The 56,653-nt window shown below is 69.0% G+C and carries 38 protein-coding genes and 2 pseudogenes; 31 read left to right on the top strand and 9 right to left on the bottom strand.

The window, feature by feature from the left end; genetic code table 11:
• From AB0H81_RS15650 to AB0H81_RS15605, 10 genes and pseudogenes are all read left to right on the top strand, one after another.
• Positions 1-95: pseudogene (locus AB0H81_RS15650) on the top strand (zinc ribbon domain-containing protein); the annotation flags it as partial.
• A complete protein-coding gene (locus AB0H81_RS15645; protein WP_358374588.1) occupies positions 68-925 on the top strand; it encodes an ABC transporter permease subunit in 858 nt (285 codons plus the stop codon). The pseudogene AB0H81_RS15650 and the gene AB0H81_RS15645, both read left to right, overlap by 28 nt.
• Positions 922-1,803 (top strand): carbohydrate ABC transporter permease, encoded by an 882-nt coding sequence (locus AB0H81_RS15640; RefSeq protein WP_358374585.1) that lies wholly within the window; start codon positions 922-924, stop codon positions 1,801-1,803. The genes AB0H81_RS15645 and AB0H81_RS15640 overlap by 4 nt, the downstream gene beginning before the upstream one ends.
• 32 nt (positions 1,804-1,835) lie before the next feature.
• The gene (locus AB0H81_RS15635; protein ID WP_358374582.1) at positions 1,836-3,392 is read left to right on the top strand and encodes an ABC transporter substrate-binding protein; all 1,557 of its coding nucleotides are present in this window, start codon (positions 1,836-1,838) and stop codon (positions 3,390-3,392) included.
• Between the two features lie 5 nt (positions 3,393-3,397).
• The gene (locus AB0H81_RS15630) at positions 3,398-4,966 is read left to right on the top strand and encodes a glycoside hydrolase family 43 protein (protein ID WP_358374579.1); all 1,569 of its coding nucleotides are present in this window, start codon (positions 3,398-3,400) and stop codon (positions 4,964-4,966) included.
• Positions 4,967-4,994: 28 nt separating this feature from the next.
• Complete coding sequence (locus AB0H81_RS15625) at positions 4,995-5,711, top strand: alpha/beta hydrolase (RefSeq protein ID WP_358374576.1); 717 nt, start codon at positions 4,995-4,997, stop codon at positions 5,709-5,711.
• A 221-nt stretch (positions 5,712-5,932) separates the two neighbouring features.
• A complete protein-coding gene (gene mug / locus AB0H81_RS15620) occupies positions 5,933-6,433 on the top strand; it encodes a G/U mismatch-specific DNA glycosylase (protein WP_358374574.1) in 501 nt (166 codons plus the stop codon).
• 321 nt (positions 6,434-6,754) lie between these two features.
• Positions 6,755-13,978, top strand: a complete 7,224-nt coding sequence (locus tag AB0H81_RS15615) for a LamG-like jellyroll fold domain-containing protein (protein ID WP_358374571.1) — start codon at positions 6,755-6,757, stop codon at positions 13,976-13,978.
• Between the two features lie 931 nt (positions 13,979-14,909).
• Positions 14,910-15,329 carry a hypothetical protein gene (locus tag AB0H81_RS15610; RefSeq protein WP_358374569.1) on the top strand — a complete coding sequence of 140 codons (420 nt, stop codon included), beginning with the start codon at positions 14,910-14,912 and terminating at the stop codon, positions 15,327-15,329.
• A gap of 311 nt (positions 15,330-15,640) precedes the next feature.
• Positions 15,641-17,011, top strand: a pseudogene (locus AB0H81_RS15605) (BTAD domain-containing putative transcriptional regulator); the annotation flags it as partial.
• 1,689 nt (positions 17,012-18,700) lie between these two features.
• Here AB0H81_RS15605 and AB0H81_RS15600 read toward each other — a convergent pair.
• From AB0H81_RS15600 to AB0H81_RS15585, 4 genes are all read right to left on the bottom strand, one after another.
• Positions 18,701-19,537, bottom strand: a complete 837-nt coding sequence (locus AB0H81_RS15600) for an ABC transporter permease (RefSeq protein ID WP_358374566.1) — start codon at positions 19,535-19,537, stop codon at positions 18,701-18,703.
• On the bottom strand, positions 19,534-20,571 hold the full coding sequence (locus tag AB0H81_RS15595) for an ATP-binding cassette domain-containing protein (protein WP_358374564.1): 1,038 nt from the start codon (positions 20,569-20,571) through the stop codon (positions 19,534-19,536). The genes AB0H81_RS15600 and AB0H81_RS15595 overlap by 4 nt, the downstream gene beginning before the upstream one ends.
• 311 nt (positions 20,572-20,882) lie before the next feature.
• On the bottom strand, positions 20,883-21,251 hold the full coding sequence (locus AB0H81_RS15590) for a barstar family protein (RefSeq protein WP_358374562.1): 369 nt from the start codon (positions 21,249-21,251) through the stop codon (positions 20,883-20,885).
• Between the two features lie 7 nt (positions 21,252-21,258).
• Positions 21,259-21,753 (bottom strand): ribonuclease domain-containing protein, encoded by a 495-nt coding sequence (locus AB0H81_RS15585; protein WP_358374559.1) that lies wholly within the window; start codon positions 21,751-21,753, stop codon positions 21,259-21,261.
• 242 nt (positions 21,754-21,995) lie between these two features.
• On the opposite strand from AB0H81_RS15585, the gene AB0H81_RS15580 reads away from it, so the two are divergent.
• The 14 genes from AB0H81_RS15580 to AB0H81_RS15515 all read left to right on the top strand — a co-directional run bounded on the left by AB0H81_RS15580 (position 21,996) and on the right by AB0H81_RS15515 (position 44,015).
• Positions 21,996-23,243 (top strand): NAD(P)/FAD-dependent oxidoreductase, encoded by a 1,248-nt coding sequence (locus AB0H81_RS15580; RefSeq protein WP_358374556.1) that lies wholly within the window; start codon positions 21,996-21,998, stop codon positions 23,241-23,243.
• Positions 23,244-23,251: 8 nt separating this feature from the next.
• Positions 23,252-29,047: a type I polyketide synthase gene (locus tag AB0H81_RS15575; protein ID WP_358374554.1), complete on the top strand. Its 5,796-nt coding sequence runs from the start codon at positions 23,252-23,254 to the stop codon at positions 29,045-29,047.
• Complete coding sequence (locus AB0H81_RS15570) at positions 29,044-29,493, top strand: acyl-CoA thioesterase (protein WP_358374552.1); 450 nt, start codon at positions 29,044-29,046, stop codon at positions 29,491-29,493. Before AB0H81_RS15575 ends, AB0H81_RS15570 begins: the two co-directional genes overlap by 4 nt.
• A gap of 55 nt (positions 29,494-29,548) precedes the next feature.
• Positions 29,549-30,370, top strand: a complete 822-nt coding sequence (locus AB0H81_RS15565) for an SAM-dependent methyltransferase (protein WP_358374550.1) — start codon at positions 29,549-29,551, stop codon at positions 30,368-30,370.
• 10 nt (positions 30,371-30,380) lie between these two features.
• On the top strand, positions 30,381-30,863 hold the full coding sequence (locus tag AB0H81_RS15560) for an NUDIX domain-containing protein (protein WP_358374547.1): 483 nt from the start codon (positions 30,381-30,383) through the stop codon (positions 30,861-30,863).
• Between the two features lie 66 nt (positions 30,864-30,929).
• Positions 30,930-32,771, top strand: coding sequence for a glycoside hydrolase family 15 protein (locus AB0H81_RS15555; protein WP_358374545.1), 1,842 nt, complete (start codon positions 30,930-30,932; stop codon positions 32,769-32,771).
• Positions 32,772-33,029: 258 nt separating this feature from the next.
• Positions 33,030-33,176: a hypothetical protein gene (locus AB0H81_RS15550; RefSeq protein WP_358374542.1), complete on the top strand. Its 147-nt coding sequence runs from the start codon at positions 33,030-33,032 to the stop codon at positions 33,174-33,176.
• A 32-nt stretch (positions 33,177-33,208) separates the two neighbouring features.
• Positions 33,209-35,122 (top strand): DNRLRE domain-containing protein, encoded by a 1,914-nt coding sequence (locus AB0H81_RS15545; RefSeq protein WP_358374539.1) that lies wholly within the window; start codon positions 33,209-33,211, stop codon positions 35,120-35,122.
• Positions 35,123-35,424: 302 nt separating this feature from the next.
• Positions 35,425-38,631, top strand: a complete 3,207-nt coding sequence (locus AB0H81_RS15540) for a LamG-like jellyroll fold domain-containing protein (RefSeq protein WP_358374595.1) — start codon at positions 35,425-35,427, stop codon at positions 38,629-38,631.
• Between the two features lie 73 nt (positions 38,632-38,704).
• Positions 38,705-39,553 carry a hypothetical protein gene (locus tag AB0H81_RS15535; RefSeq protein ID WP_358374537.1) on the top strand — a complete coding sequence of 283 codons (849 nt, stop codon included), beginning with the start codon at positions 38,705-38,707 and terminating at the stop codon, positions 39,551-39,553.
• 476 nt (positions 39,554-40,029) lie between these two features.
• Entirely contained in the window at positions 40,030-40,443 is a 414-nt protein-coding gene (locus AB0H81_RS15530; protein ID WP_358374535.1) for a hypothetical protein, read from the top strand.
• Positions 40,444-40,858: 415 nt separating this feature from the next.
• A complete protein-coding gene (locus AB0H81_RS15525) occupies positions 40,859-41,773 on the top strand; it encodes a hypothetical protein (protein WP_358374532.1) in 915 nt (304 codons plus the stop codon).
• A gap of 414 nt (positions 41,774-42,187) precedes the next feature.
• The gene (locus tag AB0H81_RS15520) at positions 42,188-42,913 is read left to right on the top strand and encodes a hypothetical protein (RefSeq protein WP_358374530.1); all 726 of its coding nucleotides are present in this window, start codon (positions 42,188-42,190) and stop codon (positions 42,911-42,913) included.
• 250 nt (positions 42,914-43,163) lie between these two features.
• Positions 43,164-44,015 carry a hypothetical protein gene (locus tag AB0H81_RS15515; protein WP_358374527.1) on the top strand — a complete coding sequence of 284 codons (852 nt, stop codon included), beginning with the start codon at positions 43,164-43,166 and terminating at the stop codon, positions 44,013-44,015.
• A gap of 28 nt (positions 44,016-44,043) precedes the next feature.
• Here AB0H81_RS15515 and AB0H81_RS15510 read toward each other — a convergent pair whose 3' ends face one another.
• A complete protein-coding gene (locus AB0H81_RS15510) occupies positions 44,044-44,583 on the bottom strand; it encodes a DUF1707 domain-containing protein (protein WP_358374525.1) in 540 nt (179 codons plus the stop codon).
• A gap of 4 nt (positions 44,584-44,587) precedes the next feature.
• Positions 44,588-45,328 (bottom strand): PadR family transcriptional regulator, encoded by a 741-nt coding sequence (locus tag AB0H81_RS15505; RefSeq protein ID WP_358374522.1) that lies wholly within the window; start codon positions 45,326-45,328, stop codon positions 44,588-44,590.
• A 413-nt stretch (positions 45,329-45,741) separates the two neighbouring features.
• Between AB0H81_RS15505 and AB0H81_RS15500 the strand changes: the two genes are divergently transcribed.
• Complete coding sequence (locus AB0H81_RS15500; RefSeq protein ID WP_358374520.1) at positions 45,742-46,470, top strand: metal-dependent hydrolase; 729 nt, start codon at positions 45,742-45,744, stop codon at positions 46,468-46,470.
• Positions 46,471-46,909: 439 nt separating this feature from the next.
• On the opposite strand, the gene AB0H81_RS15495 is transcribed toward AB0H81_RS15500, so the two are convergent.
• Together AB0H81_RS15495 and AB0H81_RS15490 are read right to left on the bottom strand one after the other, a co-directional pair.
• A complete protein-coding gene (locus AB0H81_RS15495) occupies positions 46,910-48,148 on the bottom strand; it encodes a transposase (RefSeq protein ID WP_358374518.1) in 1,239 nt (412 codons plus the stop codon).
• Between the two features lie 64 nt (positions 48,149-48,212).
• The gene (locus tag AB0H81_RS15490) at positions 48,213-48,416 is read right to left on the bottom strand and encodes a hypothetical protein (RefSeq protein ID WP_358374516.1); all 204 of its coding nucleotides are present in this window, start codon (positions 48,414-48,416) and stop codon (positions 48,213-48,215) included.
• A 269-nt stretch (positions 48,417-48,685) separates the two neighbouring features.
• Here AB0H81_RS15490 and acnA point away from each other — a divergent pair, with 269 nt between their 5' ends.
• Entirely contained in the window at positions 48,686-51,460 is a 2,775-nt protein-coding gene (acnA, locus tag AB0H81_RS15485) for an aconitate hydratase AcnA (RefSeq protein ID WP_358374593.1), read from the top strand.
• A gap of 57 nt (positions 51,461-51,517) precedes the next feature.
• Here the strand turns inward: acnA and AB0H81_RS15480 are convergent, their stop codons facing one another.
• Complete coding sequence (locus AB0H81_RS15480; RefSeq protein ID WP_358374514.1) at positions 51,518-51,952, bottom strand: hypothetical protein; 435 nt, start codon at positions 51,950-51,952, stop codon at positions 51,518-51,520.
• A gap of 164 nt (positions 51,953-52,116) precedes the next feature.
• On the opposite strand from AB0H81_RS15480, the gene AB0H81_RS15475 reads away from it, so the two are divergent.
• The 5 genes from AB0H81_RS15475 (at position 52,117) to AB0H81_RS15455 (ending at position 56,620) form a co-directional block, all read left to right on the top strand.
• Positions 52,117-52,776 (top strand): DUF998 domain-containing protein, encoded by a 660-nt coding sequence (locus tag AB0H81_RS15475; RefSeq protein WP_358374512.1) that lies wholly within the window; start codon positions 52,117-52,119, stop codon positions 52,774-52,776.
• A 42-nt stretch (positions 52,777-52,818) separates the two neighbouring features.
• The gene (locus AB0H81_RS15470; RefSeq protein ID WP_358374510.1) at positions 52,819-53,190 is read left to right on the top strand and encodes a YciI family protein; all 372 of its coding nucleotides are present in this window, start codon (positions 52,819-52,821) and stop codon (positions 53,188-53,190) included.
• Positions 53,191-53,258: 68 nt separating this feature from the next.
• Positions 53,259-54,500, top strand: a complete 1,242-nt coding sequence (locus tag AB0H81_RS15465) for a sigma-70 family RNA polymerase sigma factor (RefSeq protein ID WP_358374507.1) — start codon at positions 53,259-53,261, stop codon at positions 54,498-54,500.
• Positions 54,501-54,614: 114 nt separating this feature from the next.
• Positions 54,615-55,304, top strand: coding sequence for a sulfite exporter TauE/SafE family protein (locus tag AB0H81_RS15460; RefSeq protein WP_358374504.1), 690 nt, complete (start codon positions 54,615-54,617; stop codon positions 55,302-55,304).
• Positions 55,305-55,510: 206 nt separating this feature from the next.
• Entirely contained in the window at positions 55,511-56,620 is a 1,110-nt protein-coding gene (locus tag AB0H81_RS15455; RefSeq protein WP_358374501.1) for a substrate-binding domain-containing protein, read from the top strand.
• Positions 56,621-56,653 lie beyond the last annotated feature (33 nt).

The raw sequence follows: 56,653 nt of genomic DNA, 5'->3' as shown, positions 1-56,653 counted from the left end.
AAAGCAAGGCCAAACGATACGGCCGCACCCTCGTGCGTGTGGATCGCTGGTTCCCCTCCTCGAAGTTATGCTCGGCCTGCGGGGCACTGGCCGAGACTGGGCCGGCCTGGTCGTGGCGTTCAAGGACTTCGACGTCTCGAAGGGCATCTTCGGCAGCGAGTGGAACGGGCTGGACAACTTCGCCTACTTCCTCGCCTCGGGCGACGCCGCCACGATCCTGTTCAACACGCTCTTCCTCAACGTGCTCTTCCTGACGGCCACCCTCGCCGCCGGGATCACGCTGGCCATCATGCTCAACGAGATCCGCGGCCGCTTCTTCAAACGGGTCTCCCAGTCGGTGATCTTCTTCCCGTACTTCGTCTCCCCGGTCGTGATCAGCATCATGCTGCAGGTCCTGCTGCAGGGGACGGGCACGGGGAGCGGCGCGGTCAACGACCTGCTGAACGTGTTCTCGCTGCCCACGGTCGACTGGTACAACGAGCCGGGACCGTGGCCGTGGATCCTCACCGTGGTCAAGGTCTGGCAGCTCGGCGGCTACATGAGCGTCATCTTCCTGGCCGCGATCACCGCCATCCCGGAGGAGGTCTACGAGGCCGGGATGATCGACGGCGCGTCACGGACGCAGATGGCCTGGCGCATCACGCTCCCGCTGCTGCGTCCCACGGCGGCCGTGCTGGTGGTGCTGGGCGTCGGCCGCATCTTCTACGGCGACTTCGGCACCATCTACGCCATCGTCGGCGACCAAGGCCAGCTCTTCGACAGCACCGACGTCATCGACACCTACGTCTTCCGCGCCCTGCGCGAGCTCGGCGACTTCGGCACCACCGCGGCCGTGGGCCTGTTCCAGTCGGTGGTGGGCTTCGTGCTGGTGGTGATCGCCGTGCTGATCCAGCGGCGCTACTCGAAGGAGACCAGCATCCTATGAGCGCACGTGCTGCGAACAAGACCAGGCTCGAACCGTTCACGATCGTCAGCATCGCCGGCGTCGCCGTCTTCGTGCTGCTCTGCGCGGTGCCGTTCTGGCTCATCATCGTGGGGTCGTTCACCGACGAGTCCAAGCTCGCCACCGACGGCTACAGCCTGTGGCCCGCGCCGTTCTCCCTGGCCGCGTACGCGGCCATCTTCACCGGGCCCGCGGTGCTGAACGCCTACGTCGCCAGCGTCTTCATCACCGTGGTCGGCTCCACCCTGTCCCTCGCGGCCACCTCCGGCATCGCCTGGGTGATCGCCCGCCGCCTGCCGTACGTGAGCCGGCCCATGACGATCTTCGCCTACCTGCCGATGCTCTTCACCGGCGGCCTCGTGCCGCTGTACCTGCTGGTGACGCAGTACCTGCACCTGCAGAACAGTTACTTCTCGGTCATCCTGCCGCTGCTGGTGGCGCCGTTCCTGGTCTTCATCCAGGTCAGCGCGTTCCGGCAGCTCCCGGAGGCGGTGTTCGACTCGGCCAAGGTGGACGGCGCCGGCGAGCTGAGGATCTTCTTCAGGATCGCGCTGCCGCTGTCCAAGCCGATCCTGGCCGTCGTCGGCCTGTTCTACGCCGTGCACTACTGGAACGACTGGTTCATGGCGCTGCTGTTCATCTCCGACGTCGAGAAGTACCCGCTGCCGCTCATCCTCCAGAACCTGATCTCCAACGTCTCGTTCACGCAGATGCTGCCCAACACCAGCGGGACGAGCATGCCCGTCTACCAGCTCCGGCTGGCCCTCACGGCCGTCACCATCGGCCCGATCCTGCTGGCCTACCCCTTCGCGCAGCGCTACTTCGTCAAAGGCATCACTCTCGGGGCCACCAAGGGCTGACGCCCCCCACCCCCCGATCACAAGGAGACATCGTGTCCGCTCACCCTCTGTCCCGCCGTAGCCTGCTGGCCGCGGCCGGCGGCCTGTCCCTGGCCGCCCTCACCGGTTGCGGCTCCTCCTCCAGCCAGTCCGGCGGCAGTACGGCCGGCGGGAAGGGCGGGACGCTCACCCTGCTGCTGCCCGGTGACGTGCCGGCCGGCTGGGCGGCCGTGGAGGCCCAGGTCAACAAGAAGCTCCAGGCCGAGCTGGGCTTCACCATCAAGCCGCAGTTCATCCCGTGGGCCAACTACGGCCAGCAGTCGCTGCTGAAGTTCACCGCGGGGGAGAGCTTCGACACCGCGTTGCAGGCCCGCTGGCTCAACATGACCCAGCTCGCGGCGGGCGGCTCCCTCGTCGAGCTCGGCAGCCTGCTCGGCGGCGGCAAGTACCCGAACCTGGCCGCCACCATCGACCCCAAGATCCTCGAGCTGAACCGCTGGTCCGGCAAGCTGTGGGGCCTGCCGCAGATCAACTCGGTCGCCCGCCTCCACCACTTCCTCATCCGCCAGGACCTGGCCGACAAGCACGGCCTGGGGCAGATCACCGACTTCACCGCGCTCGAACGCTACTGGTACACGATCAAGGAGAAGGAGAAGGGCCTCACCCCGATCGGGGTCAACTCCAGCATGCCCGATCTGCTGATCTCGGCCACCCCGGTCGGCTGGCTCAACCCGTACTCCTGGGAGAACCCGAACCAGAGCGGCGCCTCCTTCACCGGCAACTCGGTGCAGTTCATCTTCGCCGCCGACGCCAAGCAGGCCGGCTCCTCGCGCCCCGTGCCGTTCTGGGAGGCGCCCGGCATGATGGACGCGCTGCGCCTGGTCCGCAAGTACTACCTGGACGGCCTGATCAACAAGAACGCGCTGACCGTCGACACCAGCGCGCTAAAGTCGCAGGCCAAGGCCGGGCGGATCGCCACCACCTGGGTCATCACCGACGGCCTGTCCTCGGCGGACCTGGCCGAGCTGCAGAAGAACGTCTCCGGCGCGATGACCGCCAACGTCATGCCGATCCGCGACGGCGTCAAACCCCACCAGACGTTCCAGGCCGACAACATGGTGGTGCTCAACGTGAAGGGCCAGAACCACGAGAAGGCCCTGCAACTGGAGGACTGGGTCTCGATCAAGGACAACCACGACCTCCTCTCCTACGGCATCCCCGGCAAGGACTGGAACGCGATCGGCGACGACAAGTTCGAGGCGCTGACCCCCTACGCGTTCCCCGGCTTCGCGCTGTGCTGGCGCGCCCCGCTGGAGCGGCGCAACAAGCTCATGACCGAGTCCGAGGCCAAGTGGTTCGACTGGGCGCAGAAGACGGAGAACTTCACCGTCGACCCGTTCGCCGGCTTCGTCCCCGACCCTGAGCCGGTGAAGCGGGAGAACACGCAGGTCACGGCCGCCATGACGAAGTACGGCAACCCGCTGTTCGTCGGCGCCGTGGACGTGGACAAGGGGCTGGACGACCTCAAGCGGGCGCTGGACAAGGCGGGACTCGCCAAGCTCCAGGCCGAGATGGCCAAGCAGGCCGACGCCTACCTCAAGGGGCAGTGATCTTCTTGGACGGCCGTGTGATCCGCAACCCCGTCCTGCCCGGCTTCCACCCCGACCCGTCGATCCTGCGGGTCGGGGAGGACTACTACCTGGCCACCTCGACCTTCGAGTGGTACCCGGGCGTGCGCGTCCACCACTCGCGCGACCTGGTGCACTGGCGCCCGCTGGGCGGCGTCCTGACCGATCGCCGGCTGCTCGACCTGGTCGGGGTGCCGGACTCCGGCGGCGTCTGGGCGCCCGACCTGACCTACCACGACGGGCTGTTCCATCTCGTCTACGGCGTGATGGACAACTACGCCTTCGGCTTCAAGGACATCACCAACTTCCTGATCACCGCCCCCTCGATCGAGGGCCCGTGGTCGGACCCGGTCCGGCTGCCGGGCCGCGGCTTCGACGCGTCGCTCTACCACGAGGACGGCCGGAGCTGGCTGCTCAGCATGGTCTTCGACTCCAGGCCCGGCCGCGGGTTCGCCGGGATCGAACTGCGGCCGCTCGACGGGGGCGAACCCGAGCTGATCCTGCCGAACCGCGACGTCACCGAGGGGCCGCACCTGTACAAGGCCGACGGCTGGTACTACCTGATGGTGGCCGAGGGCGGCACCGGCTACCGGCACGGGATCACGGTGCTGCGTTCCCGCTCGATGTCCGGGCCGTACGAGGAGGACCCGGCGGGACCGATGCTGACCTCGCGGCACGACCCGGGCCTCGCCCTGCAGAAGGCCGGGCACGGCTGCCTGGTGCGGACGCGGACCGGCGAGTGGTACGTCGCCCACCTGGCGGCCCGGCCGTACCCCGGCGGCACGTGTGTGCTGGGGCGGGAGACGGCGTTGCAGCGCGTGACGTGGGTGGACGGATGGCCGCGGGTCCCGGGCGGGGTGCCGGCCGTGGAGGTACCCGCGCCGGGATCGGTTGCTGACAGCCCGGACCTGACCGACGCCCAGCCCCTTGGCGTCCTGGGACCGGAGTGGAGCACGCTGCGCCGTCCCGCCTCGCCGGACTGGCTGACCGCCGCCCCAGGCGGGCTCACCATCCAGGGCGGTCAGTCACCGTACGGCCTGCGCAGCCCGAGCCTCGTGGCCCGCCCGGTCACGGCGAGCACGTGCTCCCTGGAAGCCGTCATGCGGTTCACGCCCGGCAACGTCCACCAGACGGCCGGGATCACCGCCTACTACAACTCGCGCAACTGGCACTACCTCGCCCTGACCAGCGACGGGCTGGTGCTGACCACCAGCGACCGGGGCACGCGCACCGAACGCCGGCTCGGCGGCCCGGCGGGGGCGGAGGGGGCGGAGGGGGCGGAGGTCAGGCTGCGGGTCGAGTTCGACGGCCCGGTGGTGCGCTTCTTCGGTGCCCACCACGACCCGGAGCTTTTCGGCGCCCACCACGGCCGGGAGCTCGTCCACCTCGGCCCGGAGCTGGACGCGACCATCCTGTCGGACGAGCACGCCGACGAGCACATCGACGGCCATGTGCGCGCCTTCGGCTTCACGGGCGCGTTCGTCGGCTTCTGGGTCCAGGACCTGGCCGGCGAGGGTTGCGCCGCACGCTTCGAACAGATCTCCTACCGGACATGAGCGACGACCACGCCGGGCCCGCAGCGGCATGAGGCTGCACGTCGCAACCAGCGGCCACATCGGCTCCCCCCTCCTGTTGGTGCACGGCTGGGGCGGGGACCACCGGGCATGGCACACCCTGGACTTCGGGGAACGCCGGGTGATCGTCCCCGACCTGCGCGGCCACGGCCGCTCCCCGGCGCCGCCGACCGGCTACCGTCCCGCCGACCTGGCCGGTGACCTGCTGCCCCTCCTCGACGAGCCGGTGGTGGCCGTCGGTCACTCCATGGGCGCCCAGGTGGTGACCGCACTGGCGGTGGAGCACCCGGAGGCGGTCAAGGCGCTGGTCGTCATCGCCCCCGCGTACGGCGCGGACGACGAGGAGGAGCGGCTCATCCCCGGACGGCTGGCGGCGTTGCGCGCGGAGGGCGCCGCCGCGGCCCTGCGCCAGCTCGGGCCTTTGCCCGCACCGGTCACCGAGCAACTGCTGGCCACGCCGGGTCACGTGCTGGCCGAGTGCTACGCCGGCATGTACACGGAGCCGGGCGCGTTCGGCGTGCGCCCCGAATCCGCGCGCTACCTGGCCAGACGGACCTGCCCCGTGCTGGCCGTACACAATGTGCCGGAAGCGGCGCAGTGGGAGGCGAGCCTGCCCGGACAGCACCCGCGCTCGCGGACGGCGGTGTGGCCGGAAGCGGGACACTTCCTGCACGTGGAGCGTCCAGGGGCGTTCGTGGACCTGGTGACGTCGTGGTGGGACGAGTGACGTCGTGGTGGGACGGTGACATGACGTCGCGGTGAGACGACTGACGTCCTGGTTGGTGGACTGACGGCGACCGCCGCGACGCCGCGGGTCCGCCTGCCTATGCGGCTGCGCGGCTACGAAGGACGGCCTGGCTACGGAGGACCGCCTGGCCATGGGGGACCGCCCTGCCATCCGGACCATGCGGTTACCCGGGACCGGGCGGATCGACTACCCTCCGGGACGTGATCGACGACGTGCTCGGCCCCTCGCTGGACGTCCTGTTCTGCGGCATCAACCCCGGCCTCATGTCGGAGGCCACGGGCCACCACTTCGCCCGCCCCGGCAACCGCTTCTGGCCGGCCCTCCACCTGTCCGGCTTCACCCCACGCCTCCTCGCGCCGTCGGAACAGCACCTTCTCCCTTCGTACGGCCTCGGCATCACGAACGTCGTGGCGCGGGCGAGCGCGAAGGCGTCGGAGCTGACGCGGGAGGAGCTGGTGGAGGGCGGCCGCCGGCTGGAGGAGTTGGTGGCGCGCGTCAGCCCCAAGGTGCTGGCGGTGTTGGGGGTGTCGGCGTACCGGACGGCGTTCGCCCGTCCGAAGGCGGTGGTGGGGTTGCAGGGGGAGACGGTGGGCGGGGTGCCGGTGTGGGTGCTGCCGAACCCGAGCGGCCTGAACGCGCATTGGACGTTGGCGGGGATCGCGGACGAGCTGCGGCGGGTGCGCGAGCACATCGGGCGCTGAGGCGCTTTTTTGCGGTATCGCTCTGGGGCCAGAAGACGGCCCATGAGGGCGATTGTCTGGATCTCAGTTCGGGTGATCAAGAGCGGTAAGTCACCATCCGTGATCTTTGTATGACTTGATTCGATCTTGTGGCCGTTTCGGGTGGAAGTTGCGCTTTGCCCGTTTGAGTAAAGCGCTCCGAGCCGCGCGAGTCAGGGACCTTGTCATCTGGCCCAGACGGGGTGGAGCTTCGTCCGGCGTCCCGTGGGATGCCCTACGTGGTTCGGAGTGTGACGGCGTATGCGCCGGAGTTTGTCATGGGCTCGTTTCCGGGCTGCGCTCGTGCTCGTCGGCCTGCTCCCGGGGCTGATGGTCACGATGTCGGAGCCGGCGCAGGCCGTTGCCGCATTCTCCGCCGTGGTGAGCCAGGAGCGGGTTGAGACGCCCAGGCAGATGGCCGGTACTACGACAGGGGCCCTGCCGCCGCTGACGCCTACGACGGCTGTGTGGCAGCCGCAGTCACGGAGTGCCGACAAGCAGCCTCCCAAGGGTGCGTTGCCGCTGGAGCGTGGGCGTGATGAGGCGCCGGTGCGCCCCAAAAAGCGGGACTTGCCCAGCGGGGTGGCGCGTGCCGAGCAGTTGGACGCCGGTTGCTGCTCGCCGTTCATCGAGGACAGGTTCCCGCTGCACGGGGCCCTGGTGGGGACCCTCACGCCCACGATGACGGCCTATGTCGCCGGCTCGGACGGGATTGACTACACGTTCAACGTTTGTGATTCCTGGCTGATGGAGGACGGCTTCTGTGTCTCCTCGGGCGTCCTCAGTGATGTCCACACCTGGCGCGTGCCCGCGGGCAAGCTGGAATGGGGCAAGGAGTACTACTGGCAGGTCATCGCGAAGAATCGCCTGACTACGGCGATCACCACGAGTGATACCTACACGTTCACCACCGGAGTGCGGCAGCCGGTGATGGGGTCGCAGCTCTCGGCGCGTGGAGTGAACGGCCAGGAGTTCAACCAGTTGTCGGGGAACTACACGACCGCGTTCACCGACGCTCAGGTGACGGCGGCCGGACCGCCGCTGTCGGTCGTGCGCTCCTACAACACGCTGGATGTGCGCGTGGACGGCATGTTCGGCGCGGGCTGGTCGACTCACTGGGACATGAAGATCGTTCGTGAGCCGAAGTCGCTGCTTGTGACGCAGGCCGACGGCCGCGTGTCCCGATTCGCGCCCAAGGGAGACGGCACCTTCCAGCCGCCGCCAGGCATGCACGCCACCCTCGCCGAACAGCAGGGCGGCGGATGGCGGCTGATGGACAAGTCCTCGACGTCGTACCTGTTCGACGCGGCGGGGCGGCTGGTGAAGATCCGGGACGGGCGGGGGCGTAGCCAGGATCTGGTCTACGGGTCCAACGGCCGGCTGGAGTCTGCGAGTGTCGCGGGCCGGACTCTGCGGTTCGGCTGGACGGGTGCGCACGTGACGAGCGTGTCCACCGACGCGGTGGACGGCAAGGCGTTGACGTGGACGTACGAGTACGACGGGGATCGTCTGACGGCCTCGTGTTCTCCCACGGCGACTCCCAACTGCACGCGGTACGGATACGGCAGCGGGTCGGCTTATCGGTCGACAATCCTTGACTCCGATCCGTACGGTTACTGGCGATTCAACGAGACGACCGGTACAGACACTGCCAACCTCGGCTGGGGCGCCGGGCCCGCCACCTACACCAATCCGTCGCTGGCGCAGCAGGGCGCGCTGGCCGGTACGGGCGACACCGCGGTGCATTTCGACGCGGGTGAGCTTTACGACGGCGAGGTGAGGCTGCGGGACAACGTCATAGCACGCCTGGCCGGCCAGTTGTCGGTGGAGACGTGGTTAAAGACCACCAAACCGGGCGTGGTGTTCTCCTCCGGCGGCTCGGGTTCCTCCGATGGGGCGATCTACATCGGCACCGATGGAAAGCTGCGGGGGCAGTTCCGGTCGCTTGAAGAGAACGACGACGACGTGTGGTACACGCCGATCACGAGTGCGGGCACCGTGACCGACGGGCGTTGGCATCATGTCGTGCTCACGGCTGACGAGGGTTCCGATCGGTTGTACCTGGACGGGAAGCCGGTAGGGACCCTGCAGACGCCTCGGGACATCTATTCGTGGTCGTCCGAGGCCCGCTTCGCGGGTGGACAGCTGGGGTGGCGCTGGCCAGCGGAGAGCAGCAGCTTCCAGGGAGAGCTGGACGAGGCGGCGGTGTACGACCGGCCGCTGACGCAGGCCGAGGTGGAGGTTCACTACGCGGCCCGGCTTGAGGCGCCGAACAAACTGACCAAGATCACCTTACCGTCGGGGCGGGTGTGGGCGAGCAACATCTACGACGCCGCCACCGACCGCATCAAGACGCACACCGACCAGCACGGCGGCACATGGCAGATCGCCGCTCCTGTCATCGACTACAACGTGGGCACGTCGACGGTCACGGTGACGGACCCCAACAACAAGACCATCAAGACCGTTCACGACGGCTGGCGCGACAATCGGATCGTCTTCGTGACGGATCAGCTCGGGTACGAGACCGCCTACGACTACGACACAGGCGGTTTCCGGGCTCAGGTCATCGACGCGAACTACAACCAGTTCACCTGGGCCAACGACGAGCGTGGCAATCCGATCAGCAGCACGTCGTGTCGCGGCTCGAACGACTGCCAGACCGCGTACGCCACGTACTACCTGAAAGCAGACGACGAGTTCGACCCGCGCAACGACCGGCAGCTGACCTCTCGCGACGCGCGCTCGTCGAGCCAGACCGACAACACCTACGCCACCACCTACGAGTACAACAGCTACGGCGAGCAGACCAAGCAGACGACGCCGGCCACAGCGGACTTCCCCAACGGCCGCTCGGTGACGATCGCCTACACCGACGGCACAGAACCGGCGATCAACGGCGGGACCACTCCGGCCGGCCTGGTGGCGAAGAAGACCGACGCGCGGGGCAACGCATGGACGTACCGGTACACGGCGGCGGGTGATCTGGCCGAGCAGACGAACCCGGCCGGTCTGGTGACGAAGCTGGAGTACGACGCGATCGGCCGGTTGTCGGCGTCCACGCAGGTGTCGCAGGCGCATCCGGGCGGGGTGAAGACGACGTTCACCTACGACGGGCTGGGCCGGTTGGTGACGCAGACCGAGCCGGGGGTGAAGAACGAGGTCTCCCAGGTCACGCACACCAAGCAGACGACGTTCGGCTACGACCCGGACGGCAACAAGCTGAGCGAGAAGGTAGCCGACCTGACCGGCGGTGACGCGGAGCGGACCACGGTCTACACCTATGACGGCCAAGGCCGGTTGGAGACGACCACCGACCCGGAGGGCGGGGTGGTCCGGCAGGCGTGGAACACCGTCGGCCTGGTGGTGCGGGTGACGGACGCGCGCGGCACGGTGATCGAGAACGGTTACACCAACCGTGGGCAGCTTGCGACGCGCACGGTGAAGGGATGGACGGGCAGCCCGGTCAATCCGCAGCCTGCCAAGGACGTGCTGCTGGAGTCGTACTCCTACGACGCGGCCGGCCGGTTGGTGGCTCAGTCCGATGCGATGGGGCGTAAGACGTCTTTCGAGTACTACAACGACAATCTGCTGTACAAGAAGATCGCCGACGATGTGAAGCTGAACGATCCCACGGCGTCGCCACGTGATGTGGTGCTGGAGAAGCACGCGTATGACGCGGCGGGTAACCGTACGAGCCTGGTCACGCCGAACGGGATGACGTCGGTGGAGACCGTGGCGACGCAGTACGTCTATGACGCCGCATCCCGTCTGGCGTCGCAAACGCTCAGTCCGGGAGGCCTGAACCGCAAGACCGCATTCGTGTACGACGCGAACGGCAACGTGCTGCGCAAGACGCTGACCGGCTCGGGCACGTCCCGCTCCGAGGTGACCGAGTACGTCTACGACAAGATGAACCTGGCAACCAAGACGACGGTGGAGAACGGCGCCGACGATCTCGTCTCCACCTCCGACTATGACGACCGGAGCCTGGTCGTCGCCACCACGGACCCACGCGGCAACGCCACCGGGGCGGACAAGGCCGCCTTCACTTCGACGTTGCGCTATGACGCGCTGGGTCGGCTGGTGGAGGCGACGGGTCCGCAGGTGAAGGTGGACAAGGCCGGCTCGTCCAGCGATGCGCGGCCATCGGCCCGCTACGGCTACGACGCCTTCGGCGGGACGACCCATGAGCGGGATGCGGAGGGCCGTACGATCACGTCGGTGTTCGACAAGGCGGGTCGTCTGGCGAGCAAGAGCGCCCCGCCGTACACGCCGCCGGGTGGGACCGCGATCACGCCGACCACCTCGCACGGCTACGACAAGGCCGGTCAGTTGATCCGCACCACCGATCCGCGCGGCTACACCAGCACGTTCGAGTACGACCAGCTGGGTCGTCAGGTGCGGGTGACGGACCCGGCGCCGGAAGGTGAGACGCCGGGCCGGTGGGTGGCTGAGTACGACATGGCGGGCGAGCAGCTCGCGGCCGTGGATCCGACCGGCGCGCGGAGCCAGGCGACCTACGACGATCTGGGACGCAAGATCACCGAGACGCAGGTGGAGCGTAAGCCGTCCGCCGCGGCCTACATCACGAAGCTGGAGTACGACGACGCGGGCCGCCTGGTCAAGTCGGTGGCTCCGGGTAACCGGACCACCACGTTCAAGGTGAACGCGGCCGGCGAGGTGACCGAGCAGACCGACCCGGCCGCCAACACCACGACCATGGACTACGATCCGGCCGGGCGGCCGACCAAGACCACCAACGTGGCGCTCACCACGGCGACGCTGGCCGAGTACGACCTGGCCGGCCGCAAGACCGCGTTCAAGGACCTGAAAGGCGCGACGGTGCTCCGCACGATGAGCACCGGCTACGACCCGGCCGGCAACCCCATCACCCTCACCTCTGGCGAGGGGCACGTCACCAAGCAGACCTTCGACGCCCTCAACCGGCTCACCAGCCTGATCGAGCCGGTCAAGGACGGCGAAACCATCACCACGTCGTTCGGCTACGACGCCACCGGCGCCCGCACCCGCCTCACGGACGGCCGCGGGAACGCCACCTGGACCACCTACAACACCCTCGGTCTGGTGGAGACGATGACAGAGCCGTCCACCACCGCCCACCCGGACGCTGCAGACCGCACCTGGACAGCCGTCTACGACCAGGCCGGCAACCCCACCGCGCTCATCCAGCCCGGCGGGGTCCGCATCGACCGCACCTTCGATCACCTCGGCCGCCTGACCAAGGAGACCGGCGGCGGTGGCGGATCGGCCAGCGCCGAGCGCAGCTTCGGCTACGACCTGGCCGGCCGCCAGACCACGATCGGTGACCTGACGATCGACTACAACGACCGTGCTCTCCCGTTGTCGATCAAGCGGGGTACCGCCCAGCAGACCGGCTACAGCTACGACGAGTTGGGCAACCCCACCCAGCGCGTGGACGCGGCCGGCACGGCCACCTTCACCTGGGACAACGCCGGCCGGTTGTGGACGGCGACGGACCCGGTCACCACCCGCAAGATCACCTACGACTACGACCAGGCCAACCGCGTCAAGACGATGACCGCCAAGGTCGGCACCACCTCAGCCGACACCCAAGCCTTCACCTACGACGACATGGACCGCCCCAAGACCCACACCCTCAAGTCGAGCACGGGCTCCCAGTTGGCGCAGATTACCTACGGCTGGGACAAGGACGACAACCTCACCACCAAGACCACCGCCGGCCTCGCGGGTGCCGGTACGAACACCTACGGCTACGACCATGCCGGACGGCTCACCTCCTGGACCGTCCCCGGCGGAGCCCAGACGTTGTACGAGTGGGACGCGGCCGGTAACCGCACCAAGGCCGGTGACAAGACCTACACCTACGACGAACGCAACCGCCTCACCTCAGGCGACGGCTCGACCTACACTTACACCCCGCGCGGCACCATGGCCACCGAGACCAAGAACGGCGCCACGACCCAGCTCACCTTCGACGCCTTCGACCGCCTCATCGGCGACGGCGACAGCCTCTACAGCTACGACAGCCTCGACCGCGTCACCACCCGCACCCGCGGCACCACCAAGCAGACATTCGCCTACACCGGCCTGACCAACGACCTGGCCGCCATCAGCGACACCAGCGGCGCAGTCCAGGCCAAGTACGGCCGCGACGCATTCGGCGGCCTCCTCGGCCAGAAGGAAGGCACCAATCCCGCCGTCTCCACCATGAACGACCTGCACAACGACCTCGTGGCCACCTACACCAGCACCGCCCTGGCGACCAGTACCGCCTACGACCCCTTTGGTTCCGTTACCGCCGAGACCGGCGCCAAGAACCTCCTCGGCTACCAGGGCGCCTACACCGACCCGGACACCGGCAAGGTCAATATGCACGCCCGCTGGTACCAGCCAGGAACAGGATCCTTCACCAGTCGCGACACCGCCACCCTCACCCCCAACCCCTCCGTCCAGGTCAACCGCTACACCTACGCCAACGCCTCCCCCCTCACCGGCATAGACCCCACCGGCCACGAAAGCATCGTCGTCTCTGGCGACGCGGTCGGCGGCACCTGGAAATCCCCCTACAGTCCAGGCGGCTACCAAACAGCCGCCGACTACTACCCTCAAGTCGGTGGTGCAGGTACACCCTACGGCCCCGTGCGCGACGACTACCAAATCGGAGATTGCTTAGCTTGTGTAAGTGCAGACCAAGTCGTGTGGGGCGCCGTCACCGTCATGACCAAGGAAGAAATGAAAAGGCAAGGTGTTCTGCCTAACGGATGGATCACTCCTAAAGGTTTTTGGGACCTTGACAAGAAAGCGCGCGAGGAGATCATCCAAATGGCTTATGCGGGAGTTTCCACTGAGAGGCTTGATGCCCTTTGGCGAAAGATGAAAATGGCGTCATCTGCTAGCGGCGCGTCGCGTAATGTGTCGCGCGCGGAGGTGGAGCGGGCGCTTGTGCAGAACGAGAAGTTGGAGTTTGATCTTCAGAAGTGTCACTCTCATCTCGATGACAAGGGTTGCAGAAAGCTAATAGAGGACGAGTGGGAATCTTGGCGTCGACTGTTCTGCGGCAACAGCAGATTCACCCCGAGCTGCACGGCTACACCGGCTGCAAAGGCGGTGGCGAAGATCTCGGGCATTCCCGTAAAGCTGTTCGAGTTTCTTGGGACGCAGGTCACTTTCATAAGCAATGCGGAATTCAATAAGCGTCTGGTTCGGTGGGCGAGGGACCAGGGAGGAAAATGCTCAAACAAGGGCCCGGGCACTCTGTACGTATGTACAGGACTCAAGTCAGGAGTCCACTTTGGGCGTGCCGCTACGACCTTGGGTAACGTAGTTCTCACCGGCAATGCACCCTCCCCCTCTCTCTTGAAGCACGAAGCGGAACATGCACGGCAATGGAACTGGTACTATTCGCGTACTAATTACTGGCCTACATACTTGGTTTACTACCTCGACCAGGACAAGCTGAACCCATGCAACAACAAGTACGAACAGCAAGCCGATGCCGTGTCGGCGACGTATAAGTGCTAAGGGGTGGCAATCATGGATAAGGCGGTATGGCGTGGATTCGGCGGTCATGTTCGGGCCTTGGCGCTGGGGTCGCTCTTGATGTCTGTGACCGTTTCGTGCAGCCTGGACATTCCCCTGCTCGGTGACCATGCCCCGCGGCCCATCGGAATCGGTCTCACGGAGCAGGGGAATCTCGAATTTCTTGTCCAGCTCTGTCCAGGAGAGAAGCTTTCTCTCCTTGCGGTAGTCGATAACGAGACGCTACGTCCTGCATGGAAGGTGTCTCAAGCCACTGGGCCTATAAGGGAGGGGGGCTCGATAGTTTTGGGCGAGACGGCAGGGTTTGCGAAGATTGATACTCCCCTGAGACTGCCGCTCCCATCTCATGTTGCCGTCTCGGCACAACTGGTGGGAGGCCTGTGGATAGAAAGCGTGTTTTCTCCCGCCAGCGTGTCAAAGGGTGTAGCCGGTACGGACATGGTGTTAGATCAAGAAGGTCGCAAGATGTCAAAGGGCGAGTTTAGGCAAAGGATCGGCAAGCAATACTGTTAACCTATAGCCTAGAGTCGCGGCGCCCCAGCCAAGCGCTTTGCCTACATTCTCGGTGCAGGTCGCCCCCATTCCGCAGTTCGTAGACAATACGCCGCGAGCTCGGGATCAAGGCGACCAGGAAAGTGGGCTTTCCGGTCGGCGCGCTTCCATGCTGTCGCAATAACATTTGTACTAATGCCGGCGCAGTCGTGGGCGCTGCGTCTATTGTCTGTTGGCCCTATTGTGCTCGTCGCCTACCAGTACTACCGCATGACCGCGTTGATGGCGTGAACGAGATGAGGATAACTTCTCGACTGAAGGTGAGGGCTTGAGGGGCGCCAGCCACCGTAGATAAAGACATTGTTGCGAGGTCGATTAGCCGTGCTTGCCTCCGGCGGCGGATCTGCGAGCATCGTCAACTGTGCCCGAGCGTTTCCTCGCGATGACGCTCGCCGTATGCCTGGCCGTCTCGGCCTGCGCCGTCGACTCCCGGAGCGCGGAATACGCATGCGTGGCGCAAGCTTCCACGGAGATGGAGGAGTTGCGCGATGCGGTGTCCGCCTCCCTGCCCTTCGAGGTGGCCGAGACTTTCCAGGGGAACCACAGTTGTGACTCGGGGGCCAAGGGCGGCTGGGTCTCCTTCGAGGCTGATCGCTCGGTGTCCGGCTACGCATTGCTGCAGAAGTTTCGTGACAAGGGATGGGATGTCGTCGACATGCGGCGCGACGACTGTGTGGCCTGTGTCGCCGGTGTGAGCAAGACGATCGACGGGAAGCTGGTCGAGGTGACCGTCATGGATCGTCCCGGGGCCTCGCTCGAAGTGATGGCGAGCCACTCGTAGGGCGGGTCCTGGCACTCCAGCTGGTCGCCTCCGCCAACCGCCAGCCGTTCTTGCGCTCGATCGGGACAAGCCCGCTGCCGGACATCATCGACCTCCGCGCTCACTCGTCCGTAAGCCGCTCGCTCGTCCGTAGGCCGCTCGCTCGTCCGTAGGCCGTTCGCTCGTCCGTAGGCCGTTCGCTCGTCCGTAGGCCGTTCGCTCGTCCGTAAGCTGAGGGTGTGTCCCCCGCACTGGTTCTGCTCGACGGCGTCCGCTGGCGGGGCGCGCGTGTGGTCGGCGATCGCGCGCAGACCCTGCTGGCCGTGCTCGCCATGCACGGGCGTGCGGGGGTCGGTGACGAGCGGCTGGTCGAGGAGTTGTGGCCGGACGAGGCGCCGGTCAACCCGACGAAGGCACTGCAGGTGGTCGTCTCGCGGACCAGGGCGGCGACCTGCGCCGACGCCGTGGAACGCATGCCGCGTGGTTACCGGCTCGGGCTGTCCGCCGGTCAGGTGGACGCGCTGCTGCTCGGCGCGCTGGTGGAACAGGCGCGGGCCGCGCTGGCGGAGGGCGACGTGGCGCTCGCGCGTCGCCGCGCCGAAGACGCCATGGCGCTCATGGCCGGTGGTGTGGACGGCGCCACGGGCGCGCTCGCCGAGCTGAGGGGCGTCGCGGCGGGGCGGGTGGCCGAGGCGCGACGGGTGGCGGCGATCGCCCAGGGGCGCGGCGGCGCTCACGAGGGCGCGCTGCCGCTGCTGGAGGAGGTCGCGGCAGAACGGCCGCACGACGAGGAGCTGCTCGCCTGCCTGCTGCGCAGCGAGGCCGCCGTACGTGGGATCGCCGCCGCTCTGGAGCGGTACGAGCGGTATCGCGCGGGCCTGGTCGCGCGGCTGGGCACGGAACCGGGGCCTGAGCTCGCCCGCGTGTACGCCGAGCTGCTCGTCGCGGATCGGCCGGTACGCGCGGGCATCCTGTTCGACGGTTCCTCGCTGCTCGGCCGCGACCGCGACATCCGCGCGGTGCACGCCCTGTTGCAGACCGACCGGGTCGTCTCCATCGTCGGCCCCGGCGGGCTGGGCAAGACGCGGCTGGCTCATGTCGTCGGCAGGAACGCCGCGCAGCCCGTCGCGCACTTCGTCGAGCTCGTCGGCGTCTCCTCGCCGGAGGGCGTGGTGGGCGAGGTGGGCTCGACGCTCGGGGTACGGGACTCGGTCAGCGGGCGTCGTGCCCTGACCGCAGAGCAGCGCTCCGACGTCCGCGCCCGGATCGCCCAGCATCTCGACCAGGCTCCGGCGCTGCTGATCCTGGACAACTGCGAGCACCTGATCGAGGCCGTCGCCGACCTGGTGGCGTTCCTGACCGTGACGACCCGCGACCTGCGGGTGCTCGTCACCTCGCGCGCCCCTTTGTCGATTCCCGCCGAACGCGTCTACCTGCTCGGCGAGCTGCTCACGGGCGACGCGGTGGAGTTGTTCCGGCAGCGCGCCACGGCCGCCCGCCCGGGTGTCCGGATCGACGAGGGAGTGGTGGAGGACGTCGTCGCCCGCCTCGACGGGCTGCCGCTCGCGATCGAGCTGGCCGCGGCCAAGGTGCGGGTCATGTCGGTGGAGGAGATCGCGCGGCGCCTGGCGGACCGGTTCACCCTGCTGCGCGGCGGGAACCGGACCGCCCCCGACCGGCACCGGACGCTGCTCGCGGTCATCGACTGGTCGTGGAATCTGCTGGACGAGCCCGAACGGCGGGCGTTGCGGTGGTTGTCGCTGTTCGGCGACGGGTTCACGCTGGCGGCGGCCGAACACGTCCTCGGCCCGGACGCCCTGCACGCCGTGGACGCGCTGACCGAGCAGTCGATGTTGAGCGTCCGCGAGACGGCGTACGGCCTCCGCTACCGGATGCTGGAGACCGTCAGGGAGTTCGGCCGGATGCGGCTGGAGGAGGCCGGCGAGGAGGAGCCCGCCCGGGCGGCGCAGCGGGCCTGGGCGACGGCGTACGCCCTGGAGCACGCCACCGAGCTGTTCGGCCCGGAGCAGTTCGCGGCGGCCGACGCGTTGCGCGCCGAGGAGGGCAACCTCGCCGACCTGCTCCGGCAGGCCCTCGGCGAGGCCGATCCCGTCACGACGATCCAGTTGCTGGCCGGCCTCGGCGCGCTGTGGGCGGTCCGCGGCGACCACCCCCGGATCCTGGTCCTCCGGGACGCGATCAGGCAGGTGATCACGGGTTGGGCGCCGCCGCCGCACCTCGTCGAGGTCACCAGGGGCGCCATGCTGGTCACGCTCATGAACGTCGTGATCATCACCGACCGCCGCGGCGATCCGCTGCGCGACCTCCTCCGTGAGCTGCCGACCAGCGACGCGACGGATCCCCGCGTGGCGGCGATGGCCACGGTGGTGCTCGCCTGCGACACGGCCGACGGCGCCGACGTACGCGACCGGCTGGCGACGTTGCGCGGGAGCGACACCCCCGAGGTGGCCGCCGCGGCGACGCAGATGAGCGTCCACGTCCTGGAGAACGCGGGCGACGTGACCGGGGCGAGGGCGGCCGCCGAGCGGGCCCTGACGATGCTCCGCGACGACGACGGGCCGTGGTTCGCCGCGGTCAACCATGCCGTGCTGGCCCACCTGGTCATGCAGCTCGGCGACCGCCGGCGGGCGGTCCGGCACGCGCGGGCCGCCATCCCGGTGATGAGCCGGCTCGGCGCCACCGACGACGAGACCCAGCTGCGCTCGCTGCTGCTGGTCTCCGCGCTCGCCGACGGCGACCTCGACACCGCGGAGGCCGAGTTCGCCGAGATCACCCGGATCAACGACACCGAGGCGGTGCTCGGCGGGGTGGCCATCGTCTCGCTGTGCGCTGCCGAGCTCGCCCTCGCCCGCGGCGAGACGGCCGCCGCGCTCGCGGAATACCGCCGGGCCGTCGAGCGGACACGCGACCTGCTCCTGCCCGGGGTGCCGCGCGCCGAGGTCATGCCGTGGACGCTCGTCGCGGAGTCGGTCGCCCTGACGGCGTACGCGTATCACGCCACGCCGGAGGACGTCCGGTACGGCGAGGAGCTGTTCTCCGCCGTCCGGGGCTACGACGTGCTGGCCGTGGAGAGTCCCGTTCTCGACTTTCCGCTGTGCGGTGCGGCGCTCTTCGCTCTCGGCGCCTGGGGGTTGCTGCGGGGAGCCATGGCCCCTCGCGACGCGATCAGGCTGCTGGTGCTGGCCGAGCGGTTCGCGTACAACACCGTCATGCCCAGCATGACGTTCAAGCGGATCGAAGCGTACGCGGAGCGGGCCGCGCCCGGGACGATCGCCGGCACGCGGGCCGAGTACGGCGACCGGCGCGGCCCCGACCTGCTCGACGAGGCACGCGGTCTCGTCGAGCGGGTCGCCGGCTCTGACGGGCGCAGGTCACATGTGCCGCTTGTAGCTGCGCACCGACAGCGGCGCGAAGACCGCGATGACGATCAGGCACGCCAGGAGCGTCCAGGCCACCGCTCCGCTGACGTGCGCGCTGTTGGCGAGGTCGCGGGTGGCCGTGACCAGGTGTGAGACCGGGTTGACCCGGACGAACGCGGCCAGCCAGCCGGGCAGGGTCTCGACGGGGACGAACGCGTTCGACAGGAACGTCAGCGGAAACAGGATCATCATGGAGATGCCCTGCACCGCCTGGGCGCTCCGGGCGATCGTGCCGACCCAGGTGAAGACCCACGCCAGCGACCAGCCCGTGCAGATCGCCAGCAGGATCGCGGCGAGCACGCCGACCACCCCGCCGCCCGGGCGGTAGCCCATCACCAGGCCCATGCCGAAGGTCAGAGTGGCCGCGATCGTGTAACGCAGCAGGTCGGCCACCATCGGGCCGGCGAGCGGCGCGATCCGGGCGATCGGCAACGACTTGAACCGGTCGAAGACGCCCTTCTCCATGTCCTCGCGCAGTTGCGTGCCCGTGGCCATGCACGTCGTCAGCACGGTCTGGGCGAGGATGCCGGGAATCATCAGGGGAAGGTAGCTCTGCACGTCGCCGGCGATGGCGCCGCCGAAGATGAAGGCGAACATCGCGGTGAACAGGATGGGTTGCAGCGCCACGTCGAAGAACTGCTCCGGGTTGCGGCGCATCTTCTTGAGCGCCCGCCATGCCATCGTCAGGGTCTGGCCGAGCGTCTCCCCCAAGGAGACGCGACGCCTGGCGGCCGCCACGCGGTCGGCGGCCCGGACCGTCTCACGGGCGGGGGCGATCATGGTGCTCATCGGTTCTCCTCCGTGCCGGTCTCGTCGTCCGTGCCCGTCTCGTGGTCCGTCTCGTGGCCGGTGAGGGCGAGGAACACCTCGTCCAGGCTGGGCTTGGCCACGCTCACCGAGGAGATCGACACTCCGGCGGTGCGCAGCGCGATCAGTACGTCCGCGGCCAGGTCGGCCTGGTCGAGGGCGACGTTGAGGCGGCCCTGCTCCGGGCTGAGGACCGGCTCGGAGCCGAGGACGCGCCGCACGACCTCCACGGCGGCGGGCACCTCGCCCGGCTCGGCGAGCAGCAACTGGAGGGTGGAGTTGCCGACCGCGGTCTTCAGCTCGTCCGGGGTGCCCTCGGCGACTTTGCGGCCGTGGTCGATGACGGCGACGCGATCGGCGAGCTGGTCGGCCTCGTCCAGGTACTGCGTGGTCAGCAGCACCGTGCAGCCGTCGGCGACCAGACCGCGGATGGTGTCCCACATCTGGCCGCGTGTGCGCGGATCGAGACCGGTGGTCGGCTCGTCGAGGAAGATCAGCGGTGGCCTCGTGATCAGGCTGGCCGCCAGGTCGAGGCGCCGGCGCATGCCGCCGGAGAACTGCGCGATCGGTCTGTCGGCGGCCTCCTCCAGGCCGAACTGGCCCAGCAGCTCGGTGGCGATGCGCCGGGCCCGCGGCGCGGCCACGCCCTGCAGGCGGCTGAAGAGCCACAGGTTCTCGCGGGCGGTCAGGTTCTCGTCGACGGACGCGTATTGGCCGGTGACGCCGACGAGCTGACGGATCACGTGCGGGTTGCCGGCCACGTCGACCCCGAAGATCTCGGCACGGCCCGCGTCGATCGTCGACAGGGTGGCCAGCATCCGCAGGGTGGTGGTCTTGCCGGCCCCGTTCGGGCCGAGGACGCCGAAGATCTCGCCGGGGCGCACGTCCAGGTCGATGCCGTCGACGGCACGGTGCCGGCCGAACGTCTTGACCAGCCCCTGCGCATGTACGGCCGGCTCGGTGCCCTCGTCGGGGGCCGGACCGGCCCCGGTACGTCCGAGTTCTGTGATGCTCATGGCTTCACTCTCGGCGGCGCCGGTTTCACGGCACCCTCGACCGGGTTTCACCGGTTGCCGGCAGGAGCCCCGGAGAGGGGACGGCCCCTCGGTTCCGGGCGCGGCCGCCGCCGCTCCGGGTCCGGTCGATCCACTCCACGCCCCGGACGTCGCGCGTTCCAGGTCAGGAGTCTTCCGAAAGAGGATTTTCGGAAGAGGGTTTTCGGAACATGACTCGGTCCGTCGGCTCCAGGGTCGGTGTTCTGTTCTTCCTCGTCATGCTGGTGTTCGACCGCGAGGTGCTGGAGAACGAGCCCGGAGACGTCCTCTGATCACGGGAGGGCAGCGGCGGTCCGCCGGCGGAGAAGGGCCTGGTGGTCCGGGTCGGTGCAGAGTGTCAGGGTCAGCCCGGTGCCGGCGGCGTCGGCCAGGATGGCCAGCAGGGTGGCGAGCTGGTCGGCGGGCTCGGCGCTGAGCAGTTCCTCGGCGTGCTCCACGACCAGGGACACCTTCCCGGCGTCACGCAGGGAGTCGGTCAGCGCGTCCCAGTTGCGGCCGAAGTAGCCGGGCAGGCGCATTGCCCGGGCCGCCTCCTCGAAGAAGGCGGCGCGGGTCCTGGCCGCGCGGCCGTCGATGACCGCGGGCGCCGGGTCGGTGGACACCGACAGCCATGGCGGCAGCGGCCGTGCGGCAGAATCCATGAGGGGCCTACAGCTGGTAGAAGTCGGTGTAGTGGTTCGGCGAGAACCAGGTCACGCGGGTGCTCCGGTTGACGACGATCCGGTAGGCGTCACGCGCGGCGCCCCGCGCCCGGGGGTACACGTCGTACTCGTCATAGACGGCGGCGCCGCCGGGGAGCCGGCCTTCCCGGTTGTGGAAGCGCCCGCCGGTGTAGTTGTACGCGCCGCCCGGCCAGGGGTACCAGCCGGCGCGGGTGGGGTAGCCCTTGGCGGCCCAGGTCGAGCGGGCCGAGCGCGCGTCGGCGCATCGGGGCATGGTGCAGGAGTCGTGGACCGACGCGTCGGCGGGGGTGGCGCCGGCCATCCCGGTCAGCGAGACGACGACGGCGGCGAGCGTGACCGCGAGCCTCGCCGTCCAGCTCGTCCGCGAAGTCGTCCAGCTCGTCCGCGAAGTCGTCCAGCTCGTCCGCGAAGTCGTCCAGGCCGTCCGGGAAGACGAACGTGGGCGTTGGCTCGTGTGCACGAAGCCTCCTGGAACATCCGGGGACGGACACCGTCCGGATCGCTCGCTGTCGAAGAGCATCACATCACGACAGGCGCTCCCGTACTCGCCGCGCCGCATGCCGATCACGACCCTTGACGCGCCCAAGCGCGATCCCTACCATTCAGTAACCTCTTAATGATCAACGCAATCCCCGTTTACGGTTCAACCACTTCCTTGTGGTCCGGAAGTGGCCCGGCCGTAGTTCTGTAGGGAAATGTCCCATGTCAGATGACTATGACGTCGTCATAGTGGGCGCGAGCATTGCCGGATGCGCCGCCGCCATACTTTTCGCGAATCTCGGCGCCCGTGTCGCGCTTCTCGAAAAGCATTCCGGCATGGACGCGTACAAGGTCCTCTGCACCCATACGCTCCAGCCGAGCTGCATGCCGGTCGTGAAGACGCTGGGCCTGCTGCCCCTGCTGGAGGAGGCCGGGGCGCGACGGCACGTCACCCACCTCTGGACACGCTGGGGGTGGATCGAGCCCCAGGACGAGCCGGGACGGGAGCCGCTCCCGCACGGACTCAACGTCCGCCGCCAGACCCTCGACCCCCTGCTCAGGCGGCTGGCCGCCGGGACGCCGGGCGTCGACCTGCGGCTCGGCCACAGCGTCAACGGGCTGCTGGAGGAGGACGGCCGCTTCACCGGCGTCCGCGTCACCGCCAAGGGCACGCAGAGCCGGCTGACGGCGCGGCTGGTCGTGGGCGCCGACGGGCGCGGCACGACCGTCGGTGACCTCAGCGGCCTCCCCGTACGGCTGAGCGCCAACAACCGGCTGGGCTTCTTCGCCCAGTACCGCGGCCTGGCGGAGGACACCGCGAGCCGGGTGTGGTTCCTCGACCCCGACACCGCCTTCGCCTTCCCCAACGACGACGGCGTCACCGTGGTCGCCTGCAGCCCGAACAAGGAACAGCACGCCTCCGCCTTCCGCGCGGACCTCGAAGGCAGCTTCGAGCGGTTCGTCCGCGCCCTGCCCGACGCCCCCCGCATCGACCGGGCCGAACGCGTCTCGAAGATCATCGGGACGCGTGACCTGCCCAACGTCTACCGCAGGCCGTACGGGCCGGGACTCGCCCTCGTCGGCGACGCGGCGCTGGCCACCGACCCGCTGTGGGGCGTCGGGTGCGGGTGGGCGTTCCAGTCGGCCCAGTGGCTGGTGGACGCGGTCGGCCCCGCCGTGGCCGGACAGGGTGACGTGCTGCCGGGGCTCGACGCGTACGGCGAGAAGCACCGCGCCGCGCTCGACAGCCATCACAAACTCATGGAGGACTATTCGGCCGTCCGGCCGTTCAATGTCTTCGAGCGGCTGCTGCTTTCCGCGGCGGCCCGCGACGCCGGGGCGGCCCGGCATTATCACGCCTTCGCCTCCCGCCTCATCGACGTCAAGGAATTCGCGTCACCGGGCTCGCTGCTGCGCGCCGCGCGGGTCAACGCGTTCCACCGTCCGCGCAACGCGCCGCCGAAAATCTAAGGATTCCCGTGACTTCTCGTATCGCCGTCGTCGGCATGGCATGCCGTTTTCCCGACGCCTCCACGGCCGGTGAGCTGTGGGACAACGCCGTGGCCGGCCGCCGGGCCTTCCGCCGGCTGCCCCCGGAACGCATCCGGCTGTCCGACTACTGGTCCGAGGACCGCACGGCGCCCGACCACTTCTACACGACCGAGGCGGCGCTGTTACGCGACTGGGAGTTCGACCGGCTGCGGTTCAAGGTGGCGGGGACGACCTTCCGCAACACCGACATGGTGCACTGGCTCGCGCTGGAGGTGGCAGCCGAGGCGCTGGCCGACGCCGGCTTCCCCGACGGCAAGGGCGCGCCGCACGAGACCACCGGCGTGGTCGTCGGCAACTCGCTCACCGGCGAGGGCCAGCGCGCGGCCGGGATCAGGCTGCGCTGGCCGTACGTGCGCCGTGTCGTCGCCAACGCCCTGGAGGGCACGCTGGACACCGAGCAGCTCGCCGGGCTGCTCGCCCGCATGGAACGCGACTACAAGGCGCCGTTCCCCGTGCCCGACGGCGACTACCTGGCCGGCGGCCTGTCGAACACGATCGCCGGGCGCATCTGCAACCACTTCGACCTCAACGGCGGCGGCTACGCCGTGGACGGGGCCTGCGCCTCGTCGCTGCTCGCGCTCACCACGGCCTGCAACGCGCTGGTCTCCGGCGACCTCGACGTCGCCGTCGCGGGCGGCGTGGACATCAGCATCGACCCGAACGAGCTGATCGGCTTCTCCCGGGCCGGCGCGCTCGCGGCCGACGAGATGCGCGTCTACGACCAGCGCTCCGCCGGCTTCTGGCCGGGCGAGGGCTGCGGCATGGTCGTGCTGATGCGCGAGGAGGACGCCGTCGCCCGAGGCCATCGGGTGCACGCCCTGGTCGCCGGCTGGGGGGTGTCCTCGGACGGCGCGGGCGGGATCACCCGGCCGGAGTCCGACGGCCAGCGGCTCTGCCTCGACCGCGCCTACGAGCGCGCCGGGTTCGGCATCGAGGAGGTCCCGTACTTCGAGGGGCACGGCACCGGCACCTCCGTGGGCGACGCCGCGGAGCTGCAGACGATCTCCGAGGCGCGCAGGGCCACCGCCCCGGACGCGCCGCCCGCGGTCATCGGCTCCATCAAGGCGAACATCGGCCACACGAAGGCGGCCGCCGGGATGGCCGGCCTGATCAAGGCGGTCATGGCGGTCAACAGCGCGGTCCTGCCGCCGACCACCGGCTGCGAACGTCCGCACAAGCTCCTGTCCGGCGAGTCACCCGCCCTGCGAACCCTCCGCAAGGCCGAGCCGTGGCCGCTCGGCGCGCCGCTGCGCGCGGGCGTCAGCGCCATGGGCTTCGGCGGCATCAACACGCACGTGGTGATCGAGTCCCCGCGCCCCCGCCGGCCCCGCCTGGACGGGCGGACCCGCACGCTCATGAACTCCCCCCAGGACGCCGAGCTGTTCTGCCTCGACGCCGGCACGCCGGACGACCTGCGCCGCGAGGCGGAGCGCCTGGCCGCGGTCGCCGTGGGCATGTCCCGCTCCGAACTGCCCGACCTCGCCGCGCACCTGGCGCGCGGGCTCGGCGCGAGGACGCGGCGCGCCGCGGTCGTCGCCGGGACGCCCGCCGAGCTGGCCGAACGGCTGCGCAAGGTCGCCGAGCTGGCCGGACAGGGCACGGAGCGGCACATCGACGCCGCGGCCGGGGTCTTCCTCGGCACCCTCGGCGAGCTGCCGCGCATCGTGCTCATGTTCCCCGGCCAGGGCTCCGGCACCCGCTCCGACGGGGGCGCGCTGCGCCGCCGCTTCGACGTGGTCGACGAGCTGTACGAGACGGCGGCGCTGCCCGCGGACGGCGACCAGGTCGAGACCGCCGTCGCCCAGCCGCGCATCGTGACCGCCTCCGTCGCGGGGCTGCGGGTGCTGTCCGAGCTGGGAGTCGAGGCCGGGACCGCGGTCGGCCACAGCCTCGGCGAGCTCGTCGCGCTGCACTGGGCCGGGTCGTTCGACGAGGCGGCGGTGCTGCGCGTCGCCGCCGCCCGGGGACGGGCGATGAGCGAGCTGTCCGAGAGCGGCGGGGCGATGGCGAGCATCACCGCCGACCACGACACCGTGGCCGCGCTCATCGGCGAGGACCCCGTGGTCGTGGCCGGGCTCAACTCCCCGCGCCAGACCGTGGTCTCCGGGCCCGGCGAGGCGGTGACCCGGGTCGTGGAACGGGCGACCCGCCAGGGCCTGCAGGCCGTACGGCTGCCCGTCTCGCACGCCTTCCACTCGCCGCTGGTCGCCCCGGCCGCGGGCGTCTTCGCGGGCACGCTGGCTCAGGAGAGCCCGGCGGCCGTCCGCCGGCACGTCGTCTCCACCGTGACCGGGGCGCCGGTAGTCGGCGACCCCCTCGACCTGCTGCGCGAGCAGATCACCGCGCCCGTCCGGTTCTCCGAGGCGCTCGCCGCGGCGGCCAAGGACGCCGACCTGCTCGTCGAGGTCGGCCCGGGCCAGGTGCTCACGCAGCTCGCGCGGGACATCGTGAGCGTCCCCGCCGTCGCCACGCGCACGGACGACGACTCCCTGGGCGGCATCCTCCGGACGCTGGGCGCCGCGTTCGCCGTCGGCGCCGCCGTCAAGGTCGGCGACCTGTTCGCCGACCGCTTCACCCGCCCCTTCGACCCGGCCGCCACGCCCACCTTCATCACCAACCTGTGCGAGGTCGTCCCTGAGATCGACTCCGCGCTGCTGACCGGCGGCGCGGCGGCCCCGGCGGCGGTGCCCGAGACGTCCGCGGCCGGCGAGCCGGCCGGCGACCCGCTGCTCCTGCTGCGCCGGCTGGTCGCCGAGCACGCGGAGTTCCCGCTGGAGGCGGTGCAGGCCGACAGCAAGTTCCTGGACGACCTGCACCTCAGCTCGATCGTGGTGGGCGAGATCGTCGGCGAGGCCATGCGCCGCCTCGGACTGTCCGAGCCGGCCGCGCCCACCGGGTACGCCACCGCGACCCTCGGCCAGGTCGCCGAGACGCTGGAACAGCTCGTCGCCACCGGCCAGGCGCCGGCCGAGGACGCCGAGACGGCCGCGGCCCGGATCGTCCCGCCCGGCGTCGCGCCCTGGGTCCACGGCTTCGCCGTGGCGAGGAGGGAGAAGGGCGTCCCGCGCCGTACGGCTCCGCGGAGCCCGGGAGCCTGGGGCGCCGTCGGCGAGCACCCCGCCGCCGGGGCGCTGCTCGCCGCCCTGGAGGAGGCGGAGGCGGGCGCCGGCGTGCTGGCGGTCCTCCCCTCGGGGCCGCGCGCCGACCGGCTGGCGGTGCTGCGCGCCGCCGCCGACGCGGTGCTCGCCGGCAAGGACGTGACCCGCTGCGCGATCGTCCAGGAGGACCCCGGCGGCGCCGGCTTCGCCAAGACCCTGCACCTGGAGGCGCCCTGGGTCGCCACCACCGTCGTCACCCTGCCGCTCGACGCCGAAGCGCCCGCCCGGGTCGCCGCCGAGGTGATCGCCACCGGCGGGTTCGCGGAGGTCTTCTACGACGCGGACGGCACCCGCGCCGAGCCCGTCCTGACGCCGGTGGAGCTCGACGGCGACGAGATCCCGCTCGGCCCGGACGACGTGCTGCTCGTCACCGGAGGCGGCAAGGGCATCACCGCCGAGTGCGCGCTCAGCCTCGCCAGGGAGACGGGCGCGCGCCTGGCCCTGCTCGGCCGGTCCGACCCGGCCGCGGACCCCGAGCTGGCCGCCAACCTGGAGCGGATGGCGGCCACCGGGGTGACCGCCCGCTACCTGCGCGCCGACGTCACCGACCCCGCGGCGGTGGCCGGGGCGGTCGCCGCCGTCGAGGACGACCTCGGCCGGGTCACCGGCGTGCTGTACGGGGCCGGCGGCAACGTGCCCAAGCTGCTGCAGGAACTCGCCGACAACGACTACGCCGCCACCATCGACGCCAAGGTCGCCGGGCTCGACGCCGTGCTCGCCGCCGTCGACACGGCGGCGCTGCGGCTGCTCGTCACGTTCGGCAGCATCACCGGACGGGCCGGGCTGCGCGGCGAGGCCCACTACGCGATCGCCAACGAATGGCAGAGCGACCTCGTCGAACGGCTCGCCCGCGAGCTGCCGCACTGCCGGTGCAGAGCCGTGGAATGGTCCCTGTGGTCGGGCGTCGGCATGGGCGAGCGGCTCGGCTCGGTGGAGAGCCTCGCCCGCGTCGGCGTCACGGCCATCACCCCCGACCAGGGCGTGGCCCTGCTCCGCGACCTGGTCGCCGACCCGGACGCGCCCGTCGTCACCGTGGTCACGGGCCGCTTCGGCGACCTGCCGACGGTCACCTTCGCCGCCGGCCCCGAAGGGTGCGACGACCTGCCGCTGCTGCGCTTCCTCGAGCAGCCGCGCGTCCACTACCCGGGCATCGAGCTGGTCGCCGACTCCGAGGTCGGCTGGGGCAGCGACCCCTACCTCGCCGAGCACGTCTTCGGCGGCGGCGAGGGGGCCGTGGTCCCCGGCACGGTCGGCATGGAGATCATGGCCCAGGCCGCGGCCGCCCTCCTCGGCGCCGACGCCGTCCCCGTCCTGGAGAACGTCGAGTTCCTGCGGGCCATCGTCGTGCCCGAGGACGCCCCGGTGACGGTCCGGGTGGCGGCGCTGCGCGTCGGGCCGGGCCGGGTGGCCGCCGCCGTCCGTACGAGCGCGACCAAGTTCCAGGTCGACCACTTCCGGGCGGTCTGCGACTACTCTCAGGCCGCCGCGCAGCCGGACCCGCTCGGGCTCGTCCGGCGCGACGACGTGGCGCTGCCGCCGCTGGCGTTCGACCCCGCCACCGACCTGTACGGGCCGATGCTCTTCCACGGCCCGCGGTTCAAGCTCGTCGAGAGCATCCACCGCACCGGCGCCCAGCACGTCACCGGCCGGCTCCTGCCCGGGACGGACTCCTCCTGGTTCGGCCGGTACCTTCCCGACCGGCTCCTGCTCGGCGACCCGGCCGCCCGCGACGCGTACATGCAGCCGATGCAGACCTGCGGGCCGACCGTGCTGGCCATCCCCCTCGGCGTGGACCGCGTGGTGCCGAGCCGCCTCGCGGGCGCGCAGGCGACCGACGTCTACATCCGGCACCGGTTCGACGACAAGTCCTGGGACATCGAGGTCACGGACCGCGACGGCCGGGTGGTCGAGACCTGGCGGGGCTTCCGGACGCAGCTCGTCAGCAAGTACGAGGTGCCCCGCGAGTGGGTTCCCGTGCTGCTGGGCTCGTACCTGGAGCACGTGCTCATCGAGCAGGACCTGGCGGGACGCGTCGTGCTCGACGTGGACGGCGACGGGCTGGAGCGGCGCCAGGCCAGCCTGCTGGCCGTCCGGCGGCTGTTCGGCGCCGAGGCCGAGGTCGTGTGGCGGCCGGACGGCAGACCGGAGCTGGTGGGCGGCGGCACGGTGTCCGTCTCGCACGCCGGCGGCGTCACGATGGCGACGACCACCCCCGGATGTGACCTGGAGACCGTCACGCCCAGGAGCGAGGAGGCGTGGACGTCGCTGCTCGGCCCCGGTCGGCGCACGCTGGCCGGGACCGTGGCCGAGGAGGCCGGCGAGGACACCGACACCGCGGCCACGCGGGTCTGGACGGCCGCCGAATGCCTGGTGAAGGCCGGCATGCCGGTCGACACTCCCGTCACGTTCGAGGCGGCCAGGGAGGGCGGCTGGGTGGGGCTCGTCGCCGGCGGGCGCCGGATCCTGACGCTGTCCACCCGGCTGCGCGGCGTGGCGGCCCCCGTGGTGCTCGCCGTCCTCGCCGAGACCGACCCGGAGGCGGGCAAGGCGGGTGAGCTGCGATGAGCGGGGACGCGTACGAGTACCGGCACGTCGTCGGCATCGAGGACACCGACCTGCTGGGCAACGTCAACTACGTCAACTACATCCGCTGGCAGGGGCGCGCCCGGGAGATGTTCCTGCGCGACTTCGTCCCCGACGTGGTGGCCGGCTTCGCCGACGGGGTGCGGCTGCTGACGGTGAGCTGCCGCTGCGACTACCTGCGGGAGCTGGCGGTGTTCGACGAGGTGGTCGTCAGGATGCGGCAGGGGGAGCTGGGCCAGACCCAGTCGGTGATGACGTACGAGTACTGGCGCCAGCTCCCGGGCGGAGGAGAGGAGCTGGTCGCCACCGGCGAGCAGCGGATCGCCTGCGTGCGCCCCGACGAGCACGGACGCATGGTCCCCGCGCGGATCCCCGAGCAGATGCGGCGCCTGCTCGAACAGGTGCAGAGCCCCGCCACCCGCCGCTGACCCGCCAAGGCCCGCTGGGCGCAAAGGGCCGCAGCTGACCCGGAAAGGACCGTTCATGCACGCCGTCGCCGCCACCGCCCGCTGGACCGCCGCCGCCCGCGCCAAGGAGTCGCGCCGCGAGGACGCGATCTTCACCGACCCGTACGCCGACCAGCTCGCCGGGCTGGAGGGCACGACCCTGTTCGCCCGCTACGACAACCCGGGGGTCGGCGAGTTCATCTCCATCCGCACCCGCTACCTGGACGACCTGATCCGCCGGCATGCCGGCCTCGGCCAGGTCGTGCTGCTCGCGGCCGGCATGGACACCCGCTCCGTACGGCTGCCGTGGCCGCCGGGGGCCGTCCTGTACGAGGTCGACCAGGCGGACCTGCTGGAGGAGAAGGACAAGCGGCTCGCCGAGCTGGGCGCCCGGCACGCCTGCGACCGGCGGGCCGTCGGCGCCGACCTCACCGGCGACTGGCCCGCGGCGCTCCGGGAGGCCGGCTGGGACCCGGCGGCGCCGACGCTGTGGGTGGCCGAGGGGCTGCTGTTCTACCTGCCGGAACCGGCCGCCCGCCTGCTGCTCGAACGGATCGCGGGGGCCGCCGCACCGGGGAGCGTGCTCGCCGGGGACCTGCTCAGCCACCAGTCGATGATCAGCGAGTTCTCGAGGGAGGGGCTGCGCCGGCTCACCGAGGACGGCTGCCCGTGGTTGTTCGGCACCGACGAGCCGGAGGAGTTCCTGTCCGGCTGCGGCTGGCGGGTGACCGAGCTGAGGATGCCGGGGGAGGAGGGCGCCTCCTACGGCCGGTGGCCGTGGAACCCGCCGCTGCCCCGGGAGGCGAAGGGCTTCCCGCAGAACTTCCTGTTCGTCGCCGCGAACGACCGACCTTTGTAGCATCGCGGTTGTGGTGACCAAGAACGCGCACTGCTCCTTCTGCGGTACGGCCTTCGCGCCCGGCCAGGCGTGGCCGCGCACCTGTTCCGGTTGCGGGAGCACCAGCTACCTCAACCCGCTGCCGGTCGCGGTGATGCTCCTGCCGGTCGACGACGGCGTGCTGGTGGTCCGGCGCGGGGTCGAGCCGCATCGGGGCGGGCTCGCGCTGCCCGGCGGCTTCATCGACATGAACGAGTCCTGGCAGCAGGCGGCCGTCCGGGAACTCCGCGAGGAGACGGGAATCGTCGTCGACGCGGACGCCGTACGCCTGCTCGACGTGAGCAGCGCTCCCGACGGGACCGTGCTGATCTTCGCGCTGGGGCCGCGTACCGGCGCGGCCGACCTCCCGCCGGTCGCGCCCACGGCGGAGACGACGGAGTGGCTGCTGCTCGACGGCCCCAGGGAACTGGCGTTCCCGCTGCACACCCGGGTCGTGGCGGAGTACTTCGCGTAGCACCCCCGAGACGCGGCGTAGCACCATGGAAGGAGAGGACACCCGACGTCCGGGGAGGCCGCCGCCATGGCCGCGACATCCGATCACCGGGTCCCGTCCCAGGACAGGGACTCCCGCTACCTGCCGATCGCCGAGCACGGCCTGATCGGCGACCTGCGCACCGTGGCCCTGGTCGGTACCGACGGCACCATCGACTGGTACTGCTGCCCGTCCTTCGACTCGCCCAGCGTCTTCGCCTCCATCCTGGACGCCGACCGGGGCGGCGCGTTCGAGCTGGCCGCCGCCGTACCCGCGAAGACCAAGCAGTTCTACTTCCCCGACACGAACGTGCTGATCACCCGCTTCTTCACCGGCGACGGCGTCGGCGAGATCCAGGACTTCATGCCGGTGACCGTCGACACCGGCGAGGCCGACCGGCACCGGCTGATCCGGCGGGTGCTGTGCGTACGCGGGGAGATCCCGTTCCGGGCGCGGGTGGCGCCGCGCTTCGGGTACGGGGCGCAGCCGCACGAGCTGTCCCGGCGCGACGGCCTGGTCGTCTTCTCCACGCCGGAGCTGACGCTCGCGCTGACCGCCACGGTGCCCGTCACGTGCGACGACCGCGACGCGCGCGCCGCGTTCACCCTCAAGGAGGGCGAGTCGGCGGTGTTCGCGCTGGACCGGGTCCACGGGGACGTGGCGCCGCGCTGCTGCCCGCACGGGGAGGCGGAGAAGGAGTTCGCCGCCACGGTCGGGTTCTGGCGGCGCTGGCTGTCGGCCTCCCGCTACCGCGGCCGGTGGCGGGAGATGGTGCACCGCTCGGCGCTGACGCTGAAGCTGCTCACGTACGCGCCCACCGGCGCGATCGTCGCCGCGCCGACGACGAGCCTGCCCGAGCAGCTCGGCGGCGAGCGCAACTGGGACTACCGCTACCTGTGGGTCCGCGACGCCGCCTTCGCCGTGTACGCGCTGCTCCGGCTCGGCTTCACCGGCGAGGCCGAGGCGTTCATGAACTTCCTCACCCGCCGCGTCTGCCGCCGAGAGAACGGCCCGTCCGGGCCGCTGCAGATCATGTACGGCATCGACGGCCGCGCCGAGCTGCCCGAACGCGAGCTGACCCACCTGGAGGGACACCAGGGCTCGGCCCCCGTCCGGGTCGGCAACGCCGCTGCCGACCAGCTCCAGCTCGACATCTACGGCGCCCTCATCGACTCGATCTACCTGTACGACAAGTGGGGCAAGCCGATCTCCAGCGACCACTGGGACGACGTCTGCGCCCTGGTGGACTGGGTCTGCGCCCACTGGAACCAGCCCGACGAGGGCGTCTGGGAGACCCGCGGCGGGCGCAAGAACTTCCTGTACTCGCGGCTGATGTGCTGGGTGGCGATCGAACGGGCCATGCGCACGGCCCGCCGCCGCGGCCTGCCCGCCGACGTCCCGCGCTGGCGCGACACCCGCGACACGATCTACCGGGACCTCATGCGGCGCGGCTGGTCGCCCAAGCGGCAGGCGTTCGTCCAGCACCAGGACGACGACGTGCTGGACGCCGCGGTGCTGATGATGCCGCTGGTCAAGTTCATCGCACCCACGGACCCGAAGTGGCTGTCCACCCTCGACGCGCTGACGGCCGACCTGGTGTCGGACTCGCTGGTCTACCGCTACGACCCTGAGGCCAGCCCCGACGGGCTGCGGGGGGAGGAGGGCACGTTCTCCATCTGCTCGTTCTGGTACGTGGAGGCACTCGTGCGGGCGGGCCGCGTCGAGGAGGCGCGCCTGGCGTTCGAGAAGATGCTCACCTATGCCAACCACGTGGGTTTGTACGCGGAGGAGATCGGCCAGAACGGCGAACAGCAGGGCAACTTCCCGCAGGCATTCACCCACCTGGCGTTGATCAGCGCCGCCTTCAATCTGGACCGCGCCCTTGGGTGACCTATTCATGTAGACCGATAATGGTGATCAGGGGTGCGGAATAATCGAGACATCGTGCTAGAGCTCCAGGTTGTTACGCGTATTCGCCTTTTTCGTTAGGTGATCCTTTTCATATTGCCCGCGTGAGCTTCCCATCAAATGATCAACCCCGACAATCCGAACTCACCGTGATTGAGGGTGTTTGTGGAGAAGTTAGGAAGCTGGATCGTCTCCAGACGGAAATCCAGACGGAGACTGGCGGGCGCAACGGTGCTCACGGTGGCAGCATCGCTGTTGGCCGCAGTGCCCATCACTCAAGCGATCGCCGACCCCGATCCCGAGGCCGCGAAGACAGGACCCGCGACTCCTGCGGTGACCACCTTCCTCGGCAAGAAGATCCGGACGCGCCGCTTCGGGCGGCGGTAGCGGAGGCGAGGAAGCAGAACAAGGCGGTCGCGGTGGAGGACGCCTTCACCGAGACGTCCCGGACGTGGGCCTACCCTGACGGGCATCTCGCGACTGAGTCCTATGCGGGGCCGGCGCAACTGCGTCAAGGAGACGGCTCGTGGACGTGGATCGACACGTCCCTGGTCGAGCAGAACGGCGCTCTGCAGCCCAACCTGGCCAAGGGGAACGTACGCCTGTCGACCGGCGGGTCCGCGCCGTTCGCGTCCATGACCCTGGATCGGGAACGCTCCTTCGGGCTGTCCTGGCCCACCGACCTGCCGCGTCCGCAGATCAAGGGCAACGTGGCCACGTACGCGGGTGCCGCCGGACCGTCGGCGGACCTGGTCGTCACGGCGTTGCCCACCGGTTTCCGGCACGACATCGTGCTGCGTGAGCGGCCCACCGGCCCGGTGGAGTACCGCATCCCCGTGCAGGCCAAGGGACTGAAGCTCGGCAAGACCAAGTCGGGCGGGCTGTCGCTGACCGCGGGCAAGGGCAAGGAGGTGGCATCGGCGCCCGCTCCCCACATGTGGGACGCGGCGGCGGAGAAGCCGAGCGCCGGGAGTCCTGGCCGGCAGGCGAAGATCGACACCTCGGTGGAGGCGAAGGACGACGCGACCGTCCTCGTGCTCAAGCCGGACGCCGCATGGCTGGCCGACCCGGCCACCAAGTACCCCGTCACGGTGGATCCCACCACCACGCTGGGGGTGACGCAGGAGACCGGCATCATGTCGCCGAACGGCCAGGGTTCTCCTGCGATGGTCGGACGCTACTACGCCACTTCGGGGGACACGCTGCGGCGGTCGCTGATGGCGTTCGACACCGCCCCCATCCAGGGACGGCAGGTGGTCAAAGCCACCATGCAACTGCAACTGCGCGAGGACGTCGGCACCTGCTCGGAGTACCAGGGCATCGCGGCCCTGCGCATCACCAAGCAGTGGGTCGCCGACGACACCTACTGGAGCAACCAGCCGACCACCAGCGCCCAAGAACGTTCCACGATCGACCCCTGCTCCCTGCCCGGGACGAGCGGGTCGGTGTGGAGCTGGGACCTCAGTGCGATGACCCGCCTGTGGGCCACCGGCACCCCCAACTACGGGTTGATGCTCCAGCTGACCCAGGAGACCCCCGTCCCGAAGTACCTCGCGGAGGACTTCGCCTTCTGGGCACAGCTGTGGGGGCAGAACGTGCCCAAGCTGAGCGTGGACTGGGTCCTGCCCCCGGAGATCCCCACCGTCACGGCCGAGTCCATCGACTCGATGGTCGGCAACGACGCGATCGCTCGTAGCACCAACGTGAAGGTGACCTACAAGTCGAGCGTCCCGGAGGCCACGCCGCTGAACTACACGGTGACGGTCAACGACTCCACCATGCCCCCACCGGCCGTGGAACTGCCGGCCGGAGAGGCCGCCCTGTGGAAGCTGGACGAAGCCTCCGGCGCCACCGCGACGGACTCCTCCGGCAAGAACCTGCCCGCCACTCTCACCGGCGCCTACACCCGCACAACCGGGCAACTCGGCGGAGCCGTGAAGTTCAACGGCGGATACGCCGCCACCACCAAACCGGTCGTCAACACCAACCAGAGCTTCACCGCCACCGCCTGGGTGCGGCTGGACGACAGCGTCGCTGACCAGACCGTCATGTCCCAGATGGGCGTCAACCAGCCCGGCTTCGCGCTGTCCTATCAAACCTCCGACGCGCCGGAGTTCGACCAACGGTGGGACCTGTCCATGATCACGAAGGACGATCCCGACCGCATCCAGGAGGCGGCAGTCCAGTCCAAGGAACTCGCCAAGATCGGCGAGTGGACGCACCTGGCCGCCCAGTACGACAAGACGGCAGGCAAGATCCGCCTGTACGTAGACGGTGTGCTGACCTCGGAGCGGGACTACACGGTCACCTGGAACGCCCAGGGCGCCTTCTAGATCGGACGTGGCCGCGTCCTGGCGGGAACCTCAAGGGATCGGTCGACGACGCCCACATCTACCAGCGCGCCCTCACCGCCAACGAGATCCGCGCCCTGGTCGGCGTCCCCGGCACCACCACCCACAACAACATCCCCTCCGGCCAGGCCCTGGACAAGGTCTTCACCCTCGACAACCCGGCCAGCTTCAAGTTCGTCGTCAAGGCGTGCCGCGCCGGCCTGACCCCGCCCTCGTGCAACGAGAGCCCGGCCTACCGCATCACCTCCGACGCCCCGACGCTGCCGACCGACACCGAGACGGGCATGGCTGACCCGACACAGCCCATCCTGTCGGGCATGGTGAACCGGCCGTCGGGAGGTCCGGTCCTGGCCAAGTACTACCTGTACGACAACACCGGCGCGCCGGTCGGATCGGCACCGCTGGGCACTCGCACGGTCGACGGCGGTGAACGCGCGTCGTTCCAGATCCCCGCCAACACCGTCCGGGCCGGCACCACGTACAAGTGGCAGATGGTCGCCTGCGCCACCGCGCAGAACCCCGATCCAGGCCCCGACCCCAACCCGAACCCCACGCCTACTCCGACCCCAACCCCCACCCCAACGCCGACTCCAACCCCAACGCCCACGCCCAAACCGACCCCGAACGGCCTGGTCGCGGCCTACGGCATGAATGACGGCACAGGGACGCAGGTACGAGACACAGCGGGCACCAACAACGGCAACACGACCGGCACCACGTGGGTGAACGGCAAGTACGGCAAGGCCCTGTCGTTCAACGGCACAGACGGCATGGTCACCATCAACCACGCCGCGGCACTGAAGATGACCAACGGGCTCACGCTGTCGGCCTGGGTCAACCCCTCCGCCCTCGACGGCTGGAGAAGCGTCATCGCCAAGGACTTCCCCACGGCGGACGACCTCTCCTACGGCCTCTACGCCTCCAACGGGCTGACGCCGGCCGGCGCGCTGACCACCGGGGACGGCCCCGCGCAGCTGTCGGGGACCAACTCTCTCCAGCTCAACACCTGGACCCACCTCGCCGTCACCTACGACGGCACGACCGCCCGGCTCTACCGAAATGGCACCGAGATCGGTTCCCGCGTCTACGGTGATTCCATCGCCGACGACGGTGGCGCTCTCCGCATCGGCGGCAACGGCATCTACGGCGAGTACTTCAAGGGCCTCATCGACGAAGTCCGCATCTACAACCGCGCCCAGACCGCCGCCGAAATCACCACCGACATGAATACCGCGCTGGGCGGAGCGGCCCCCTCTCGAGGCGCCGCGCAGCCGGCCGCAGCAAGGGTTGCCACCTCCTCGGTTCCCTCTGGCACGGAGGTCTGCACCTCCAAGACCGCTCCGGTCTCCTTCACCACCCCGGGTACGCCTCCACCGCCACCGGCGGAGAACATCCGGCATCTGACACTGGGCAAGGACAGCTTCGTCATCAAGACCGCCAAAACCGACCCGACCGCCTGCGATGGCTCACCGTGCACTGTCACCGACGACACTGTCATGCGCATCGGCGGAACCGGCGTCGACAAGACGGCTGCCGTGATAGGGATCAAACTCGACGAACTGCCGGACGGTGCCGGCGTGTCGGAAGGGCTCCTCAAGCTCGGCACGGCAGTGTGCCCGGCAGGCGCCTGCCCGAACGACGCGGCCATCACAGCGACCCCGCTGAAGAGCCCCGTCACCAGCGAGTCCAAGGGCTCCACTCTGGCGGCCGAGGCCGATTCCAACCTGAAGCCCGCCACGCTGTCGCTGCCGACCCCGCAGGGTGACATCGGCGACGGCGCCTTCTCCTGGCTCCTGCTCACTTCAAACAAGAATGAGACGATCACCTTCGGTGAGGCAGGTGCGGCCGAGCAGCCCTCACTGGCCATCACCTACCTGCCGGCCGGGCCGCCGAGCAAGGTGCTCAACCTCACAGCCTCCGGCGGCGACGCCAGTGCGCTGGCCAGTTGGGGGCTGCCGACGTCCAATGGCAGCATGGCCATGCTTGACGGCTACGACGTCGAGGTGGCCGACAGCGGCGGCAGCACCGTCAAGACCCTGCAGGTGAGCGAGCCCTACGCGGCCATCAGCGGTCTTGCCAACGGTCAGACCTTCACCATCAAGGTCAGAGCCAAGACTGTCTTCGGTGCCAGCGAATGGCAGAGCACCACCGCGACGACCAAGGCGGTACCGCCACCGCCCCAGCCGGGCACCACCTGTGTGCCCTTTCTGGACACACCGCCCTCCGCCAAGAGCGCCGCCGCCTCTGAATCGGGCGCTCAGGACTACCTCGACCGCATCAAGGCCTACTACCGGGCACAGGACGCCGTGCTCGAAGGCCGCGCCACCACCATCTGGGATGCCCCGGGCGTGAGCGCGAGCACGCCCAGCACAGCCAAGCTGTCACTGCTGAACACGGCTCTGCTGCAGACGCGGGACACCCTGACCTCGAATGGGACGACCAGATCCGGCTCCACCGTCCAACTGGCCAGTCCGGTGGTGCAGTCCATGCCCGACGGCAGTGTTCGCGTCACCGTCGAGGTCGCTCGCAGGTGGACCGAGACCACAGCATCGGCCCCGGCATCGGGACAGTCACGCGCTGCAGCCGGGCCGGCGGGCACTGTCGAACCCAGCGAGGCGACGATCTCGATCCATGTGTTCGACCGGTGCGGAAACATGACCACCATCGAGGTCCCGATCGAGGTCAACGAGGACTCCAGCGATCACGCCGACATTCCTACCGGCAGTGGCGGTGGAAGCGCCGGGGGCAACGAGCCAGTCGTCGTTCCCTGCGGCAAGCAGGTGGACAAGCGGATCATCGCCTGCGAGGTTCGCGACCGCCTGGGCTCGAAGGGATGGATCGTCCGCTCCTTCTTCAAGTCGCACTGGCCAGCCGACACCGATGAGGGAAACACTGGCAGGTACCAGCGCTGGATGCTGGACTCCTACGAAAACATCTCGATCCTGCAGCCCACCTGGAGCTTCTGGGGCTACAGCACCTTGTTCGGCAAGACGCTGGTCAAGAACTTCAAGCTGAATCAGACCGGCGGAGCCTGCTTCATCAGTAAGTACGTCAAGACCTCAACCTCGGTGGGTACCTCGGTCGATCCCGCCTCGGTAGGGGTGAACTGGGGGTTCTCTGTCTCCAAAGACGCCGGCGAGAAGTGTTCGGCCTACCACGGGGCACCAGAGACGACATCGCGGCACAAGGTGATTCTTCCGCAGGCTCTTATCGAGTCGGAGTGCCACGTGGGCAGTGGCGACGACTGCTGGGTGGTGCGCTACAAGCACCACCTGCACACGCAGTACTCCTTCGACTTCAAATACACGACCGACAACGGCATGGGGCACCCCGTGGAGCAGAGGTACTCCACGACGCCGGTCGTGCATGACCTGTGGTGCAAGGTCGACCGGAACTATGGAAACCTGTTCCCGGTCAACTGGAACAGTGTCCGTTATGACGGCGTCGGCTGCCAAGCGCGTTCCACGCTCGGCAAGAAGAAGCCGCTCTGACAAGAACTAGCACGAAGCGAGGGCCGGTCTCGTGTTGGCCGGTCCTCGCCTACCTTTCAGAAGGAGATAAGCCTTGCCGTGGCTCAAGCGCCGTCACAGCCTGGTCCTAGCCATTGCCCTGGTGGCCACAACAGTCCTTGCGCTGGGCGTGGGCTGGATGCGTTCCCCGTTGGCCGGCGTCTCCAGCGAACGAGCCGCCTTCGTCCTGGCCAATGGCCTGGCCGCAACCCATCCCGACTACCGCATACGGATCGACGACGCCTCCGAGGCGCGTAAGAGTCTGCAGAACGTGAGCGTTCCCGTCCTGCTGGAGCCCCGGGCCGCCTACCCCCTACTTCGCGGACAGGAGGCGACGCGACGGGAGAACATAGAGTTTCTAAGGTCCGGAGAGGTGACTCAGCCGCTCCTGAGGCCGTGGAGGCTCACGGGAGCCATTCACGAGCCCGTTTCGAGTCCCTTTTTGCGCGACGATGCTGATTTCCTCAGCTTGAGCGATCCGCAGCACCAGCTCCGGGCGCTGATCGTCGGCTGGCTTTCCGAGCCGATGACCGAAGAGGCGGTGGATCTGTGGCTGCCCAAGGGAATCGACGTCGCCATCTTCACCGAACGGGGAAGTGTTGGCGCACCGGTTTCCTGGGACACGCATTTCTGTCGAGACAGAAACCTTCCCTGCCCGCCGGATGAGCTTCTGGGCGCTTCCGAAGGCTTCCGGCGCTGGGTTGCCGCCCTTCGCGATGAAGATTCTCCGCTTCTCACAAAACTGGGTCTTGACCTGACCGATCTTCGTAACCGCGCAAAGAACGGCATGATGTACGGATTTATCGCGTCCGCGGAGCTGGAAGAAATCAAAAACCTGTCACACAAGGGCCAGGTCCGATCGATCCAGATCATTTCTGCCGGACTGGCCGACGCCCGCGATTGACGCGGCTCGACGTTCAAGCGTTCCCTCACCTTCGTTGCGGTAGGTGTGTAGTACTCCAGCCGCACTTCGGGATCTGCGCTGGTCGAAGTCCCGGACGTGAGAGCCAGGTCGTGAGGTCTGATTCGCAAATAGAGTGGCTCAACGTGGTTCCCCAGTCGGCACCGGCTGGCAACGTGCGCGTGACCGCCTTGGTCAGGCGCACCTGGAAGGAGACTTCTTCGTCCGCCGCGCCTTCGGCCGCTTCGGAGCCGGGCCAGATTGAGGGAATCGAGCCGACTCTCAGCATCCTCGTCCTCGGTTGCGAAGGTCGATGATCCGGACAGCGGGTGCGGAGGCCGGCTGGCGGTTGCAGCATCAGGATCCGCAGTCGAAGCTCCTGGATGCGGGGAGACGGGTAAGGGGTATGCGTCCGAGGGCGCCTTCGAGGGCGCGGCGGAGGCAAGCCTCTGGAATACGAGGTCATCGACAATGCCTCCATGTTCTGCACGATCCGGGAATCGCTGGGGGCCAAGGGCTGGTACTGGGAGACCTCTGTACAGGCCAAGTGGAAGGGAAGCCGAGAAATCTCTACCACGGATCAGGACGAGGTCTGGCAGCTCGATGACGTCGCCACCCTGTCCAGTCTGATCTCGAAGAGTAAGAAGTACGGCATCACAGAGGACTCGACAGGTCAGATCAAGAAGAAGAGCGCGTTCGCCAAGGTCGTCACCGGCCGGAGCAAGGATCCAGAGGCGCCGAACCGATACACGAAGAACACGAAGAACACGACGGTCTTCATGGCGAGCCGTGCATGCTTCATGCATGACAAGTTCGGCGGGAGCCCGGAGATCGGAATCAGCGGCGGCTACGACGCTGGGCCTGTGATCACACATGTAGCACGAAAAGAGTAAAGACTGTAAGGGGACGGATGTCGGCAGGGGGATCGACCTCTAGGACAAGGAAATATTCATCAGCAGCGTGCCGCCGGTAAGAGCGCAATGCATCGAGAGCGGCGCGTCCATCTGCATGGTCACGGTACTCAAACGACATGACAGTCGACTTCACCTGGACAAAGAATGACGGCAGAGGAACCAAGGACTCTGCCCGTTGTCACTACGACACGTGGAGCCAGACATATTCTTCAGAATAAGTCGCGAGATAGATACCGATCTCTTCGGCAGGACCACGGAATGGGCGAGGCCGCTGGAGTGCAGGCTCGTCTCCACTGGGAAGAACAGATTCCCGAACCAGAAGCTTAAGCTCGAGCTACGGCTTCCAGGACCCCGGCGTTTCTCCCATAGCGCATGACGTCTGAGGAGCTTACAAGTGCCCGAACGAGGACCTCGGCGCAAACTGGCGATACTGTTCACGCTGACCCTTGTGGCTGCCTGCCTCTCTTGGATTCTATGGCCGGGGCCATGGAGGTGTGACAGCGACTTCGACCACACCAAGTTCGCGGTGATCGGATCGGTTAAGGTGACGAATCCTGCTTACAATATTCACGAAGTAGGGGATTACTCGCCCGGTGCCTGCCGTGCCGGCTTGAGTCTGGTGGATAAGAGCAGAAAGATGAGCTTCTCTCTCCAGCCTCTTGGATATGACGCGCGAAAGGCATGGCTCTACAAGAATGGGAGTGTGGAACTGGAGCTGGACGGCTCCCTGATCGGCCCCACGGTAGAGGAGACGTACCTTTCAAGCATCATCTCCAACCCTCTCACCTTTCATGAGACTCCGATCAAGACAGTGCAGAGACTGCTGAAGGAGCATCCTGATGCCCATTATGGGCTGGTGGTCGGCTTCAAAGAAGGCATTCCTTGGGACGCTTACGGAGAGCTGGTCGAAAGCAATGCCAACGATGGCCGGCTGGCCGCTGCGGATGTGGTGTTTTTCAGCCCTTTCGGGACCGAGTCGAATGCGGGAAATTTCCTGCGACACAACGTCAAGCCCATTGGATGGGATTGGAGCGATGAAGTCAGAGAACTGATGGGGGCGGGCGGTGAGATCGAAGGTGACCAGCTCGAAGAGTTCCGTTATTGGGTGTCCCGACTCGAGCCGGACGATGATCACCTGCTTCGCAAATTCCGACTCGGTCTCTCTGAGCTGAAACGGTGGTCACAGCAAGGATTTGTTTACGGCTACATCTCCGAAGCGCCAGGTAAGGTCCATGTGAAGATGCTTGACAGCCGCCATGTCGACTGGGCTCGCATCGTCAACCGTGATTTGCCGACCAAAATCAACTAAAGCGAACCGAGCGATATTCGCGCGTCGATACCGCCGGACGGGCCGATTCCGTACCTGGCCATCGGATGCGCCTTCGCGCTCCTGGCAGCGGGCCTTCTCGTCAGGCCCGGTGACGAGCTCAGCGACGAGAGGGCCGATCTCGTCCTCAAGAACGCCCTGGCCGTCGCCAATCCCGACTACGAGATCGCCTTCGACCGGGAGAGTGGGACGTGGAGGAAGACCGATCAGGGCGAGAGCTGTCCATGGCCTTCTCGGAGCAGGGGAGCGGGTCGGCATCATCTGCAATTGGGCGGTGCCCAACGGGACACAGGTCGGCCAGCTGACGAAGAACTGCGTCAGAAGCCTCTGACACACGCGACCCGGGACGGGGCAGCAGACCTGCGCCCCGCTCCGGGCCCATCACGGAAGGGCGTTGTGCTGAAAGTGCGCGGAACAGCGATAGCGGCGGGATTGTGCTGGGTGCTGCTGGCGGCGTGCGGTGGCGCGGACTCGATTCCCCGGTACACGGACATCGACCACTTCGGACATGTCGTGGCCAACGCCTTCCGCGCGTCCCACCCCGAGTACGTCGTGAACTCCGGAGACTATGCCTTCGGGCGGCGGCCGGACGAGATGGCCGTCGATCTGCACGCCTCGCCCAATGGGGAGTCGAGCGGCGCCGTCGCGGCGTTCGGCATCCGCCAGGACCGGGACTCGGGAGGTTTCTCCTACACCCTCGGCGGCGACCACAAGCCCGTCCCGCTGGAAGAGGCCGCCCGGCGGCTCGACACGCCAGAATCCCGCGATCTGTCGGCTGCGCTGCGTCGCGTCGGGCAAGGCGGCGGGCCGGCGAAACAGGATGTCGACGCCGCGTTACGGCGAGTGGGCCGCACCAAGGAGGTCACCGCAGTCGTGGAGTTGACGCGGCCTTTGACGGTGGACGAAATCCGTGGCCGTAGGCATCTGCCCGTGACCAACGGAGTGTTCTCCCCTGCTCTGGGGGGACGCCGGTTTACTGGGACAGCCGGGTCGGCTTGTTCTGCCACGCCTGCGGGGGCGACGGCGACGCCGTCACGCAAGATTTCCGCCATTGGGTCGACTCGCTCCTGCCGTCCGACGAACCGGTGCTTCAGCACTTCGGGCTGGGCCTTGCCCGGTTGAAGGACATAGCACGGGCTGGAAAAGTCCATGCCTACATCCAGCATGCGGAGAATCCCGTGCTTCTTCGCGAGCTCCTGCAGCAGGACTATGTCAGCACCATGTACCTCGTGAGGATCGCCAACCATTGCGCCGACGACGAACCCGATGAGTGCTCATGGGGCGGCGACGGGCGATTGTACGGTTGACGGGCGGAGTGCGTCGCTCGCTCATTCATCCATGAGGAGCGCATTCGGACGGCTGGGGACGGTTCATGCGCAAGGTCCATGCCAGGTGGACGTACCTGGCCGCCGGGTGCGCCTTCGTGGCCCTTTTGGTCGTTCTCCTCGTCAGGGTCTCGTTGTCCGGTGACGAGCTGAGCGACGAGAGGGCCCATCTCGTCCTCAGGAACGCCCTGGCCGTCGCCAATCCCGACTACGAGATCGCCTTCGACTGGGCGCGTGGATCGTGGAAAAGGACCGAGCGGGGGCGGGAGCTCTCCATGGCCTTCTCGGAGCAGGGGAGCGGGCCGGAGGCGCACACCACATGGACGGACGCGCTCGTCCTGAGTCACTCCGGCGATGTGCGCCTGCCGGTGATCCCCCGTTCACGAATGGCCGCCGCACTCGAAGAGTTCGGCGCCCCTGCGCGAGCCGGCGGCGCCGGCGAGTCCTCCGCCCTGCTGAAGGAGCTGCCCGACGGTCTTCAGGTGGAGGGTGTCGTGGAGCTTCGGGCACCGCTCGACCTCATGGCCTTGCGAGGACTCTGGACCACGAACATTGACGTGTTCCTGCTGTCCGGCGCACGCCCGCAGGGCAAGCCGCTCTCGTGGGACACCGGCGCCGTCTACTGCGGGTCGCGCGGTTTCGACACCTGCGCGGCTGGGACGACCGGCAGAGTCCCGGCCACCGAGCAGTTCCGCCGCTGGGTCTCCCTCCTCCGCGAGGACGACCGGCCCTATCTGGAGCGCGTCGGTCTGGAGCTGTCCGAGCTCCGTGCCGCGGCCGACGAGGCGAAGGTCCACGGGTGGGCCATGACCGCTTCCCCCGGCACCTTCCGGGCGCTCGCCCGTGACCCGCGGGTGCGGCGGGTCAGCGTCGTCTCCGTCACTCCCGAGGACGGCTGACCGGGCTGCCGATCGCCCGGCCGGCCGGTCAGCGGCGGTGGGAGTTGCGGCGGATGAAGCCGAACACCATGCCCACGATCCACAGCACGAACAGCACCTTCAGCACGCCCCACCCGCCGAAGATCGCCCCCAGGACGAGGAACACGCCCAGGATCGGCAGGAACGGCGGCGGGCCGTGGTGGCGGCGGCCTCCGCGGCGCATGTCGCGGTAGGCGCGGCGCGTCTCGCGGTGGGCGTCGTGGGTGTGCTCCATCTGCTGCCGGTGGGCGCGCATCGCGGCCTTCCAGTCGTCCATGCCGGGCGGGCCGGGCATGGACGGGCCGGGGTGGACGGCGGGGGAGCCGGGCAGGTCGGCCGTGATCTCCGCGAGGTCGCGGGAGGTCTTGGCGGCCAGCGTCCGGTCCAGGCGCTCGTCGAGTTCCTGGTGGTCGAGCCGGCCCTGCGCGAAGTGCTCGCGCAGGGCCTCCATCGTCCGCTCGCGTTCGGCGTCGCCGATGCGGAGATCCTTGGGGTCCATGGTGGGGGCCTCCCTCTCTCCGAGCCGGCTGTCCGTTGCGAAGCCGGTCATGCGGTCACTCCTCGCCCGGGTCGCCGTCGGCCAGGATCTGGTAGAGCTTGCGCCGGGTCTCAACAAGAGTCTTACGCGCTTCGCGGATCTGTGCGTCGCTTCCGGTCTGGAGAACTTGAACCATGGCGAACGCGGACTGGCGCGCGATGTCCCACAAGTCGGCGGCGTTGTCGTCGATGTCGGGACGCATCTCGTCCCACGGGGCGCGGATCTCGTCGCTGTGGGACTCGATGTACGCGCGGCCGGAGTCGGTGAGGCGGAAGGTCTTGCGGCCCTCGTTCTCCTCGGCCACGACCAGGCCCTCGTCGGTGAGCTGCTGGAGCGCCGGGTACACGGCGCCGGGGCTGGGCTTCCAGCCGCCCTCGCTGCGTTCGGCGATCTCCTGGATGATCTGGTAGCCGTTGCGCGGCTCCTCGGAGAGCAGCGCCAGGATCGCGGCGCGCACGTCGCCGCGCTTGGCCTTGCGGCCCCGGCCGCCCCAGCCGCGGTGGCCGAACGGGCCGCCGGGACCGAACGGGCCGCCCGGCCCCCAGGGGCCCCGGCCGAACTCGGGCGGGAACGGGCCGCCGCGCCGGCCTCGGTGCCTCTCCTCGTGCGGGCCGTGGTGATGGCGGCGGCGGCCCGACTCCTCCCACGCTCCTGCCGCGGCCCTCAGGGCCTGGACGGCTTCGCGGGCGGCTCGCTTGAACTCGCGCGCGTCGGGCCACTGCCCACCTGCTGCGGAGCTCGCATGTGACGTTGTCATGATATTTCCTCCTTGAGATACCTCGCGACTGTTCGCGATGCTTCAACGATATATCGGAAGAATGTCGTTCGCAACGCTGCGTCAGAGTGAGGCAGATCACGAAAAAGTCGCGAAATCCGGGAACAGGATCCGGAACGCCGTCGTTGTTCAGTGCGGACGAGGTCGTTCCGCGTCGGCAGGGCTGGGGGGTGCTGTCGCCGTGGAAACGGCCTCGTCTGCATGTCCGGACCTTGTGGCGGCGGCCGTCTGCCCGGCCCATGCCCTCACCACCGGCTCCGCGCCCCGGCCGCGTTCCCACCCGAAGAAGCCGCGTTCCCGTCCAAAGAAGGGGCGTTCCCGTCCAAAGAAGGGGTCACGGGAACGTTCCCCGGCGGCATGCTCACCTGTCCCCGCTTTGCCGTACAGTCCGGATCATGATGGGGCACACGCACGCGATGACCGGGGCCATCGCCTGGCTGGGACTCGCGCCGACACTCGCGGCGCTGCCGATGGTGACGGATTCGAGCCGGTTCATCGAGACCGGCATCATGGCCAACGCGCTGAACCCGGCCGAGTTCATCGCCGGGGCGATCATCTGCGCGGGCGCCGCCATGCTCCCCGACCTCGACCACCCCAGCGCGACGATCGCCCAGACCTTCGGCCCCGTCACCTGGGTGCTGAGCAAGGCGGTCTGCTGGGTGAGCGGCGGGCACCGCGGCGCCACCCACTCCCTCGTATTCGCGGTCGCGCTCGGGCTGGGCGCCCACTGGCTGGCGAACGCCTACCCGATCGGGCGCGACATCATGGTGGTCCTGCTCATCGGGCTCGCCTTACGCGCGATCGGCATCGGCATCCCCGGCAACAAGATGGGCTCGGCGCTCATCAACGTCGGGCTCACCGCCGGCCTGTACGCCGTCTTCCTCTCCCAGGGGGTGGGGTACGCCTGGCTCGGCATGGCCGTGGCCCTCGGCTGCCTGATCCACGTGCTCGGCGACTGCATGACCGAGCGCGGCTGCCCGGTGCTCTGGCCGATGTCGGTGAAGTTCGTCCTGCCGTGGAAGATCGGCATCAAGACCGGCAAGAAGTTCGAGCAGAAGATCCTCGCCCCCGTGCTGTCCATCGCCATCATCGGCCTGCTCTTCGTCCGCCTCGCGCCCGTGTGATCCGTCCCCTGCGGACACAGCGCACGGGCGGCCACGGGACGGTCGTCCCACGGCCGCCCGACGCTCATCTCGGCTCGTACTGCCATGCGCTCATCTCAGCGCGTAGGCGCGGTCGATCGTCTGGGTGGTCGAGCCGCCCGCCGTATCTGATTCATCTCGCCGTTGCCGGCGAACCTCAAGCTCGACTCGGCAACGGCGAGGTCGAGCTTGAAGGAGTAATACCGTACGGGTTGAACGGGTCTTCCGGGCTGTTCGCCTCAAGCCCGTAGACGAGGGGCTCGGCTTGGTAGACGGGGAAAACTCCTTGGTGCCGTACGCGTGACCAGCGAGATCTCGAGCCGGTGCGTGGCGGGACCGGTGTAGTAGGTCAGCTTCTCGGCCCTGAACGACCGGGCTTGCAGTTCCTCGCCGTCGATGGCGTCGACGGGCGGGGTCCGCGTCAGGCAGCGTGACTCACTGCCCAGCCCGCCGCGCCGCGTGAGGCGATGTTGCGGGCCGCGTTGACGTCGGCGTGCTCAGCGAAGCCGCACGACGTGCAGGTGAAGGTTTCCTGGTTGGGCCGGTTGTTTCTGTCTACGTGCCCGCAGTGCGAGCATTGCTGGGAGGTGTAGGCCGGGTCCACGTGGATGACGGCGACTCCAGCCCTGGCCGCCTTGTAGCCGATGAAGGCTCCCAGCTGGCGAAAACTCCACACGTGCAGGGTGACCCGCTGGGGTTTGCGAAGCCGTACCCGGTCGCGGATGCCCTGGAGGTCTTCCAGGGCGATGCCGCGCCCGGTGCGTTCTGCCTCGGTCACGATCTGCTTGGCGATGCGGTGGTTGACGTCCGCTGCGAAGCGGGCCTCCTTGCGACGGCGTCGTTTCAGCAGTCGCTTGGCCGACTTGGTGGCCTTGGCCTGCAGACGGCGGCGCAGCTCACGGTTGCGGTGGCGGACCGCGTTCAGGGCCTTGCCGCTGTGCCGGACCCCGGTGCTGGTGGTAGCGATGTTGGCGATCCCGAGATCCACTCCGCAGAAGCCGTCCGGCGCGTTGATCGGGACGTCCGGCACCTCGACGGTGGCGTGCAGGAACCACACGCCCTCACGCCACACCAGGTCGGACTCACCTTTGCGGTGCTTGGCCAGCAGCGCCAGCTGGTCGGCGGAGCCGGTGAAGGCGATGCCGCGCAGCCGTCCGTGAGTCGTCCAGATCGACACCGTCCGGTCCCCGTGCTGCCAGGACAGACACCGGTCATCGTACGGCTGGGCGGCCTGGGGGCGAAAGGAGATCGGTTTGCTCTCGACCTTGACTCGCCGCGCGGACCCGGGCTTGCCCAGGTTTCCGGCGGCCAGGCCGGCGTGCAGGGTGCGGTAGGCGTCGCACACCTTCTTGATCACGTGCTGGGCGGCCTGCGCGGCCATCCCGAAGACTGCTTTGACCTGCTCGTAGGTGTGCTTACGCAGGTCGAAGTTACGAAAACACCGCTGCTGGAAGGCGATGCGCGAAACAAGGTCGGCCGCCTTGTTCGCGCGCGCAGGGTGGCCTCCAGCGCCGCCGCTTGCTCCGGCGTCGGCAGGAGCTTCACCTGCACCACCAGCCTCATAACCGAACACGCTATCGGCTGGCGAATGCCGCTGAGGTGAGAAGAGAACCCCGGCAAGCAGCGAGGTCGCAGTGTGGTCGACAGGCTGCACGCCCATGTGGTCTTCACCTCCACGTATCGGCGGGTGTTCACCGACGGGATCCAGCTCCGCTACCAGGACATCATGATCGAGACGAGCGCAGCTTCGGCGCGTCGCTGGAGGAGTTCGGCGGCGAGCACGAGGTCGTGAACACCTGCTGGGCGACCGCGCGGGCCACGTTGGCCCGGCCGCCTCTCTGCTCGAACGAGTTGTGGCCGTTGTTGCGCTGGGCCCCAGAGCAGCGCGGCACGCAGTTCGGCGGCGTACCGGCCGGGTGGGAGATCAAGTCATCGGCCGTCCGGCCTGTCCTGTTTCCGCCACTCAGTTCGGCGGTGCTTGGGGTGGGTGCCGTTTAACTTGATGTCGAGATACTTTTCGGGATATCTTGATGTCGAGACACCGCTGCACCCGCCGGTTAGGGTCACCTAACGTGCTGATCAGTCCCGGGGTGCGGCAGGATTCAACTGGGAGCGAATCCGGCATAGCGCGCGGAATTCCGCGGGCAGGCAGCCGTGAGCGTCCCCACGATCACGCAACGGTCTATGGAGGAGGCGAATCACCGTGTCCGCGAACAGCTTCGGCAGCCGTGACACGCTACGCGTCGGCGACGCGTCGTACGAGATTTTCCGGCTGGACGCCGTCGAGGGCGCTGCCCGCCTCCCGTACAGCCTGAAGATCCTGCTGGAGAACCTCCTCCGCACCGAGGACGGCGCGAACATCACCGCCGACCACATCCGGGCGCTCGGAGAGTGGGACCCGAACGCGGCCCCCAGCGTGGAGATCCAGTTCACCCCCGGCCGCGTCATCATGCAGGACTTCACCGGCGTCCCCTGCGTCGTCGACCTGGCCACCATGCGCGAGGCCGTCCGCGACCTCGGCGGCGACCCGTCCCGCATCAACCCGCTGGCCCCCGCCGAGATGGTCATCGACCACTCGGTCATCGTCGACTACTTCGGCCACCCCGACGCCTTCCAGCGCAACGTCGAGCGCGAGTACGAGCGCAACCGCGAGCGCTACCAGTTCCTGCGCTGGGGCCAGACCGCCTTCGACGAGTTCAAGGTCGTCCCGCCCGGCACCGGCATCGTCCACCAGGTCAACATCGAGCACCTGGCGCGCGTGGTCATGACCCGCGACGGCAAGGCCTACCCCGACACCTGCGTCGGCACCGACTCCCACACCACGATGGAGAACGGCATCGGCGTCCTCGGCTGGGGCGTCGGCGGCATCGAGGCCGAGGCCGCGATGCTCGGCCAGCCGATCTCCATGCTGATCCCGCGCGTGGTCGGCTTCAAGCTGAGCGGCAAGCTCCCGGCCGGCGCCACCGCCACCGACCTGGTGCTCACCATCACCGAGATGCTGCGCAAGCACGGCGTGGTCGGCAAGTTCGTCGAGTTCTACGGCGAGGGCGTCACCTCCGTGCCGCTGGCCGACCGGGCCACGATCGGCAACATGAGCCCCGAGTTCGGCTCCACCTGCGCGATCTTCCCCATCGACGGCCAGACCGTCGACTACCTGCGCCTCACCGGCCGCTCCGAGGAGCAGATCGCGCTCGTCGAGGCGTACGCCAAGGCCCAGGGACTGTGGCTCGACCCGTCCGCGCCCGAGCCGGTCTTCTCCGAGTACCTGGAGCTCGACCTCGGCACGGTCGTCCCGTCCATCGCCGGCCCGAAGCGCCCGCAGGACCGCATCGTGCTGTCCGACGCGAAGAGGGCCTGGCGCGCGGCCGTCAAGGACTACGCGCCCAGCGTGCAGGGCCCCGCCGACGAGGCGTCCGACGAGTCGTTCCCGGCCTCCGACGCGCCGGCGATCAGCCACGACGGCGACGGCGACCAGCCGCACGCCGCCGCGCTGAACGGCGAGCGCCCGCACAAGAAGGTGCCGGTCACCCTGGCCGACGGCACGTCGTTCGAGATCGACCACGGCATCGTCGCCATCGCCGCGATCACCTCCTGCACCAACACCTCCAACCCGTACGTCATGCTGGGCGCGGCCCTGCTGGCCCGCAACGCGGTGGAGAAGGGCCTGACCCGCAAGCCGTGGGTCAAGACCTCCCTCGCGCCCGGCTCGCAGGTCGTCACCGGCTACTTCGAGCGCTCCGGCCTCCAGCCGTACCTCGACAAGATCGGCTTCAACCTCGTCGGCTACGGCTGCACCACCTGCATCGGCAACTCGGGCCCGCTGCCCGAGGAGATCTCCGAGGCGATCCAGGCCAACGACCTCGCGGTCACCGCGGTGCTGTCCGGCAACCGCAACTTCGAGGGCCGCATCAACCCCGACGTCAAGATGAACTACCTGGCCTCGCCGCCGCTCGTCGTGGCGTACGCGCTGGCCGGCACCATGGACATCGACCTCGACAACGAGCCGCTCGGCACGGGCGCCGACGGGCAGCCGGTGTTCCTGCGCGACATCTGGCCGTCGCCGGAGGAGATCTCGGCCGTGGTCAACTCCTCCATCGGCCGTGACATGTTCGAGCGCGACTACGCCGACGTGTTCAAGGGCGACGACCACTGGCGTTCGCTGCCGATCCCGACGGGCGACACGTTCGAGTGGGACCCGGACTCCACCTACGTCCGCAAGGCCCCGTACTTCGAGGGCATGCCGGAGAAGCCGGAGGCCGTCACCGACATCGCCGGCGCCCGGGTGCTGGTCAAGGTGGGCGACTCGGTCACGACCGACCACATCTCGCCGGCCGGCTCCATCAAGACCGGCACGCCGGCCGCGCAGTACCTCCAGGCCCACGGGGTCGAGGTCAAGGACTTCAACTCGTACGGCTCGCGGCGCGGCAACCACGAGGTGATGATCCGCGGCACGTTCGCCAACATCCGCCTGCGCAACCAGATCGCGCCGGGCACCGAGGGCGGCTACACCCGCGACTTCACCCAGGCCGACGGCCCGGTGTCGTTCATCTACGACGCCTCCGTCAACTACGCCGCCGCCGGCACGCCGCTCGTGGTGCTGGCCGGCAAGGAGTACGGCTCGGGTTCCTCGCGGGACTGGGCGGCCAAGGGCACGGCGCTGCTCGGCGTCCGCGCCGTGATCGCCGAGTCGTACGAGCGCATCCACCGCTCCAACCTCATCGGCATGGGCGTGCTGCCGCTGCAGTTCCCCGAGGGGGCCACGGCGGAGTCGCTCGGGCTGACGGGCGAGGAGACGTTCGACATCACCGGGGTGGAGGAGCTCAACAAGGGCGGCATCCCGCGCACCGTGCACGTCAAGGCCGGTGACGTGGAGTTCGACGCGGTCGTCCGCATCGACACGCCGGGCGAGGCCGACTACTACCGGCACGGCGGCATCATGCAGTACGTGCTGCGTTCGCTGCTCGCCAGGTAACACAGGTCGAGGACGCCGTCCCCGCGATCCGGGGGCGGCGTCCGCGCGTGTCCGATGTCAGATTCGGGTCATGGTGGATGCGTATCCGCCTCCGCCGGGGTAGACCCACTGGCCGGTGACGGTCGCGCCGTCGGCGCTGAACGTGCCCTCGTAGTAGGCGGGGCCGCCCTTCGCGCCACCCCAGATGGTCAGCTTGTCGCCGGTCAGCTCGTACACGTAGTCGAGCGTGTTGCCGGTCGAGTCGTAGAAGCGCGACATCACATCCGCCCCGGCGGGCTCGCCGAACGGGCGCAGGTTGCCGATCACTTCCAGGCCGGTGACAGGCCGGCCGAACTGGGTGAGTTCGACGTGCTGGAGCAGGAAGAAGCCGCCGGGCATCCACTCGTACCGCACGGTCCCCTCGGCGCCGCCGGTGACCGCCCAGGTGCCGACCAGACGGTCCAGGGCCTTCAGGTCTTCGCTCGGCCGGCAGGTCTCCGTCATCTCGGACATCTCATCCTCCTTGTGCGTCCTGGTGAGTGCTCGCCGGTACCTCGGAGCCCGCCGGCGAGCCTCGACATCAGCCGTATGTGATCCAGATCACATCGCGATCGTGTCGAGGGCTCAGGTCCGGCCCCGAGGTAGCGGCAGGAGCCCCACCCGTCAAGGAGGAAGTCATGGCCACCACCGCAGCCGGCACCCCGGCCACCGCCGCCGTTCCCGCCCCGCACCGCCCAGCCGGCCGCCTGCTGCTCGCCGGAGCCCTGGCCGGGCCGGTGTTCTTCGCCTCGGCGACCGTCCAGATGCTCACCCGCGAGGGCTTCGACATCACCCGCCATCCGATCAGCCAGCTCTCCACCGGCGACCTCGGCTGGATTCAGATCGCCGCGTTCGTGCTCGCCGGCCTGGGCGGCCTGGCATTGGCCGGCGGCATCAGGCGCACCGTCACCGAGGGGGTCGGCCGGCGGGCGCTGCCCGTCCTCGTCGGGATCTTCGGAGCCGGGATGATCGCGGCCGGCGTGTTCACCATGGATCCGGAGAACGGCTTTCCCGCCGGAACTCCCGACGGGCCGGCGGCGCGGATGTCCTGGCACGGCATCACGCACTCGGCCGCGGCCGCCGTCTCCTTCACCGCGCTGGCCATCGCCGCCGTCGTGCTGGCCGTCCGATGCGCCCGCCGCCGGGCCGTGCCGGTGGCCGTCGGCAGCGGCGCCGCCGCGCTCGTCCTGCTGCTGCCCATGTCGCCGGAGCACATGAGCATCCAGATCGCCCTCAACGGCCTGGTCGCCTTCACCTGGACGACCGTCCTGGCCCTGTCCCTGCGCCGCTCCGCCTGACCTCGCGTACGCTTCCCCGCACGTTCGACCAGAGGATGCCCTGTGAAGTACCTGCTGCTCAGCTACACCCCGGCCGCCGCCTGGGACGCCGCGACCGCTGACACCCCTTCCGAGGAGGCGCTGGCCGCGTTCGCCGCCTACCAGAAGTTCGAGCGGGAACTGATCGAGACAGGCGAGTTCGTCGGCAGCGAGGGTCTCGGACACCCGGCGGTCAGCACCACCGTCCGCAAGACCGCTGATGGCGTTGTGGCGACCGACGGGCCGTTCGCCGAGCTGAAGGAGGTTCTGGCCAGCTTCGCCGTGATCGACGTGGCGAGTCAGGAACGCGCCGTGGAGATCGTCTTGCGGATCGTCGAGGTGCTGGGTGAGCCGATCGAGATCCGGCCGATCATGGGCGAGGACTTCACCGCGTGACCGACCAGGCCGGGCGGTGCCCGGAGCGAGCGCGTGACCGGCAGCACAGTGGGAGAGACACAGTCAGTATGAACGCCGACATCGAGCATCTTCTGCGCGTCGAGGCGCCGCAGGTGCTGGGCGCGCTGGTGCGGCGCTTCGGCCGCTTCGAGGTCGCCGAGGACGCGGTGCAGGAGGCGCTGCTCGCCGCGAGCCGGGCCTGGCCGGCCGACGGCGTGCCGGAGAACCCGCGCAGCTGGCTGATCCGCGTCGGCTACCGGCGGATGGTCGACCTGCTCCGCGCCGATCAGGCCCGGCGTCGGCGCGAGCAGGAGGCCGGCGTCGCCGAGCTGGCCATGCAAGAACCGGCCCGCCGGCCGGGCCCCGCACAGGAGACCGACGACAGTCTCGCCCTGCTGCTGCTCTGCTGCCACCCCGCGCTGAGCGCCACCTCTCAGGTGACGCTCACGCTGCGGGCGGTGGGCGGCCTGACGACCGCCGAGATCGCGCACGCCTACGGGACGCCCGAGAACACCATGGGCACCCGGATCAGCCGTGCCAAGCAGCAACTGGCCCGCGCCGGCGCCCGCTTCACCCCGCCGACCGACACCGACCGCGACAGCCGGATGGCCGCCGTGATGCGGGTGCTCTACCTGATCTTCAACGAGGGCTACACCGCCTCCACCGGTGACCAGCTCGCCCGCGTCGATCTGACCGGCGAGGCCATCCGGCTGACCCGCATGCTCCACGAGTCGCTGCCCGGCGACGCCGAAGTCACCGGCCTGCTCGCGCTGATGCTGCTCACCGAGGCACGCCGTCCCGCCCGCACCGGCGGCCACGACGAGCTGGTGCCCCTGGACGAGCAGGACCGGGCGCTATGGAACTCCGACCTCATCCGCGAGGGCACCGAGCTGATCGACAGCGTCTGGAGCCGCCGCGAGGTCGGCCTCTACCAGCTGCAGGCGGCGATCGCGGCCGTGCACGCCGCGGCCGCCTCGCCGCGGCAGACCGACTGGCCCCAGATCGCGGCGCTCTACCTGTGGCTCGAACGGCTCAACCCCACCCCACCGGTACGGCTGAGCCGGGTGGTGGCGGTGACCAAGGCGTACGGGCCGACACGAGGGCTGGCCCTGCTCGACGATCTCAACCGCCGCTTCCAACTCGACCAGGACCCACTGATCCGGCAACGCGAACGCGCGGTGCGGGCGCATTTGCTGCAGATGACCGGTGACGCGGACGGCGCGGCAAGACTGTACCGCGAGGCGGCTTCCCTGACCGGCAACCAGGTCGAACAACGTTATCTGCTCGACCAGGCAGACCGCCTCGGCTGAGGACGCGGGCGCGGGGGGCGAAGGCAATGCCCCTTCCCGTGGAGGGCCTCCGGAGGCGATGGTGATTGACTCGTTCGCGTGACTTCTACGGCGTTAGTCCTCCTTGTCGGCTCCGTGGCGGTTTTCGTGGGCGCGATCGTCCAGGGGAGCGTGGGCTTCGGCCTCGGGCTGGTCGCCGCGCCCGTCCTCGCCCTGGTGGACCCCGGCGTGATGCCCGGCGCGATGCAGGTGGCGAACATGACGTTGCCGCTGCTGACCCTGGCCGCCGAGTGGCGCAGGGTGGACTGGCGCGGGCTCGGGTTCGCGGTCCTCGGCAGGCTGCCCGGCAGCGCCGTCGGCGCGGTGATCGTGGTCCACGTGTCGGTCCACGCGCTGGGGGTCCTGGTGGGCGTCATGGTGCTGGTGGCGGTGGTCCTCACGGCGAGCGCCCTGACCGTCCCCCGCAACGGCGCGACGATCGCCGGGGCCGGGTTCGTCTCGGGGGTCACGGGCACCGCCACCGGCATCGGCGGCCCGCCGATCGCCCTGGTCTACCAGCACGCCAAGGGGCCGCAGATCCGCGCGACCCTGGCCATGTTCTTCTTCCTGAGCGCCGCCCAGTCGCTGGTCATCCTGGCGGCGGTGGACCGGCTGCCGGCCCGGGCCCTGGTGACGGGCGGCGTGCTGCTGGTGCCGATGGCGCTCGGATTCGCGGTGTCGGGGCCGCTGCGGCGCCACCTCGACGGCGGCAAGGTCCGGACCGCGGTCCTGGCGGTGGCGGCCACGTCGGCGGTGGTGCTGATCGCCCAGAGCCTGGCCTTCTGATCCGCCGACCGGGAAAGCGCTTGCTCGGCACCGCAGGCCGGACCGCCGGGGGACGACGGGGCCGGGCCGTGTCGCGTGAGCGTTTCTGGATTGTTACCGGGAACAACAAACTGCCCCTCCGATGGGTCTTCCAAAGCGGCTGACGGCGGAATACGTTGCCGCAAACAACATTCATCCGGGCCCCTCCGGAAGAAAGGACCCTGCACATGCGCAAGGGGATCCTCAGCCTGACCGCCGCGGCCGCCGCGCTCGCCCTCGGTCTCACCGCTTGCGGGGGCGACGGCGGTCAGAGCACGACCGGCGCCTCGGCACCGAGTTCGCAGAAGGCCGCCGGCAAGGTCGGCGTCATCCTGCCCGACAGCAAGTCCTCGGCCCGCTGGGAGACAGCGGACCGCAAGTATCTGGAGGAGGCGTTCAAGGCCGCCGGGGTGCAGTACGACATCCAGAACGCCCAGAACGACAAGACCGCCTTCCAGACCATCGCCGACCAGATGATGACCAACGGCGCGACCGTGCTGATGATCGTCAACCTGGACAGCGGCACCGGCAAGACCGTGATCGACAAGGCCCGCTCGCAGGGCGTGGTCACCATCGACTACGACCGGCTCACCCTGGGCGGCGGCGCCGCCTACTACGTCAGCTTCGACAACACCAAGGTCGGCCAGCTTCAGGGCGAGGGCCTGGCCAAGTGCCTGACCGAGAAGAAGGCCGACAAGCCGATCGTGGCCTACCTCAACGGCTCGCCGACCGACAACAACGCCACCCTGTTCAAGGCCGGCTACGACGGCGTGCTCAAGCCCAAGTTCGACTCCGGCGAGTACGTCAAGGGCCCCGAGCAGTCCGTGCCCGACTGGGACAACACCCAGGCCGGGACGCTCTTCGAGCAGATGCTCACCACGCAGCCCAAGATCGCCGGTGTGCTCGCCGCCAACGACGGCCTCGGCAACGCCGCCATCACCGTGCTGAAGAAGAACAAGCTCAACGGCAAGGTGCCGGTCACCGGCCAGGACGCCACCGTCCAGGGCCTGCAGAACATCCTCGCGGGAGACCAGTGCATGACCGTCTACAAGGCGGTCAAGAAGGAGGCCGACGCCGCCGCCAAGCTCGCCGTCGCGCTGGCCAAGGGCGAGAAGCCCTCGGCGAGCGGCAGTGTCAAGGACCCCGAGTCCGGCAAGGACGTGCCGTCCGAGCTGATGGACCCGGTGTCCATCACGTTCGACTCCGTGAAGGACGTGGTCGCCGACGGCTACGTCACCAAGGAGGAGCTGTGCACGGGCGACTTCGCCGCCAAGTGCACCGAGGCAGGAATCCAGTAACGAAGCTCAGCCGGGGCGCGGACGGGCCATGCC

Source organism: Nonomuraea sp. NPDC050691 (assembly GCF_040654455.1).
Lineage (GTDB): Bacteria > Actinomycetota > Actinomycetes > Streptosporangiales > Streptosporangiaceae > Nonomuraea.
The sequence above is the reverse complement of the archived record's forward strand: the minus strand, read 5'-3'. Positions and strand labels throughout refer to the sequence as shown.

What these genes read in the sequence shown, in the direction of transcription:
- AB0H81_RS15645 (WP_358374588.1), top strand. Translation starts at nt 68, where the DNA reads ATGCTCGGCCTGCGGGGCACTGGCCGAGACTGGGCCGGCCTGGTCGTG.
- AB0H81_RS15640 (WP_358374585.1), top strand. Translation starts at nt 922, where the DNA reads ATGAGCGCACGTGCTGCGAACAAGACCAGGCTCGAACCGTTCACGATC.
- AB0H81_RS15625 (WP_358374576.1), top strand. Translation starts at nt 4,995, where the DNA reads ATGAGGCTGCACGTCGCAACCAGCGGCCACATCGGCTCCCCCCTCCTG.
- AB0H81_RS15600 (WP_358374566.1), bottom strand. Translation starts at nt 19,537, where the DNA reads ATGAGCACCATGATCGCCCCCGCCCGTGAGACGGTCCGGGCCGCCGAC.
- AB0H81_RS15595 (WP_358374564.1), bottom strand. Translation starts at nt 20,571, where the DNA reads ATGAGCATCACAGAACTCGGACGTACCGGGGCCGGTCCGGCCCCCGAC.
- AB0H81_RS15590 (WP_358374562.1), bottom strand. Translation starts at nt 21,251, where the DNA reads ATGGATTCTGCCGCACGGCCGCTGCCGCCATGGCTGTCGGTGTCCACC.
- AB0H81_RS15580 (WP_358374556.1), top strand. Translation starts at nt 21,996, where the DNA reads ATGTCAGATGACTATGACGTCGTCATAGTGGGCGCGAGCATTGCCGGA.
- AB0H81_RS15570 (WP_358374552.1), top strand. Translation starts at nt 29,044, where the DNA reads ATGAGCGGGGACGCGTACGAGTACCGGCACGTCGTCGGCATCGAGGAC.
- AB0H81_RS15565 (WP_358374550.1), top strand. Translation starts at nt 29,549, where the DNA reads ATGCACGCCGTCGCCGCCACCGCCCGCTGGACCGCCGCCGCCCGCGCC.
- AB0H81_RS15555 (WP_358374545.1), top strand. Translation starts at nt 30,930, where the DNA reads ATGGCCGCGACATCCGATCACCGGGTCCCGTCCCAGGACAGGGACTCC.
- AB0H81_RS15540 (WP_358374595.1), top strand. Translation starts at nt 35,425, where the DNA reads ATGGCTGACCCGACACAGCCCATCCTGTCGGGCATGGTGAACCGGCCG.
- AB0H81_RS15530 (WP_358374535.1), top strand. Translation starts at nt 40,030, where the DNA reads ATGTTCTGCACGATCCGGGAATCGCTGGGGGCCAAGGGCTGGTACTGG.
- AB0H81_RS15515 (WP_358374527.1), top strand. Translation starts at nt 43,164, where the DNA reads ATGCGCAAGGTCCATGCCAGGTGGACGTACCTGGCCGCCGGGTGCGCC.
- AB0H81_RS15510 (WP_358374525.1), bottom strand. Translation starts at nt 44,583, where the DNA reads ATGACCGGCTTCGCAACGGACAGCCGGCTCGGAGAGAGGGAGGCCCCC.
- AB0H81_RS15505 (WP_358374522.1), bottom strand. Translation starts at nt 45,328, where the DNA reads ATGACAACGTCACATGCGAGCTCCGCAGCAGGTGGGCAGTGGCCCGAC.
- AB0H81_RS15500 (WP_358374520.1), top strand. Translation starts at nt 45,742, where the DNA reads ATGATGGGGCACACGCACGCGATGACCGGGGCCATCGCCTGGCTGGGA.
- AB0H81_RS15495 (WP_358374518.1), bottom strand. Translation starts at nt 48,148, where the DNA reads ATGGGCGTGCAGCCTGTCGACCACACTGCGACCTCGCTGCTTGCCGGG.
- AB0H81_RS15480 (WP_358374514.1), bottom strand. Translation starts at nt 51,952, where the DNA reads ATGTCCGAGATGACGGAGACCTGCCGGCCGAGCGAAGACCTGAAGGCC.
- AB0H81_RS15475 (WP_358374512.1), top strand. Translation starts at nt 52,117, where the DNA reads ATGGCCACCACCGCAGCCGGCACCCCGGCCACCGCCGCCGTTCCCGCC.
- AB0H81_RS15465 (WP_358374507.1), top strand. Translation starts at nt 53,259, where the DNA reads ATGAACGCCGACATCGAGCATCTTCTGCGCGTCGAGGCGCCGCAGGTG.
- AB0H81_RS15455 (WP_358374501.1), top strand. Translation starts at nt 55,511, where the DNA reads ATGCGCAAGGGGATCCTCAGCCTGACCGCCGCGGCCGCCGCGCTCGCC.